General features: G+C 74.4%; 52 protein-coding genes (1 of these 52 cut by a window edge). 26 read left to right on the top strand and 26 right to left on the bottom strand.

Annotated elements, in window-relative coordinates:
• A protein-coding gene (locus ACI79U_RS15490; protein ID WP_457070258.1) for an alpha/beta hydrolase crosses the window boundary here: on the top strand, window positions 1-512 show its 3' portion. Its footprint begins 187 nt before the window's first position; 512 of the gene's 699 nt are visible here — the last part of the coding sequence; its start codon lies off the left edge, out of view; its stop codon occupies window positions 510-512.
• Between the two features lie 28 nt (window positions 513-540).
• The gene (locus ACI79U_RS15485; protein ID WP_457070256.1) at window positions 541-1536 is read left to right on the top strand and encodes an NAD(P)H-quinone oxidoreductase; all 996 of its coding nucleotides are present in this window, start codon (window positions 541-543) and stop codon (window positions 1534-1536) included.
• A gap of 57 nt (window positions 1537-1593) precedes the next feature.
• Here ACI79U_RS15485 and ACI79U_RS15480 read toward each other — a convergent pair whose 3' ends face one another.
• A complete protein-coding gene (locus ACI79U_RS15480) occupies window positions 1594-2811 on the bottom strand; it encodes a cysteine desulfurase-like protein (RefSeq protein WP_457070254.1) in 1218 nt (405 codons plus the stop codon).
• Window positions 2812-2899: 88 nt separating this feature from the next.
• Between ACI79U_RS15480 and ACI79U_RS15475 the strand changes: the two genes are divergently transcribed.
• Window positions 2900-3442: a bacterial proteasome activator family protein gene (locus tag ACI79U_RS15475; RefSeq protein ID WP_457070252.1), complete on the top strand. Its 543-nt coding sequence runs from the start codon at window positions 2900-2902 to the stop codon at window positions 3440-3442.
• Window positions 3443-3615: 173 nt separating this feature from the next.
• Here ACI79U_RS15475 and ACI79U_RS15470 read toward each other — a convergent pair whose 3' ends face one another.
• The 5 genes from ACI79U_RS15470 to serS form a co-directional block, all read right to left on the bottom strand.
• Window positions 3616-5244, bottom strand: a complete 1629-nt coding sequence (locus tag ACI79U_RS15470; protein WP_457070250.1) for a methyl-accepting chemotaxis protein — start codon at window positions 5242-5244, stop codon at window positions 3616-3618.
• Window positions 5245-5421: 177 nt separating this feature from the next.
• On the bottom strand, window positions 5422-7053 hold the full coding sequence (locus ACI79U_RS15465) for a methyl-accepting chemotaxis protein (RefSeq protein WP_457070248.1): 1632 nt from the start codon (window positions 7051-7053) through the stop codon (window positions 5422-5424).
• 155 nt (window positions 7054-7208) lie between these two features.
• A complete protein-coding gene (locus ACI79U_RS15460; RefSeq protein ID WP_457070246.1) occupies window positions 7209-8015 on the bottom strand; it encodes an HAD family hydrolase in 807 nt (268 codons plus the stop codon).
• The gene (locus tag ACI79U_RS15455; protein WP_457070244.1) at window positions 8008-8961 is read right to left on the bottom strand and encodes an HAD family hydrolase; all 954 of its coding nucleotides are present in this window, start codon (window positions 8959-8961) and stop codon (window positions 8008-8010) included. Before ACI79U_RS15455 ends, ACI79U_RS15460 begins: the two co-directional genes overlap by 8 nt.
• Entirely contained in the window at window positions 8958-10274 is a 1317-nt protein-coding gene (gene serS, locus ACI79U_RS15450; RefSeq protein ID WP_457070242.1) for a serine--tRNA ligase, read from the bottom strand. Before serS ends, ACI79U_RS15455 begins: the two co-directional genes overlap by 4 nt.
• Before the next feature lie 60 nt (window positions 10275-10334).
• Here serS and ACI79U_RS15445 point away from each other — a divergent pair, with 60 nt between their 5' ends.
• The 3 genes from ACI79U_RS15445 to ACI79U_RS15435 are packed head-to-tail and all read left to right on the top strand — an operon-like array spanning window position 10335 to window position 12475.
• Window positions 10335-11768 (top strand): GuaB1 family IMP dehydrogenase-related protein, encoded by a 1434-nt coding sequence (locus ACI79U_RS15445; protein WP_457070240.1) that lies wholly within the window; start codon window positions 10335-10337, stop codon window positions 11766-11768.
• Window positions 11765-12112, top strand: coding sequence for a metallopeptidase family protein (locus ACI79U_RS15440; RefSeq protein ID WP_457070238.1), 348 nt, complete (start codon window positions 11765-11767; stop codon window positions 12110-12112). Before ACI79U_RS15445 ends, ACI79U_RS15440 begins: the two co-directional genes overlap by 4 nt.
• A gap of 24 nt (window positions 12113-12136) precedes the next feature.
• Window positions 12137-12475 (top strand): GroES family chaperonin, encoded by a 339-nt coding sequence (locus tag ACI79U_RS15435; protein ID WP_457070236.1) that lies wholly within the window; start codon window positions 12137-12139, stop codon window positions 12473-12475.
• Between the two features lie 256 nt (window positions 12476-12731).
• Here ACI79U_RS15435 and pheA read toward each other — a convergent pair whose 3' ends face one another.
• The gene (gene pheA / locus ACI79U_RS15430) at window positions 12732-13688 is read right to left on the bottom strand and encodes a prephenate dehydratase (RefSeq protein WP_457070234.1); all 957 of its coding nucleotides are present in this window, start codon (window positions 13686-13688) and stop codon (window positions 12732-12734) included.
• Between the two features lie 113 nt (window positions 13689-13801).
• Here pheA and ACI79U_RS15425 point away from each other — a divergent pair, with 113 nt between their 5' ends.
• From ACI79U_RS15425 to ACI79U_RS15405, 5 genes are all read left to right on the top strand, one after another.
• The gene (locus tag ACI79U_RS15425; RefSeq protein ID WP_457070232.1) at window positions 13802-15616 is read left to right on the top strand and encodes a GGDEF domain-containing protein; all 1815 of its coding nucleotides are present in this window, start codon (window positions 13802-13804) and stop codon (window positions 15614-15616) included.
• Window positions 15613-18420 (top strand): diguanylate cyclase domain-containing protein, encoded by a 2808-nt coding sequence (locus tag ACI79U_RS15420; RefSeq protein ID WP_457070230.1) that lies wholly within the window; start codon window positions 15613-15615, stop codon window positions 18418-18420. The genes ACI79U_RS15425 and ACI79U_RS15420 overlap by 4 nt, the downstream gene beginning before the upstream one ends.
• A gap of 40 nt (window positions 18421-18460) precedes the next feature.
• Complete coding sequence (larC, locus tag ACI79U_RS15415; protein WP_457070228.1) at window positions 18461-19660, top strand: nickel pincer cofactor biosynthesis protein LarC; 1200 nt, start codon at window positions 18461-18463, stop codon at window positions 19658-19660.
• Between the two features lie 170 nt (window positions 19661-19830).
• Window positions 19831-20427, top strand: a complete 597-nt coding sequence (locus tag ACI79U_RS15410; protein WP_457070226.1) for a TMEM165/GDT1 family protein — start codon at window positions 19831-19833, stop codon at window positions 20425-20427.
• A 98-nt stretch (window positions 20428-20525) separates the two neighbouring features.
• Complete coding sequence (locus ACI79U_RS15405) at window positions 20526-21113, top strand: GGDEF domain-containing protein (protein ID WP_457070224.1); 588 nt, start codon at window positions 20526-20528, stop codon at window positions 21111-21113.
• A gap of 26 nt (window positions 21114-21139) precedes the next feature.
• Here the strand turns inward: ACI79U_RS15405 and ACI79U_RS15400 are convergent, their stop codons facing one another.
• Entirely contained in the window at window positions 21140-22039 is a 900-nt protein-coding gene (locus tag ACI79U_RS15400; protein WP_457070222.1) for a haloalkane dehalogenase, read from the bottom strand.
• A 134-nt stretch (window positions 22040-22173) separates the two neighbouring features.
• Here ACI79U_RS15400 and ACI79U_RS15395 point away from each other — a divergent pair, with 134 nt between their 5' ends.
• The 4 genes from ACI79U_RS15395 to ACI79U_RS15380 all read left to right on the top strand — a co-directional run bounded on the left by ACI79U_RS15395 (window position 22174) and on the right by ACI79U_RS15380 (window position 25939).
• On the top strand, window positions 22174-22932 hold the full coding sequence (locus tag ACI79U_RS15395) for a MerR family transcriptional regulator (RefSeq protein ID WP_457070220.1): 759 nt from the start codon (window positions 22174-22176) through the stop codon (window positions 22930-22932).
• 128 nt (window positions 22933-23060) lie between these two features.
• Window positions 23061-24152, top strand: a complete 1092-nt coding sequence (locus ACI79U_RS15390; protein WP_457070218.1) for an FUSC family protein — start codon at window positions 23061-23063, stop codon at window positions 24150-24152.
• Between the two features lie 153 nt (window positions 24153-24305).
• On the top strand, window positions 24306-25553 hold the full coding sequence (locus ACI79U_RS15385; protein WP_457070216.1) for an MFS transporter: 1248 nt from the start codon (window positions 24306-24308) through the stop codon (window positions 25551-25553).
• Between the two features lie 29 nt (window positions 25554-25582).
• A complete protein-coding gene (locus ACI79U_RS15380) occupies window positions 25583-25939 on the top strand; it encodes a TfoX/Sxy family protein (protein ID WP_457070214.1) in 357 nt (118 codons plus the stop codon).
• Here the strand turns inward: ACI79U_RS15380 and ACI79U_RS15375 are convergent.
• From ACI79U_RS15375 to ACI79U_RS15365, 3 genes are read right to left on the bottom strand one after another with little or no spacing between them, the layout of a single operon-like run.
• Complete coding sequence (locus ACI79U_RS15375; protein ID WP_457070212.1) at window positions 25926-26720, bottom strand: methyltransferase domain-containing protein; 795 nt, start codon at window positions 26718-26720, stop codon at window positions 25926-25928. The genes ACI79U_RS15380 and ACI79U_RS15375 overlap by 14 nt on opposite strands.
• Window positions 26721-26758: 38 nt before the next feature.
• A complete protein-coding gene (locus tag ACI79U_RS15370; protein WP_457070210.1) occupies window positions 26759-27349 on the bottom strand; it encodes a hypothetical protein in 591 nt (196 codons plus the stop codon).
• Window positions 27350-27381: 32 nt separating this feature from the next.
• Window positions 27382-27549, bottom strand: coding sequence for a hypothetical protein (locus ACI79U_RS15365; RefSeq protein ID WP_457070208.1), 168 nt, complete (start codon window positions 27547-27549; stop codon window positions 27382-27384).
• Between the two features lie 69 nt (window positions 27550-27618).
• On the opposite strand from ACI79U_RS15365, the gene ACI79U_RS15360 reads away from it, so the two are divergent.
• Window positions 27619-27960 carry an STAS domain-containing protein gene (locus ACI79U_RS15360; RefSeq protein WP_457070206.1) on the top strand — a complete coding sequence of 114 codons (342 nt, stop codon included), beginning with the start codon at window positions 27619-27621 and terminating at the stop codon, window positions 27958-27960.
• Between the two features lie 68 nt (window positions 27961-28028).
• Complete coding sequence (locus ACI79U_RS15355; RefSeq protein ID WP_457070204.1) at window positions 28029-28457, top strand: hypothetical protein; 429 nt, start codon at window positions 28029-28031, stop codon at window positions 28455-28457.
• A gap of 13 nt (window positions 28458-28470) precedes the next feature.
• On the opposite strand, the gene ACI79U_RS15350 is transcribed toward ACI79U_RS15355, so the two are convergent.
• The gene (locus tag ACI79U_RS15350; protein ID WP_457070202.1) at window positions 28471-28761 is read right to left on the bottom strand and encodes a DUF1540 domain-containing protein; all 291 of its coding nucleotides are present in this window, start codon (window positions 28759-28761) and stop codon (window positions 28471-28473) included.
• Between the two features lie 108 nt (window positions 28762-28869).
• Window positions 28870-29124, bottom strand: coding sequence for a hypothetical protein (locus ACI79U_RS15345; protein ID WP_457070200.1), 255 nt, complete (start codon window positions 29122-29124; stop codon window positions 28870-28872).
• A gap of 75 nt (window positions 29125-29199) precedes the next feature.
• Here ACI79U_RS15345 and ACI79U_RS15340 point away from each other — a divergent pair, with 75 nt between their 5' ends.
• Entirely contained in the window at window positions 29200-30414 is a 1215-nt protein-coding gene (locus tag ACI79U_RS15340) for an arginine deiminase (protein WP_457070198.1), read from the top strand.
• A 12-nt stretch (window positions 30415-30426) separates the two neighbouring features.
• Here ACI79U_RS15340 and ACI79U_RS15335 read toward each other — a convergent pair whose 3' ends face one another.
• From ACI79U_RS15335 to ACI79U_RS15325, 3 genes are all read right to left on the bottom strand, one after another.
• Entirely contained in the window at window positions 30427-32361 is a 1935-nt protein-coding gene (locus ACI79U_RS15335) for an alpha/beta hydrolase (protein WP_457070196.1), read from the bottom strand.
• Window positions 32362-32440: 79 nt separating this feature from the next.
• Window positions 32441-33694: an APC family permease gene (locus tag ACI79U_RS15330; protein WP_457070194.1), complete on the bottom strand. Its 1254-nt coding sequence runs from the start codon at window positions 33692-33694 to the stop codon at window positions 32441-32443.
• Window positions 33695-33850: 156 nt separating this feature from the next.
• Complete coding sequence (locus tag ACI79U_RS15325; protein WP_457070192.1) at window positions 33851-34582, bottom strand: zf-HC2 domain-containing protein; 732 nt, start codon at window positions 34580-34582, stop codon at window positions 33851-33853.
• A gap of 39 nt (window positions 34583-34621) precedes the next feature.
• Here ACI79U_RS15325 and ACI79U_RS15320 point away from each other — a divergent pair, with 39 nt between their 5' ends.
• Window positions 34622-35176 (top strand): sigma-70 family RNA polymerase sigma factor, encoded by a 555-nt coding sequence (locus tag ACI79U_RS15320; protein ID WP_457070190.1) that lies wholly within the window; start codon window positions 34622-34624, stop codon window positions 35174-35176.
• Between the two features lie 83 nt (window positions 35177-35259).
• On the opposite strand, the gene ACI79U_RS15315 is transcribed toward ACI79U_RS15320, so the two are convergent.
• Complete coding sequence (locus ACI79U_RS15315) at window positions 35260-36237, bottom strand: cytochrome c oxidase assembly protein (protein ID WP_457070188.1); 978 nt, start codon at window positions 36235-36237, stop codon at window positions 35260-35262.
• Between the two features lie 85 nt (window positions 36238-36322).
• Window positions 36323-37258 (bottom strand): DUF5926 family protein, encoded by a 936-nt coding sequence (locus tag ACI79U_RS15310; protein ID WP_457070186.1) that lies wholly within the window; start codon window positions 37256-37258, stop codon window positions 36323-36325.
• 51 nt (window positions 37259-37309) lie between these two features.
• Here ACI79U_RS15310 and ACI79U_RS15305 point away from each other — a divergent pair, with 51 nt between their 5' ends.
• A complete protein-coding gene (locus ACI79U_RS15305) occupies window positions 37310-38518 on the top strand; it encodes a cytochrome P450 (protein WP_457070184.1) in 1209 nt (402 codons plus the stop codon).
• An 84-nt stretch (window positions 38519-38602) separates the two neighbouring features.
• Here the strand turns inward: ACI79U_RS15305 and ACI79U_RS15300 are convergent, their stop codons facing one another.
• Window positions 38603-39967 (bottom strand): FAD-dependent oxidoreductase, encoded by a 1365-nt coding sequence (locus ACI79U_RS15300; RefSeq protein WP_457070182.1) that lies wholly within the window; start codon window positions 39965-39967, stop codon window positions 38603-38605.
• Complete coding sequence (ilvD, locus tag ACI79U_RS15295) at window positions 39967-41697, bottom strand: dihydroxy-acid dehydratase (RefSeq protein ID WP_457070180.1); 1731 nt, start codon at window positions 41695-41697, stop codon at window positions 39967-39969. Before ilvD ends, ACI79U_RS15300 begins: the two co-directional genes overlap by 1 nt.
• A gap of 271 nt (window positions 41698-41968) precedes the next feature.
• Here ilvD and ACI79U_RS15290 point away from each other — a divergent pair, with 271 nt between their 5' ends.
• The 6 genes from ACI79U_RS15290 to ACI79U_RS15265 all read left to right on the top strand — a co-directional run bounded on the left by ACI79U_RS15290 (window position 41969) and on the right by ACI79U_RS15265 (window position 48298).
• On the top strand, window positions 41969-42961 hold the full coding sequence (locus ACI79U_RS15290; RefSeq protein ID WP_457070178.1) for an ABC transporter substrate-binding protein: 993 nt from the start codon (window positions 41969-41971) through the stop codon (window positions 42959-42961).
• 180 nt (window positions 42962-43141) lie between these two features.
• Entirely contained in the window at window positions 43142-44005 is an 864-nt protein-coding gene (locus ACI79U_RS15285) for an ABC transporter permease (protein ID WP_457070176.1), read from the top strand.
• Window positions 44002-44781: an ABC transporter permease gene (locus tag ACI79U_RS15280; RefSeq protein ID WP_457070174.1), complete on the top strand. Its 780-nt coding sequence runs from the start codon at window positions 44002-44004 to the stop codon at window positions 44779-44781. The genes ACI79U_RS15285 and ACI79U_RS15280 overlap by 4 nt, the downstream gene beginning before the upstream one ends.
• Window positions 44771-45601 carry an ABC transporter ATP-binding protein gene (locus ACI79U_RS15275; protein WP_457070172.1) on the top strand — a complete coding sequence of 277 codons (831 nt, stop codon included), beginning with the start codon at window positions 44771-44773 and terminating at the stop codon, window positions 45599-45601. Before ACI79U_RS15280 ends, ACI79U_RS15275 begins: the two co-directional genes overlap by 11 nt.
• Window positions 45602-45695: 94 nt before the next feature.
• The gene (locus ACI79U_RS15270) at window positions 45696-46514 is read left to right on the top strand and encodes an IclR family transcriptional regulator domain-containing protein (RefSeq protein WP_457070170.1); all 819 of its coding nucleotides are present in this window, start codon (window positions 45696-45698) and stop codon (window positions 46512-46514) included.
• 209 nt (window positions 46515-46723) lie between these two features.
• A complete protein-coding gene (locus ACI79U_RS15265) occupies window positions 46724-48298 on the top strand; it encodes a tannase/feruloyl esterase family alpha/beta hydrolase (RefSeq protein WP_457070168.1) in 1575 nt (524 codons plus the stop codon).
• Window positions 48299-48396: 98 nt separating this feature from the next.
• Here the strand turns inward: ACI79U_RS15265 and araA are convergent, their stop codons facing one another.
• The 6 genes from araA to mmsA all read right to left on the bottom strand — a co-directional run bounded on the left by araA (window position 48397) and on the right by mmsA (window position 56332).
• Window positions 48397-49899, bottom strand: coding sequence for an L-arabinose isomerase (gene araA, locus ACI79U_RS15260; protein WP_457070166.1), 1503 nt, complete (start codon window positions 49897-49899; stop codon window positions 48397-48399).
• 26 nt (window positions 49900-49925) lie between these two features.
• Window positions 49926-50612: an L-ribulose-5-phosphate 4-epimerase gene (locus tag ACI79U_RS15255; protein ID WP_457070164.1), complete on the bottom strand. Its 687-nt coding sequence runs from the start codon at window positions 50610-50612 to the stop codon at window positions 49926-49928.
• Window positions 50609-52282, bottom strand: coding sequence for a xylulokinase (locus tag ACI79U_RS15250; RefSeq protein ID WP_457070162.1), 1674 nt, complete (start codon window positions 52280-52282; stop codon window positions 50609-50611). Before ACI79U_RS15250 ends, ACI79U_RS15255 begins: the two co-directional genes overlap by 4 nt.
• 147 nt (window positions 52283-52429) lie before the next feature.
• On the bottom strand, window positions 52430-53425 hold the full coding sequence (locus tag ACI79U_RS15245; protein WP_457070160.1) for a LacI family DNA-binding transcriptional regulator: 996 nt from the start codon (window positions 53423-53425) through the stop codon (window positions 52430-52432).
• Window positions 53426-53543: 118 nt separating this feature from the next.
• On the bottom strand, window positions 53544-54797 hold the full coding sequence (gene mmsB, locus ACI79U_RS15240) for a multiple monosaccharide ABC transporter permease (RefSeq protein WP_457070158.1): 1254 nt from the start codon (window positions 54795-54797) through the stop codon (window positions 53544-53546).
• Window positions 54794-56332 (bottom strand): multiple monosaccharide ABC transporter ATP-binding protein, encoded by a 1539-nt coding sequence (mmsA, locus tag ACI79U_RS15235; protein WP_457070156.1) that lies wholly within the window; start codon window positions 56330-56332, stop codon window positions 54794-54796. Before mmsA ends, mmsB begins: the two co-directional genes overlap by 4 nt.
• Window positions 56333-56548 lie beyond the last annotated feature (216 nt).

The raw sequence follows: 56548 nt of genomic DNA, 5'->3' as shown, positions 1-56548 counted from the left end.
CCGCCGAGTTCGGTGCCGACCCGGAACGGGTGGCCGTGATGGGCGACAGCGCGGGCGGGAACCTCGCCGCCGTGGTCGGCCTGATGGCCCGGGACCGGTCGGGGCCGGGCATCGCCCACCAGGGGCTGCTCTACCCCGCCACCGACCTCACGATGGCCAGCCCGTCGATCGAGGAGAACGCCTCCGCCCCGATCCTGACCAAGGCCGACATGCTCGCCTTCCGGGCGCACTACCTCGACGGGCAGGACCCGCAGCAGCCCTACGCCTCACCGCTGCTCGCCGACGACCTCACGGGCCTGCCCCCGGCCCTGGTCCAGGTGGCCGAGCACGACCCGCTGCGCGACGACGGGCTCCGCTACGCCGCGCGGTTGCAGGCCGCCGGCGTCCCGGTCCGGGTCACCCGCTACGCCCGCATGCCGCACGGCTACCTGAGCTTCCCGCGGTTGTGCCGCAGCGCACCGCAGGCGCTGGCCGAGCTGGTCGACGAGCAGCGGGCCGCGCTGATCGGCTGAGCACCCGGTCCGGCCCTAGGGTCGGGGCATGCGTGCGGTGACGATCAGCGAGCCCGGCGGTCCCGAGGTGCTCGGCTGGGGAGAGGTGCCCGACCCGGTGTGCGGGCCGGGTGAGGTGGTCGTCGACGTCGTCGCGACCGCGGTCAACCGGGCCGACCTGATGCAGCGGCAGGGGTTCTACCCGCCCCCGCGGGGCGCCAGCGAGGTGCTCGGGCTGGAGTGCAGCGGCGTCATCAGCGAGGTCGGGGACGGCGTCGAGGGCTGGTCGGTCGGCGACGAGGTGTGCGCGCTGCTGGCCGGGGGTGGCTACGCCGAGCGGGTCGCCGTCCCCGCGGGGCAGCTGCTGCCCCGGCCCGCGGGCGTCGAGCTGGCCAGTGCGGCGGCGCTGCCGGAGGTCGCCTGCACCGTGTGGTCCAACGTGTTCCTGCTCGCCGGGCTGCGGGCCGGCGACGTGTTCCTGGTGCACGGCGGGTCCAGCGGCATCGGCACGATGGCGATCCAGCTGGCCGTGCGCGCCGGTGCCCGGGTGGCCACCACCGCCGGCAGCGAGCAGAAGCTCGCCGTCTGCCGGGAGCTGGGCGCGGACATCGTGGTCAACTACCGGGACGAGGACTTCGTCGAGCGGGTGCGTGCCGAGACCGACGGGCACGGGGCCGACGTCGTCCTGGACAACATGGGCGCCGCCTACCTGGCCCGCAACGTCGACGTCCTCGCCGACGGCGGCCGGCTGGTGGTCATCGGCATGCAGGGCGGCCGGAAGGCCGAGCTGGACCTCAGCCGGCTGCTCGCCAAGCGGGCCAGCGTGCACGCGACCGCCCTGCGCTCCCGGCCGGCGACCGGCCCCGGCGGGAAGGCGGAGATCGTCGCGGCGGTCCGGCACGACGTGTGGCCCGACGTCGAGCGGGGCGTGGTCCGCCCGGTCATCGACCGGCGGCTGCCGATGTCCCGCGCCGCCGAGGCGCACGCCCTGCTGGAGGAGAGCACGCACATCGGCAAGGTCCTGCTGCTCCCCGACCAGGCATAGGAAGCTCTGCACCCGGTTCCCGGCGGAAAACCGGGTGCGGAGCTTCCTGTGCCTGGTTCAGCGGAGGTCGTCGATGCACTCGACGAGCCGCTCGACCTCCTCGGCCGTGTTGTAGTGCATCAGCCCCAGCCGGACGGCGCCCCCGGCCTCGTTGACGCCGATCGCGTCGAACAGCTCGCGGGCGAAGAAGTCGCCGTCCCAGGCGCAGACGCCGCGGCGGGCCAGCTCACCGGCCACCTGCCGCGGGCGCATCCCGGCGACGGTGAACGACAGCGTCGGGGTGCGCGGCCACGGCTCCCCCAGCACGTGCACGTGTGCCATCCGCCGCAGCGCGGTGTCCAGCCGGTCGAACAACTCGCCCTCGTACCGGCCGACGGCGGCCATCGCGGTGGCCAGCCGCTGGCGCCGCGTCCCGGTCGCCTCCGGGCACAGCGCGGCGAGGTGGTCGACGGCGGCCGCGACCCCTGCGTACAGCTCGAACGGCGGGGTGCCCGGCTCGAACCGCTCCGGCACCCGGTCCGACGCCGGCAGCAGCTTGTCCGGCCACAGCTCCTCCCACAGCCCGGGATCGGCGACGACGGCGCCCACGTGCGGGCCGCACCACTTGTAGGCCGACACCGCGAGGAAGTCCGCGCCCAGCTGCTCCATGTCCAGCAACAGGTGCGGCGCCGCGTGCGCCGCGTCGACGAAGACCAGTGCGCCCACCTGGTGCGCGCGGCGGGTGATCGCGGCGACGTCCGGGCAGGTGCCGATGGCGTTGCTGGCCGCGGTGATCGCCACCAGGCGGGTGCGGTCGGTCAGCAGCTCGTCGTACTGCCAGTCCGGCAGCTCCCCGGTCTCGATGTCGACCTCGGCCCAGCGCACCACCAGCCCGAGCCGGTCGGCCACCTGCAGCCACGGCCGGACGTTGGCGTCGTGGTCGAGCCGGCTCACCACGATCTCGTCCCCGGCCCGCCAGTGCTTGGCCAGCGCCCGGGCCACCGCGTAGGTCAGCGTGGTGAGGTTCGGGCCCAGCACCACCCCGGCCGGCACGCCGCCCACCAGGTCGGCGACGGCCGACCGCGCCCCGGAGACCAGCTGCTCGGCGCGCGCCGAGGAGGGGAACACCCCGCCCCGGTTGGCGATCGGCACCCGCATCGCCTGGGAGACCGCGCGGACCACGCTCTCCGGCACCAGCGTTCCGCCCGGCCCGTCGGCGTGCACGAAGCCGTCGGACAGCCCCGGGAAGAGTCCCCGGACCCGGGCGACGTCCAGCCGCCCGGCACCCGATGACATGACGCGAGCCTAGTTCGTGCGCAGGTGGCAACGGTCGCCTCGGGCGGCCCCGGCCGCGCCGCTCCCGGACGCGGGGCAGGATGGGGGCATGACTGCTCCTGGCACCGGTGAGCCCCACCCGCAGCAGGTCCTCGTCGTGGGTCCCGACGGCCGGCCGGTCGGCGGGATGCCGATGCCGCAGGACGGCGCCGAGGACGGCGCCCCGGGCGTCGGCGACCTCGTCGAGCAGCCGGCCAAGGTCATGCGGATCGGCACGATGATCAAGCAGCTGCTGGAGGAGGTCCGGGCCGCGCCCCTGGACGACGCCAGCCGCAACCGGCTCCGCGACATCCACGCCTCCTCCATCCGCGAGCTCGAGCAGGGCCTCGCGCCCGAGCTGCGGGAGGAGCTGGAGCGGATCACCCTGCCCTTCACCGAGGGCGAGACCCCGTCCGATGCCGAGCTGCGGATCGCCCAGGCCCAGCTGGTCGGCTGGCTGGAGGGCGTCTTCCACGGCATCCAGACCGCGCTGTTCGCCCAGCAGATGGCCGCACGGTCGCAGCTGGAGGAGATGCGCCGCAAGGCGCTGCCCGGCGGCGCCGGCGGGCAGACCGGTCCCGAACCGCGGCACGGTGGCGGGCAATATCTCTGAGTCGGCCTACCGGCCTCCACCGCGGCCAGGAGCCGTGCCCGGCTCGCGTTGAGCCGTTGCCAGTGATCCGGCCGGGAGGCCTCCGGCCTCCGCGACCGGATCACTGAGCACGCTCGCGCGTGCGTGCGTTGACCTCAACCGGTTCCGTTGAGCGTGCTCCCGCGCGCGTCCCCTCAGAGCGTGAAGCGGCGGACGGCGGCCTGGAGCTCGTCGCTCATCCGGGAGAGCTCCGCGGCCGACCGCTGGGTCTCCTCGACCCGCTGGTTGGTCTCCGCCGTACCCGCGGCCAGCCCGCTGATCGCCGAGGCGATGCTCTGCGAGCTGCTGGCCGCCGCACCGACGTTGCGGTTCATCTCGTTCGTCGTCGCCGTCTGCTCCTCCACCGCCGCGGCGATGGTGGCCTGGAAGTCGTTGATCTGACCGATCACCGAGCTGATCTCCCCGATCGCGGAGACCGCGCCGGCGGTGTCGGCCTGGATCGCCTCGACCCGCTGGTGGATGTCCTCCGTCGCCCGCGCGGTCTCCTGCGCGAGCTCCTTCACCTCGCTGGCCACGACGGCGAAGCCCTTGCCCGACTCGCCGGCGCGCGCGGCCTCGATGGTGGCGTTGAGCGCGAGCAGGTTGGTCTGCTCGGCGATGCCGTTGATCAGCTTGACCACCGCCGCGATCTCCTGCGACGAGTCGCCCAGCTTGCCGACCATCCGGTTGGTCTCCTCGGCGACCCCGACCGCCTCGTTGGCGACCCGGCTGGCCTCGCTGGCGTTCTGGCTGATCTCCCGGATCGCCGACTCCATCTGGTGCGAGCCGGTGGAGACGGTGTCCACGCTGGCGGCCACCTCACCGGCCGAGGCCACCACGACATCGGCCTGACCGGCCGAGGTGCGGGCGTTCTCCGCCATCGCGCCGGCGCTGGCGTTCAGCTGCTGGGAGGCGGCGGCCAGCTGCCCGGCCGAGTCGTCGACCAGCCGCAGCACGCCGCCCAGGGAGTCCAGCGTGCGGTCGAGCGAGGCGGCGACCTCGCCGATCTCCGCACCGCCGGTCTCCCCGGCGCGCACGCTCAGGTCACCCTCGGCGACCCGGTCGAGCACCTCGCGCACCCGCTGCACGGGACGGGTGATCGAACGGACGAGCAGCAGCGACAGCAGCACCGAGAGCACAATGCCGGCGACGATCACGACGATCGTCAGCGTGCGGGCGGCGACGTAGGCGCTCTCGGCCTCCTGCGCGGTGGCCGACGCGACGGCGCTCTGCGCGGCGGTCGCGGTGGTGATCGCCTCGATGGCGGTGACCTCCAGCTCCTGCTGCTGGGGGACGATCGCCATGATCAGCTCGAGGTTGCCGACGTTCTCCAGGATCTGCGCCTGGTTGTCGAAGAAGCCCATCGCGGCCTCCCGGAACTGCTCGAGCGGCCCCCGCACCGACGCGGCCAGCGCACCGGTGTCGACCGCCTCGAGCGCCTCGGCGAGCCGCCCCTGGGCCTCGGTGGCCGCCTCGGCGTTCTGCGCGAGGACCTCGTCGGGGAGGTTCTCCATCGCCGAGCGGGCCGAGTAGGCCTGCTGCTCCCACCACAGCGACTCGAGGCCGTCGAGCTGCTCCAGCGGGACGGTGCCGCGGTCGTAGACGTCCTGGGCCTGGTGGCTCAGCGTGCTCATCCGCTGGATGCCGAGGACGCCCACGGTGAGGGTCGCCAGGGCGACGACGAGGATGGCGGCGAGCAGCCGGCCGCGCAGCCCCACCCGGCCGAACACCGCGAGCGGTCCGGCGTCCTCCGTCTCGGCGGCGCTTCGGTTGTCGACGTCCATGGGTCTCTCCCTCGTGATGGCTCCGGCGGTGCTGCGGACGATCTGGTTCCCCTGGGATCGGTCCCATGGCGGCACCCTTGAGCCAAACCCGGCACTCTTCCGCCGTCCGGAACGCAGAAGACAGCAGGGCCTGCCGGGTGCTCCCGGCAGGCCCTGCTCAGCGACGCGGACGTGTGACTACACGGTGAACCGGTTGACGGCGGCCTGCAGCTCGTCGCTCATCCGGGACAGCTCCTCCGCCGAACGCTGCGCCTCCTCCACCCGCTGGTTGGTCTCCGCCGTACCCGCGGCCAGACCCGAGATCGCCGACGCGATGGACTGCGACGACGACGCCGCCTCGATCACGTTGCGGTTCATCTCGTTCGTCGTCGCCGTCTGCTCCTCCACCGCCGCCGCGATCGTCGCCTGGAAGTCGTTGATCTCCCCGATCACCGAACTGATCTGCCCGATCGCATCCACCGCACCAGCGGTGTCGGCCTGGATCGCCTCCACCCGACGCGCGATGTCCTCCGTCGCCCGCGCCGTCTCCTGCGCCAGCTCCTTCACCTCGTTCGCCACCACCGCGAACCCCTTGCCCGCCTCACCCGCACGCGCCGCCTCGATCGTCGCGTTCAACGCCAGCAGGTTCGTCTGCTCCGCGATCGAGGTGATCGTCTTCACCACGTTCCCGATCTCCTGCGAGGAGTCACCCAGCTTCCCCACCGTGCGCGTCGTCGTCTCCGCCACGCCCACCGCCTGGTTCGCCACCCGCGAGGCCTCACTCGCGTTCTGACTGATCTCCCGGATCGCCGCCTCCATCTGCTGCGACCCCGTCGACACCGTGTCCACACTCGAGGCCACCTCACCGGCATTCGCGACCACCACATCGGCCTGACCCGCCGCCGTCCGCGCGTTCGCCGACATCGCCTCCGCACCCACGGTCAGCTGCTGCGACGCCGCACCCAACCGACGAGCCGAGTCGCTCACCAGGGTGAGCACGCCACCGAGGGAGTCCAGGGTCTGGTCCAGCGAACGGGCGACCTCGCCCAGCTCGGCACCGCCGACGTTCCCGGCGCGCACCCGGAGGTCGCCGGCGGCGACCTGCTCGAGGGTCTCCCGGATGCGCTGGACCGGGCCGGTGACGCTGCGCCCGATCAGGACGGCGAGCGCGACGGAGACGGCCAGGCCGATCGCCACGCCGGCGATGGTCAGGTTGCGTGCGCTGGCATAGGCGTCGCGCGCCTCCTGCACGGTGGCCTCGGTGGCCACGATCTGCGCGTCGGTGGCCTGGTTGAGGGCGGCGACGGCGTTCTCCTCGGCCTGGATCAGCGTCGGCAGCACCGAGAGCGAGTCGCCACCGGCGGCACCGATCTCGGCCATCTGGGCGCTGGCGTCGTCGTACAGCTGGATGGCGGCCTGGAAGTCCTGGAAGGCGGCCTCGGCGGCGGCGCCGAGGGCGACCTCGTCCAGGTCGGCCCGCAGCCCGTCGAGCGTCTCGCGGATGGCGACGGTCTGCTCCTGGAGACCGGCCACGAGGTCCGGCGGGAGCCCGGGGCTCATGCCGCGGGAGATCGCCGCCTGCATCTCCCAGTAGGTCGAGCGCAGCAGCAGGACGTCGCGCAGCGGGACGGCGCCCTCCTCGTAGACGGCCTCGGCCTGGTGGCTCAGCGCGCTCATGCGGCTCACGCCGATCGCACCCACGGCCAGCGTCACCAGGGCGACCAGGAGGAACGCGGCGAGCAGCCGGGCGCGCAGGCCGGTGCGCTGGACGAGACCCGGACGTCGGTCCGGGTCGGTGGGCGTGGCCTGGTGGGCCCGGACGTCGTTCATGGCGCGCCTCCTGCTGCGGATGGACGCACCCTCGCGTCCCGTTGGCTCGCACATCGGCAACGGACCACGAGCCCTGGAGCACAGCGGCTATACGAAACGAGAGAGTTCAGTAGTTCGGGGGACCTCGTTCCCACGACCGGGGGCGGACCTCGGTGTCAGCTCCGGAGCGTGGCGAGGAAGGCCGCGACCCCGTCCGCGTCGTTGGCGACGGTCACGTCGGTGGCGACGGCGAGGACGTCGGGGTGCGCATGGGCCATGGCCACCGCCCGTCCGCCGCCGGCCCGGACCCACTCGAAGGCGGCGATGTCGTTGGGCATGTCGCCGAAGTAGACGACGTCGGCCGGTGCCACGCCCCGCTCGGCAGCGAGCCGGGCCAGACCGGTCGCCTTGGTCACCCCGGCCGCCGAGATCTCGGCCATCGCGTCGGAGGAGGAGGTGGTGACCGTGGCGGTGTCGCCCACGATCTCGGCCACCAGCGCGACGAACTCGTCGCGGGAGAGGCGCTCGTGCCGGGCCAGCAGCTTGGCCACCGGCTGGGCGACCATCTCGTCCAGGGTGGCCACCTCGACACCGGGCGCGTCCTTGTCCCAGCGCGGTCGGTAGACCGGCTCGTGCCGGAACTGGTCGCCGTACTCGACGGCGAACCAGGTGTCCGGCTGGCGTGCGCGGAGCTGCCCGGTGATCACCCGCAGCACCTCGGGCTGCACCGGGTGCTCCTCCAGCACGGTGAAGTCGGTGAGGTCCAGCAGCACGGCGCCGTTGCAGCAGATGGCCATGCCCCCGCCCAGCCGCGCGCGCACGCCGAGCATCCAGCGCGGCGGCCGCCCGGTGGCCAGCACCAGCGGCACGCCCTCGGCGTCCCACCAGCGCAGCTCGGCCAGCGTCGCGTCGCTGATCGTCTCGTCACTGCGCAGCAGCGTGCCGTCCAGGTCGCTGACGATCAGCCTCGGCCGGTCAGCCACCGGTCACCCCCAGCTCCAGCAGGGTCTCCAGGTACTGCGCCACCCCGTCGGCCTCGTGACCGCTGGTCCGGTCACCGGCGGCGGCCCGGACCCGCGGGTGGGCGTTGGCGACGGCGACGGCCCGGCCACCGCCGGCCTGCACGGCCTCGATCATCGGCAGGTCGTTGGGCATGTCGCCGAAGACGAGGACGTCGCCGAAGCCCAGGCCCAGCGCGTGGAGCACGACCTCCAGCCCGGTCGCCTTGGTCACCCCGGGCGGCAGCACCTCGATGAAGCCCAGGCCCGCGTGGGTGAGCTCGGCGACCGACGGGTCGACGACGCCGCGGGCCAGCTCCACCAGCTCGTCCTCCCCCAGGTGCGGGGAGCGCAGGAACACCTTGAGCACCGCACCGACCGGCAGCACCTGGTGCCGTGGCAGCAGGTGGGCGGGCTCGGGGTAGGGCCAGTCGAAGCCGTGCTGCACCCGCAGCGGGCGCATCGCCTCGGCCTGCTCGGCGGCGTCCTCCACCGCCACGATCAGCTCGCCGGCGGCGCCCTCGATCGCGGCGATCACCTCGGTGGCCACCTCGCGGGGCATGCCGACCGTGCGCAGCACCTCGTCGGGTGCGCCGTCGGAGCCGAACCGGACGACGTAGCCACCCTGGGCGAGGACGGCGATCCCCTGCCCGGCGAGGGCGGCGCGGACGCTCTCCAGCAGCCGCGGTCCGCGACCGGTGGCGCCCACCACCGGGAGTCCGGCGGCCCGGCACGCGGCGATCGCCGCCGCGGTCCGCGGGCTGACCTCGCCGTGGGCACCGAGCAGGGTGCCGTCCAGGTCGCTGACCACCAGCCGGGGGCGCCAGGAGCCCAGCCGCGCCCCCAGGTCACCGAGGTCGACGGTCTCCCCGGCGGCCACGGCCGCCGCCGGCGCGGTCAGCCCGCCGCCGTCCGGCCGGCCACCGCTCATGCGGCGGGGCCGGGGGTGACCGGGCCGGACGTGACCGGGGCCAGCGCCATGCCGGGGGTGAGCACCTCGTGGCCACCCAGCCACGGGCGCAGCGCCGCCGGCACGTGCACCGAGCCGTCGGCCCGCTGGTGCACCTCGAGCAGGCAGGCGATGGTGCGGGCGATGGCGCACAGGGTGCCGTTCAGCGTCGCCGCGGGCTGCGGCTTCCCGTCGGCGTCCCGGTGCCGGATCTGCAGCCGGCGGGCCTGGAACGTGGTGCAGTCGGAGGTGCTGGTCAGCTCCCGGTAGGTGCCCTGGCTGGGGAACCACGCCTCGATGTCGAACTTGCGGGCGGCGCTGGTGCCCAGGTCACCGGCGGCGATGTCGACCACCCGGTACGGCAGCTCCAGGGCCTGGAGGAACTCCTCCTCCCACTGCAGCAGCCGGCGGTGCTCGGCGGCGGCCTCCTCGGGCGCGCAGAAGCTGAACATCTCGACCTTGTCGAACCAGTGCACCCGGATGATGCCGCGGGTGTCCTTGCCGTAGGAGCCGGCCTCCCGGCGGAAGCAGGACGACCACCCGGCGTACCGCCGCGGGCCGGCCGAGAGGTCGAGCACCTCCCGCGCGTGCATCCCGGCGATGGCGACCTCGGAGGTGCCGACCAGGTACAGGTCGTCGCGCTCGACCCGGTAGACCTCCTCGTCGTGCTCGCCGAGGAAGCCGGTGCCCTCCATCGCCTCGGGCTTGACCAGCGCGGGGGCGACGACCGGGATGAAGCCGGCGGCGACGGCACGGGTGATGGCCAGCTGGGCGAGCGCGAACTCCAGCAGCGCGCCCGGGCCGGTCAGGAAGTAGAAGCGGGCGCCGGAGACCTTCGCGCCGCGCTCCATGTCGATGGCGCCCAGGGCCTCACCGATCTGCAGGTGGTCCTTCACCTCGAAGTCGTAGGCGGGCACGTCCCCGACGGTCCGGATCTCCACCGCGTCGTCCTCGCCGCCGGGCGGGACGTCGGGGTGCACCAGGTTGGGGATCCGCAGGTGCAGCGCGTGCAGCGCCGCATCCGCGGTGCGCTCGGCCTCCTCGGCCTCCTTCACCTGCGCGGCTAGCGCCTTCGCCCGCTCCAGGACGGCGGGACGCTCCTCCGGGCTCGCCTTCTTGACCGCCTGGGAGGCCGCCTTCTGCTCCCCGCGCAGGTCGTCGGCGGCCTTCACCGCGGCCCGGCGGTCGGCGTCGGCGGCGAGCAGCCGGTCGACGAGGGAGTCGTCGGCGCCCCGGGCGCGCTGGCTGGCCTTGACCCGCTCGGGGTCCTCACGCACGAGTCGCAGGTCGATCACACCGCTGATCGTAGGTGCGCCGGTCGTGGCGCCACCGCCCAGTTGCGGGACCATGGGGTCATGCGCTTCCTCGGCGACCGCCGCCCGGACCACGACCTCACCTACAGCGACGTGTTCATGGTGCCGGCGCACTCCACGGTCGGCTCCCGCCTCGAGGTCGACCTGACCACTCCCGACCGGGTCGGCACCACCGTCCCGATCGTCGTCGCCAACATGACGGCGATCTCCGGCCGGCGGATGGCCGAGACCGTGGCCCGCCGCGGCGGGCTGGCGGTGCTGCCGCAGGACATCCCGATCGACGTCGTCGGCGAGGTCGTCTCCTGGGTCAAGGCCCGGCACACCGTGTACGACACCCCGATCACCCTCCGCCCGACGTCCACGGTCGCCGAGGCGCTGTCGCTGCTGGGCAAACGGGCGCACGGCGTCGTGGTGGTGGTCGCCGGCGGCCGCCCGGTCGGGGTCGTCACCGACGGCGCCTGCCAGGGCGTCGACCGGTTCACCCAGCTGTCGGAGGTGATGACCCCCGAGCCGCTGACCATCCCCGCCGGCACCGACCTGCCCAAGATCTTCGACGTGCTCTCCGCCGAGCGGGTCAGCGCCGCCCCGGTCGTCGACGGCGACCAGCTCGTCGGCCTGATCACCCGCAAGGGCGCGCTGCGCTCGGCCATCTACACCCCCGCGGTCGACGCCGCGGGGCGGCTGCTCACCGCCGCCGCCGTGGGCATCAACGGCGACGTCGCGGGCAAGGCCGAGGCGTTGCTGGCGCACGGCGTGGACGTGCTCGTCGTCGACACCGCCCACGGCCACCAGGAGAAGGCGATCGAGGCGGTGCGCGCCGTCCGTGCGGTCGCCGGGACGACCCCGGTGGTCGCCGGCAACGTGGTGACGCCGGAGGGCACCCGGGAGCTCGTCGAGGCCGGGGCCGACGTGGTCAAGGTCGGCGTCGGGCCCGGCGCCATGTGCACCACCCGGATGATGACCGGCGTCGGCCGGCCGCAGTTCTCGGCCGTCGAGGAGTGCGCCGCCGCGGCGCGGGCGCTGGGCAAGCACGTCTGGGCCGACGGCGGCGTGCGCCACCCGCGTGACATCGCGCTGGCGCTGGCCGCGGGTGCGGCGAACGTGATGATCGGCTCCTGGTTCGCCGGCACCTACGAGAGCGCCGGCGACCTGTACGACGACGGCGCCGGCCGCCGCTACAAGGAGAGCTTCGGCATGGCGTCGGCGCGGGCGGTCAAGGCCCGCACCGCCACCCAGAGCGGCTTCGACCGGGCCCGCGCCGGGCTGTTCGAGGAGGGCATCAGCTCCTCCCGGATGTACCTGGACCCGGCCCGCCCCGGCGTGGAGGACCTCATCGACCAGATCGTGGCCGGCGTCCGTTCCTCGGCCACCTACGCGGGTGCGCGCACCGTCGACGAGCTGCACGAGCGGGCGGTACTGGGGGTGCAGAGCGCGGCCGGCTACGAGGAGGGCCGCCCGCAGCCCACCAGCTGGTGAGGCCGCTGCCGCTCGACCGGTTCGAGGAGCTGGTCGCCGACGCGCTGGACCAGGTGCCGGCCGAGCTGATGGCGCTGCTGGACAACGTCGTCGTGCTGGTGGAGGACCGGAACCCCGAGGAGCCGGACCTGCTCGGCATCTACGAGGGCTACGCGCTGACCGAGCGGGGCTGGGACTACGGCGGGGCGCTGCCGGACCGGATCATGATCTACCGGGTGGCGATCTGCGACGTCTGCGAGGACGAGGAGCAGGTCGTCGAGGAGGTCACGATCACCGTCGTGCACGAGATCGCGCACCACTTCGGCATCGAGGAGGAGCGCCTGCACGCCCTCGGCTGGGGGTGAGCGGCGCGGGTAGCGTTGGTCGCCGTGCCCGAGGACCCCGACCGCACCGCTCCCCGCCTGCCGATCCAGATGCTGCACGGCCGGCTGCTGGTCGCCCTCCGCAAGGAGGACGGCGATCGCCGCTCGACCGGCGGCATCCTGATCCCGGCCACCGCCCAGGTCGCCAAGCGGCTGGTGTGGGGCGAGGCCAAGGGCATCGGCCCCAACGTGCGGCAGATCAAGGTCGGCGACCAGGTGCTGTTCTCCCCCGAGGACCAGCACGAGGTCGAGGTGCACGGCGAGGACCTGATCATCCTGCGCGAGCGCGACGTGCACGCCGTCGCGGCCGCCCGGATCGAGGAGAACACCGGCCTCTACCTCTGAGGCACGCGTCTCCCGCGGGGAGGTCGTCGCTCACGGCACCAGCGCCGGCTTGCCGCCGGGGTGGCCGCCCGTCAGCAGCTCCAGCGCCCGACCGCGCCTCGGCGAGGGGGAAGGTGGGGTCGCCGACCGCCCGTCGGATTCCGTGCCACGACCCCGGTCGGGACGGAACGGTCCGATACCCGGGGGTGTGCAGCGTGTCCCGAAGCGAGCACACTGGGTCACCGTGGTGGTCGGTGCGTGGATCCGGGTCGGCGGTTCAGCCCTGCCCGGCGGTCCCGGCGCGCACCCGGGCCAGCCACTCCTCCGCCGCGACGAACGCCTCGTCGCCGACCCGCGCCTCCACCGGCTTGCCCGGCTGCGCGTCCGCCCGCGGGTACGACCCCAGGAACCAGACCTCCTCGGCCATCCGGTGCAGCGCGGCCAGCGCATCGCCCACCCGGTGGTCGGCGACGTGCCCCTCGCAGTCGATGGAGAAGGAGTAGACGCCCAGCCGCTCACGGGTGGGGCGCGACTCGATCCGGGTCAGGCTGATCCCCCGCACGGCGAACTCGGCCAGCAGGTCCAGCAGCGCGCCGGTGCGGTCGGCCACCACCGCGGTGACCGTCGTCTTGTCCGCCCCGGTGGGCGCCGGCAACGGCCCCGGCCGCTGGACCTGCACGAACCGGGTGACCGCGCCGGGGTGGTCGGCGATGTCGGTGGCCAGCGCCTCCAGCCCGTACCGCTCGGCGGCGATCGCCGCGCAGACCGCGGCGTCGTGCTCACCGTCGGCGACCCGGCGGGCGGCGTCGGCGGTCGAGCCGGACGGGACGACGTCGGCCCCCGGCACCAGCTCGGCGACCCGGGCCCGGCACTGGGCGAGGGCGTGCGGGTGGCTGGCCACCGACCGCACCGCCCCGGCGTCGGTGCCCGGGCGCACGGCGAGCACGAAGGCGACCGGCAGGAACACCTCGCGGGTGATCACCAGCGGCGGGCCGTCGACCAGCCCGTCCATGGTGGCCGGCACCGACCCCTCGACCGAGTTCTCCAGCGGCACCAGGGCGGCGTCGCACTCGTCGGCGCGCACCGCGGCGAGCGCGACGCCGACGCTGGCCGCGGGGTGGGCGGCGACGTCGGCACCGGAGGTCAGCACGGCGAGGGCGGCCTCGGCGAAGGTACCCTCGGGCCCCAGATAGGCGAACCTCGTCGGTGCTGTGCGGAAGTCTGCGCGCGACATCCGGTGAGGGTAGTGCGGCCGCACCGGATCCAGGTCCCGGCGCGGGGGGAGCTGCCTCGTCACCGGCCGGGTACGTGCTCGACACGTCCCCGAACAGTGGACAGGAGGTGCACGTGACCGCGGCGCCCGAGACGCTCGAGCCGATGCTCGAGACGGTCCGCTGGCGTCTCCTGGCGGCCAGCAGCGCCGAGGACGCCCGCGCCTTCACCGCGGAGCTGGACCGGGCCGCCGTCGTGCTGACCGCCACCCGGCAGCCCGCGTGGAGCGCCTGGTCGCACGCGTTCACCGCCCGCGCCCAGCTGCTGGCCGGCGACACCGACGCTGCGGCCGACGCCGTCGCCGCCGCCCGCGCCGCGCTCGAGCTCTGTCCCGCGTCGGCCGAGCGGGCGCTGACCCTGGCCTACCTGGCGCACGTCGAGGTGACCGCCGACCGGTACGACGCCGCCCTGCACCTGGCCGTCGACGCGAGCCTGCTGGCCGACCAGCTCGGTGAGCAGGCCGGGGCGCCCGGCGGCGGCCCCCCTCCCCGCGCTCTGCACCAGGCGCACCACTGGCTCTCGCTCGCGCTCACCCGGCTGGACCTGGAGGAGCTCGCCGTCAGCCAGGCCCGGCGCGGCGTCCGCGTGGCCGAGCAGCTGCCCGACCTGGGCGACCGGTGGCAGCTGCTGCGGCTGTGCGCCCAGCAGCACGCCGAGCTGGCCCAGACGGTGCACCGGCGGGGCGACCTCGCCCGGTCCCGGCAGCTGGCCGAGACCGCGCTGCACTACGCCACCACCGCCCGCGAGCTCGCCTGGGAGCCGGGCGACGCGGACGTCGACCTGCTCGACGTGGTCCAGGCCTGGGCGCTGACGCTCACCGGCGACCTGGACTCCGCGCTCGCCCCGCTGCGGCGCGTCCAGCGCCACCTCACCGCCGGCGACGCCGGCCCCTGGCCGGCCGGCTACGGCACCCTGGCGCTGGCCCGCCTGCTGGCCCGGCTGTGCGCCCGGGAGGCCGCCGCCCGGGACGCCCCCACCGGCACCGCCCCGCCCTCGCCACTGGGCGAGGAGTCGCTGCAGCTGCTCGTCTCGGCCACCGGCGCCTTCGCCGCGGCTGGGGACCGCCGCCGCTACCGCCAGTGCCTGCTGGAGCTGGGCCAGGCGACCGCGGCCCTGGGGCTCACCGGCGAGGCGCTGCACTGGCTGGAGGCCTACCGCTCCGAGACCAGCCGGGCGCACCTGCGCAGCCGGGAGCTGTGGGCGGAGATGTTCGTCCGGCGCAGCCGGCTGCGGGAGGCCGAGCGGCAGACCGCGGTGCTGCGCCGGCACGCGATGGAGGACATCCTCACCGGGCTCGGCAACCGGCGCAGCGCCGAGCGGCGGATGGCCGAGCTGCGCGACGGCCGGGAGCCGGTGTCGCTGGCGGTGGTCGACGTCGACGGGTTCAAGTCGTTCAACGACGAGTACTCCCACCAGCACGGCGACGCGGTGCTGCGCACGGTCGCCGCGCTGCTGGAGGAGCACAGCCGCACCGGGGACGAGGTGTTCCGCTGGGCCGGCGACGAGTTCGTGGTGCTGCTGCCGGACACCGGCGAGGCGCAGGCGGTGGTCGCCATGGAGCGGCTGCGCGCCGCCGTCGCCGAGGCCGACTGGGCCGCGCTGGACGTCCCGGCGCCGCTGACGGTGAGCATCGGCGTCGCCAGCACCGATGCGCCCGGCGTCGCCGGCTCCCGGTCGTGGCAGGACCTGTTCGACTGCGCCGACCTCAACCTCTTCGCCGCCAAGCGTGGCGGCCGCAACCGGGTGCGCGCCCCCGGCAGCGACCAGCTGCCGGCCGCACCGGCCCGTTCCGCTGCCGGCGCCTCGGTCGACGACCTGGTGTCCCAGGTGCTCGGCAGCGCGCCGCGCCGGCCGGGCTGGGCGTTCGAGGACGGCGAGGTGCTGTCGTGACGCTGCACGTGAGCGACGCCCGGGACGACGACACCGCGCGCCGGGCCGACACCCCGGTGCGTGACACGCCCGGGGCCGGCGTGCAGAGTGCCCTCGTGCCGCCCGGACTCCTGCACCAGCGGGTCAGCTCCGCGTTGGCCAACTGGGAGCTCGACCAGGCCGAGGCGCTGCTGGGCGAGGCCGAGGGCGAGCTGCCCGCCGCGCCGGGCGACGAGCGGGGTGCCACGCGGATCTCGCTGGCCCGGGCCTGGGCCGACACGCTGCGCGCGGAGCTGCTGGTCCGCCGGCTGCGGTTGGCGGGCTGGTCGCTGCTGGGCGAGCCGCTCGCCGACGGCGGACCCGAGCAGGAGCCGCCGCTGGACCTGCACGGCACTGCTGCCGCCGACGACGAGCCGGTCGACCGGGAGACGCGGTCGGAGTCCGCCGAGCGGGCCGCGCAGGCGATCGCGCTGGTCCGCTCGGCGCGCGCCGCGTTCGACGCCCAGGACGACGGCCTGCAGCGGGCCGCCGGGCTGGTCCGGCACGCGCGGATCGAGCTGCTCTCCCGGCGGGTCGACGCCGCGATGGACGAGGCGGTGGAGGCGGCCAGCCTGCTGGACCCGGCGCTGCCGCCCGGCCCGCTCCTGGTGCACACGCTCAGCGCGCTGGCCGGGGTGCTCGCCGACCTGGAGCTGATGCCGCTGGCGCTGGACTACCAGCGCCGGGCCGCGGAGACCGCCGCTGCCGCGGCGGCCACCGCCGAGGACGGCGACCTGGCCCGGGGGCTGGTGGGCGAGGCCGCCACGCGGCTCGCCGCGCTGTGCGCTGAGGTCGGCGAGGGGGTGCTCGAGGACGGCAGCCCGGCGGCCGCGCACGCCTCCTTCGCCGAGGCCCGTCGGCTGGCCGAGCGCGCCCTGGAGGAGCTCCCCGCCGACGCCCCCGCCGTGCTGGACGCCCAGGTCGTGCACGGCTGGGCGCTGGTCGGGCTGGGTGAGCACACCGCCGCGCTGCCGCTGCTGGGCGCCGTCGTCACCGCCGCCGAGCAGGCCGGCGACCGGTCGCTGCTGGCCTCGGCGCAGCTGGGCGTGGGCCGGGCGCTGCGCCGGTCCGGCGAGCTGCGCCGCGCCGACGACCACCTGGCCGCCGCGCTGACCGTGGCCACCGAGCACGGGCTGGCCAGGCTGCGCCGGGCGGCGCTGCGCGAGCTGTGCACGCTGCACGCCGACCTGGACGACGCCGCCCGCGCGCTGCCCTACCTGCAGGCCTACCTGGCCGACGAGCTGGACCGGGTCGACGAGCGGCGCACCCGCTGGGTGGAGCTGTTCGGCCGGCGGAAGAGCCTGCTGGAGACCGAGCGGGCCGCCGGGCAGCTGCGCCGGCAGGCCTACGAGGACCCGCTGACCCACCTGCCCAACCGCCGGTACGCCGAGGCCCGGCTCGACGGGCTGCTCACCTCCGGTGCCGCCCCCGCCCTCGCCGTGGTCGACATCGACCGGTTCAAGGCGATCAACGACGCCGCCGGACACCCCGGGGGCGACGCGGTGCTGCGGGCGGTCGGCCAGCTGCTGGTCGACGGCTGCCGGGACACCGACGAGGTGTGCCGCTGGGCCGGCGACGAGTTCGTCATCCTGCTGCCGGAGACCACCGCCGAGCAGGCGGAACGGGCGATGGAGCGGATCCGCCGCTCGATCGCCACCCATGACTGGTCGGCGCTCGGCGTCGAGGTGCCGGTGCGGATCAGCGTGGGCATCGCCCAGGCCGTCCGCGGCGACGACCGGCGCACCCTGTTCGCCGCCGCCGACGGCGTCCTCTACGACGCCAAGCGGGCCGGCCGCGACCGCGTCGTGCGGCTGTCCGGGGTGACCCAGACCCGGGCCGACGGGGCCGATGTGGCCGGTGTGACGGCGCCCGGCACGGCCTCCGGCGAGGTCCCGGGTTCAGCCGACGTCGCCCTTATCGTCGGCGACGTGAGCACCTCCCCGCTGGCCGACCGCCCGACCGACGACCAGCCGGAGCACGACCTCGACGGCTTCGCGTCGCTGCTGCGGGAGCCGCCGGTGCAGCCGGCCCGCCCACGCAGCCCGCTGGACGAGCTCTTCGGCGCGGCCCCGGCCGCCCGGCGGCCGCACACCGAGCCACCGGCCACCCCCGAGCCCGCCCCGGCGCCCACCCCGCCGCCGGCGGCCGCCCGCGCGGTGCTCACCCCGTCCGGGCCGGACGTCATCTGGGCCACCGGGCGCAGCACCGAGCAGGTGCTGGCGATGGTCCGGGAGGCCCGCCGCGAGCACCCCGACCACCCGGCCGTGGTGGTGCGGGCCGGCGCCGAGACGCTCGTCGCGCTGGCCAGCGAGCACGACGCGTACACCACGATGGACGGTGTGGCGATGGCCGCCGCCGTCGGCCCGGTGCCGGAGGCGGTCGGCCGGGTCGCCGTGCTGTGCGCCAGCAGCGGCGACGCCCCGATCGCCGCCGAGGCGGCGTTCGTCGCCCGGGTCACCGGCACCGAGGTGGTCCGGGTCGAGGACGTCGGCGGCAGCCGGATCCGCCCGCTGCTGGCCGACCCCTCGCTGCTGGACGACGTCGACTGCCTGGTGGTCGTCGCCGGCCTGGACGCGGCGCTGGCCAGCGTGGTCAGCGGCCTCACCGAGGTGCCGGTGGTCGCCGTCCCCACCTCGGCCGGGCAGGCCAACACCTTCGGCGGGTTCAGCGCGCTGCTGACCATGCTGAACTCCGCGGCGCCCGGCGTCGTGGTGAGCAACATCGACAACGGCTGGTCCGCCGGCGTCTTCGCCGCCCGCATCGCCCGCCGCACCGCCTCGCGCTGACCACCGGGGTCGGGTCTGATCGGGCGTGAGCATCGGCTGGTTGGACCTGTCCGCAGGCGCGAGCGGGGACATGCTGCTCGGCGCGCTGGTCGATGCCGGGGTGCCGCTGGAGGTGCTCTCCGCGGCGGTGTCCGCGCTGCCGGTCGAGGCGGTGACCCTCACCGAGGAGCCCGTCACCCGGCACGGGCTGGGCGCCACCCGGGTGCACGTGCACGCCCCGCCGAGCGACGTGCACCGCACCTGGGCCGACGTCCGCACCCTGCTGGCCGGCGCCGCGCTGCCCGACCCGGTGCGCGAGGGCGCCCTGGCGGTCTTCGAGCGGCTCGCGGTCGCCGAGGGACGGGTGCACCGGATCGCGCCGGACGGCGTCCACTTCCACGAGGTCGGGGCGCTGGACGCGCTCGCCGACGTCGTCGGGGTGGTCGCCGGGTTCGAGCACCTGGGGCTGACCGAGCTCACCGCGTCCCCGGTCGCGCTGGGCAGCGGCTCGGCCAGGGGCGCGCACGGCGTCGTCCCGGTGCCCGGGCCCGCCGTCCTCGAGCTGCTCGCCGGCGTGCCCGTACACGCCGGCCCCGTGCCGGCGGAGGCGTGCACCCCGACGGGCGCGGCGCTGGTGGCCGCCCGGGTGCACCGCTGGACGACGCTGCCGCCGATGCGGGTGACCCGGGTGGGCAGCGGCGCCGGTGGCCGTGACCCGGTCGAGCTGCCCAACATCGTCCGGCTGGTGCTGGGCGAGCCGACCGAGCCGCCGCAGGACCCCGAGCCGGGCGGGCTGCTGCTGGAGACCAACGTCGACGACCTGGACCCACGACTGTGGCCCGGGGTGCTGGCCGACCTGCTCGCCGCCGGGGCGTCGGACGCCTGGCTCACGCCGATCCTGATGAAGAAGGGCCTCCCCGCGCACACCCTGTCGGTGCTGTGCCGGCCCGCCGCGGTCGCCGCCGCGCAGGCAGTGGTCTTCGCCGCGACCTCCACCATCGGCCTGCGGGTGCAGCCGGTGCGCAAGGTGGTGCTGCAGCGGGTGCCCGGCAGCGTGGAGGTGCTGGGCGGCCGGGTCGGGGTGAAGGTCGCCGGCCTCGACGGCCAGGTGCTCAACGTGAGCGTCGAGTTCGAGGACGTCGCCGCCCTGGCCCGCCGCACCGGGCTGCCGGTCAAGGAGGTGCTGCGGGTCGCCACGGCGGCCGCGCACGCCGCCCACCCCGGGGCATCGGCTAGGGTCCTGGGCCGAGAAGGGGAGTAGCCCCCCGACCGCTGGTCGACATGCTGGCGCGCTCGCGCGCCCGGTCAGCGGGCCCGTGCTCCTGAGCGCGGGTGGGCGAGACCTTCGGCCTCGCGGCCACCTGATGGTGCGTCGCCGGTCGAGGGCTGCCCCGCATCCCCGCCCGGCGGCGCTGAGCGGAAGAGAGCACTGTGGTCCCCTCGGTCGTCCTGGCCGCGTTCGTCCTGGTCCTCCCGGTCGAGCTGCCCGACAAGACGTTGTTCGCCACCCTGGTGCTGGCCACCCGGTTCCCCGCCCTGCCGGTGTTCGTCGGCGTCGGCACGGCGTTCGGCCTGCAGGTGGCGATCGCCGTCACCGCCGGGTCGCTGCTGTCGCTGCTGCCCGAGGCCCTGGTCAGCGCCGTCGTCGCCGTCCTGTTCGTGGTCGGCGCGGTGCTGCTGTGGCGCAGCGCGAACGAGGGGCCCGAGGACGCCGACGACGCCGCGGCCCGGGAGCAGACCTCGTTCCTGCGTGCCGCGGCGATCTCCTTCGGCGTGCTGTTCGCCGCCGAGTGGGGCGACCTCTCGCAGCTGGCCACCGCCGGCCTCGCCGCCCGGTACGACGAGCCGATCTCGGTGTTCCTCGGTGCCTGGGCCGCGTTGCTCGTCGTCTCCGGGCTGGCCGCCTTCCTCGGCCGGAAGCTCGCCGACCGGCTGCCGGTGGCGATGATCCGCCGGGTCGCCGCGGTGCTGTTCGCCGTCTTCGCCGTCGTCGCGGTGGTCGAGACCGTGCGCACCCTGACCGGCTGACCCTCTGGGGTCACCCGGCGCTCAAGTCCCCGGTGGGGGCTGCCGACTCCTGCTGTGACGGCCGAGGTACGGCCGCCGAGCGAACGGGAGCACCGACCATGGAGACCATCCGCCTCGAGCAGTCGCAGGACGTGCTGGTGCAGACGGCCGCCGTCGTGGCCGCGCAGCGGCAGTTCGCGCAGCGCCTCCGGCAGCGGACGGTCCCCGACCCGCTCACCGGGCTGCCGGTGCGCAGCCTGCTCATCGACCGGCTGGAGCTCGCGCTCGCCGCCGCCGGGCCGGACACCGGCCGGCTCGCGGTGGTCTCCTGCAACCTCGACGGCATCACCGCCGTGGAGGACATCCACGGCCGCCTGACCGCCGACGCCGCGCGCGCCGAGGCCGCCGGCCGGCTGGTCTCCGCCGTCCGGCAGGGCGACGTCGTCGCCCGGATCAGCGCCCAGACCTTCGTGCTGCTGTGCCCCGGCATCACCGACCCCGCCGACGCCGAGGGGATCGCCCGCCGGGTCGCCGACGCCTTCGACGCACCGCTTCAGCCGACCCCCGGGGTCAGCCACCGGATCCGGCTCAGCGTCGGGGTGGCGCTGTCCGGCCGGGCGTCGACCCCCGAGTCGCTGATCGCCTCGGCCAACGAGGCGATGACCCAGATCCGGCACGAGCGCCAGGGCAGCGGCCGGCACGGCTGACCCGCCGTCCCTCCCCAGCGGGCCGGTCAGCGCAGGGTCGGGATCCACTCCGCCAGCGCGCGGCCGATCTCGTCCGGGGAGTCCTCGGGCACGAAGTGCCCGCCGGGCACGGTCACCTCGGTGAGCGCCGGCCAGCGCCGCACCCTCGTGCGTTGGCGGCCGACCAGGATCGATCCCGGCTCGGCGTTGACGAACAGCTTGGGGACGTCGCTGTGCGCCAGCCACTGGCCGTAGCGGTCGACGACGTCGTGCACGCCCGGCGGCACGTGCTCGATCGGGATCTGCCGCGGCCACTCCAGCGTCGGCCAGCGGTCGGCGCGCTCACGGAACGGCGCCCGGTACCGGTCGTGCGCCTCCGCGGACAGCCCGCGCCGCACCTCGGCCGGCAGGATCTTCTCCACGAACACGTTCTGGTCGAGCACCTTGCGCTCCCCGTCCGCCCCGCGCATCGCCTGGAACACCGGCTTGGCCGCCCGCGGCCAGTCGGCCCAGATCATCGGGGTGACGATCGCCTCGGTGAAGGCGATGCCACGCACCGCGTCGGGGTGCTGGGCGGCCCAGTCGAAGCCCAGCCCCGAGCCCCAGTCGTGCAGCACCAGGGTGACCCGCTCGGTGACGCCGACCGCGTCCAGGAACCCGGCCAGGAACTGCGCGTGCCGGTCGAAGGAGTAGCTGCCCGGCCCGGGGTCGGGCAGCTTGTCCGACTCGCCCATGCCGATCAGGTCGGGGGCGAGGCAGCGGCCCAGGTGCCGCACGTGCGGGATGACGTTGCGCCACAGGTAGGACGACGTCGGGTTGCCGTGCAGGAAGACGATGGGGTCGCCCTCCCCCACGTCGACGTAGGCCATCTCGTGGTCGCCGACCCGCACCCGGGAGCGCGGGAACGGGTCGTCGGCGGACACGGGCGTGCGAGCGTCGTCGGCCATGCCCCCGGTGCTCCCCGGTCGGCCGCCGTCCCAACCCCCTCCCCGGCACCAAAGTGGCCACTTCGGTCCCGGGGCTTGCGCCTGACGCTGCGTCAGGCTGTTCCGTGGTCCCCGTCAACGAGAGAGGAGGGGCGATGAGCTACACGGTGGGTGAGCTGGCCCGGCTGGCCGGCGTCACGGTGCGCACGCTGCACCACTACGACCGGATCGGGCTGGTCCGGCCCAGCGAGCGGACGTCGGCGGGCTACCGCAGCTACGACGCCCACGACCTGGACCGGCTGCAGCAGGTGCTGGTCTACCGCGAGCTCGGGTTCCCCCTCGAGGAGGTCGCGACCCTGCTGGACGACCCCGAGGCCGACCCCGCGGCGCACCTGCGCCGGCAGCACCGGCTGCTGCGGGACCGGGTCGAGCGCACCCAGGCGATGGTCGCGGCCGTGGAGAAGGAGATGGAGGCACGACAGATGGGGATCTCCCTGACCCCGGAGGAACGGTTCGAGGTGTTCGGCGACTGGCTCCCGGAGGAGTACGCCGCCGAGGCCGAGGAGAAGTGGGGCGACTCGGAGGCGTGGGCCCAGTCGCAGCGGCGGACCGCGGCGATGTCCAAGGACGACTGGCTGCGGGTCAAGGCCGAGACCGACGACGTGGAGCGCCGGTTCGCCGGTGCGCTGGCCGCGGGGGTCCCGGCCGACTCCCCGGAGGCGATGGACGTCGCCGAGGAGCACCGGCAGCACATCAGCCGGTGGTTCTACGACTGCTCGCCCGAGCTGCACGGCTGCCTCGGCGAGATGTACGTCGCCGACGAGCGGTTCGCCGCCCACTACGAGCGAATCGCCCCGGGCATGGCGCAGTACGTGAGCACCGCCGTCCAGGCCAACGCCGCCCGCCAGGGCTGAGCCAGCCGGCCAGAGGTGGAGCCGGGTCACGGCGCGGCTCCACCTCCGGCAGGGCGGGTTGACCCGGGCGAGCGACGTCACGTTCCCCCTGCTGCCGCCGGGCGGCAGGCAGGCCGCATGCTGACCGGGTGGGGTGGGTGATCGCGCGGCTGCAGCAGCCGTGGGTGCAGCGGGCGGTACGGGCGGCGCTGGCCGCGGGCTTGTCGTGGCAGGCCGCGCTGCTGCTGCCGCCGTCGCTGTCCGCCTACGCCTACTACGCCCCGCTCGGTGCGGTCATCGCGGTCAGCCCCACGGTGGCGGACTCGGCGTCGGCGGCGTGGCGCAGCATCGTGGCGATCCTGGTCGGCTTCGCCCTCGCCGTGACGCTGTTCGAGGCGACCCGCGGGGTCTCCAACGCGCTCACCATCGCGCTGATCGTCGCGCTGGCGATCGTGGTCGAGCAGTGGCGGTGGCTGTTCCGCGAGCAGGCCAGCTGGGTGAGCTTCGCCGCCGTCCTCATGCTCACCGTCGGGACGTCGGACCCGGCCGAGTACGCGCTGCGCTACGCCGGGCTGACGCTGCTGGGCGCCGCGATCGGCGTGCTGGTGACCAGCCTGCTGTTCCCCCCGCTGCAGCTGACCACCGCCGAGCAGCGGATCGCCCGCACCCGGACCCTGCTCGCCGAGCACCTGGAGACGATCGCGACGTCGCTGCGCAGCGGGCAGGTGCCCGAGCTCGGCGAGTGGGAGGCCCGCGGGGAGGAGCTGGACCACGCCCTGGACCGGATGCGCTCCGCCGAGTCGATGGTCGAGCGCGCGCGACGGGCCAACCCCCGGGCGCGGCGCTGGCGGGGCACGGCGACCAGCATCCGCGAGCAGTCGCGTGCGCTGGACCGGGTCGCCGTCCTGATCGACGACCTGACCACGCTGGTGGTGGAGTTCCAGCCGCACCGGCGCGGGCTGGACCGGGTGGACGACGGCACCGGCTGGGTGCTCGCCGATGCGCTGGACGGCCTGGCCGGCGTCGTCCTGATCCCCTTCCACGCCACGGACACCGAGCCGGACGACCGGGACGCGGCCATCGCGACGGCGCTGGCGGCCGCCGAACGGCTGACCGCGCTGCTGCGCGCCTCGGAGATCGGCGATGACGAGGGCTTCTTCGCCCTGGCCGCGGTGACGATCGGGATGCACCGCTCGCTGGCGACGCTGGAGGCGCACGTCCGCTTCCCCCAGCCCGCCTGACCCACCCTCGTTCGCCGAAGTGGCCACTTCGGCGACACGAGGGGGCGCCGAAGTGGCCACTTCGGCGAGAACGGCCGGCGGTTGCACGTGGAACGTCCGCCGTCGGCGGAACGGGACGACGCCGCCCCTGAGCACGGCTAAGGTCCGGTCCTCATGAGCCGCATCGGTGAGGCCCTCGTCCCGGCGCGGCTCGGCAGCAGCTACCGCTGGCTGCTCGCCTCGTCCTGGACGACGAACCTCGGCGACGGGATCGCGCTGGCCGCCGGGCCGCTGCTGGTCGCCGCACTCACCGAGGACCCGTTCCTGGTCGCCCTCGCCGCGACCGTGCAGTGGCTGCCGCCGCTGCTGTTCGGCCTGCTCGCCGGGGCGCTGGCCGACCGGCTGGACCGGCGGCTCATCGTGCTCACCGTCGACCTGGCCCGCGCCGCCGTGCTCGGCGTGCTGACCCTGGCGGTGGCCACCGACCGGGTGTCCATCGCCGCGGTGCTCGCCGCGCTCTTCGTGCTGGCCATCGCCGAGGTGTTCGCCGACAACAGCTCGCAGACGCTGGTGCCGTTCCTGGTCGCCCGCGACGACCTGGCCGTGGCCAACTCGCGGCTGCAGACCGGCTTCATCACCGTCAACCAGCTCGCCGGCCCGCCGCTGGGCGCCGCCCTGTTCACCGTCGGCGCGGCCTGGGCGCTGGGCGCCCAGGCGGTGGTCATCGCGCTCGGGGCGGTGCTGATCACCCGCGTCGTGCTGCCCGCCCGCGAGCCGCGCACAGGCCGGCGGCCGGCGATGCGGCGGGACATCGCCGAGGGGCTGCGCTGGGTGCGGCACCACGCCGCCGTCCGCACCCTGGTGCTGACCATCACGATCTTCAACGTGACCTTCGGCGCCGCCTGGTCGGTGCTGGTGCTGTACGCCACGGAGCGGCTCGGGCTGGGCGCCATCGGCTTCGGGCTGGTCACCACGGTGAGCGCCGTCGGCGGCATCGTCGGCGGCCTGACCTACGGGTGGATCACCCGCCGGGTGAGCCTGGGCGACCTCATGCGGGTCGGCCTGGTGGTCGAGACGCTCACCCACCTGGCGCTGGCCCTCACCGCCAGCCCGTGGGTCGCCCTGCCGGTCTTCTTCGTCTTCGGCGCGCACGCCTTCATCTGGGGGACGACGTCGGTCGCCGTGCGGCAGCGGGCGGTCCCGCAGGCGCTGCAGGGGCGGGTGGGCAGCGTCAACGTGGTGGGCGTCTACGGCGGGCTGGTGGTCGGCTCGGGCATCGGCGGCCTGCTCGCCCAGCACTGGGGCCTGACCGCCCCGTTCTGGTTCGCCTTCACCGGGTCGGCGGTGTTCGTGGTGCTCATCTGGCGCTCGCTCCGGCACGTCGCGCACGCCGACGAACAGCCGGTGCCGGCAGCCGCCTGAGGACGGCGCGCACCCGGCATGCTGCCCGGGTGAGCTACGACCAGGACCTGGCCGACCGGGTGCGGGCGGCTTTGTCCACCGACCGGGGCGTGACGGAGAAGGCGATGTTCGGCGGGCTGGCGTTCCTGGTCGACGGCGCGATGGCCGTGGCCGTGGCCGGGCAGGACGGGCTGATGGTGCGCAGCGACCCGGCGCGCGCCGACGAGCTCACCGCAGCCGACGGCGTGGCCCGGATGGTGATGCGCGGCCGGGAGCTGGACGGCTGGCTGCTGGTGCGGGCCGATGTACTGGACGACGAGGACGCGCTGCGCCGCTGGGTCGCCACCGGCCGGGACGTCGCCCGCAGCCAGCCGCCCCGCCGGGCCGGGTCGGCTAGACGCGGATGAGCAGCTCGCCGTGCAGCATGCCGAGCCAGCCGTCGTCGGCCGCGGCCCAGGCCAGCCATGCGTCGGCGATCTCCTGCAGCTCGGCCGGGGTGGCCAGCCCGTGGGCCAGCGCCTGCTCGGCGAACGCCGACGTCGTCGCCCGCCCGGCCCACGACGTGCCCCACCACTCCCGCTCGGCGGGGGCTGCGAAGCACCAGGCGGAGGTCGTGGCGGTGACGTCGCGCAGCCCGGCGGCGTGCGCCCAGGACAGCAGCCGCCGCCCGGCGTCGGGCTCGGCGTCGTTGCGCCGGGCCACCTGCCCGTAGAGCGCCAGCCACCGGTCCAGCCCCGGAGAGGCGGGGAACCAGGTGGTGGCCGCGTAGTCGACGTCCCGGACGGCGACCACTCCCCCGGGCCGGCACACCCGGGCCAGCTCGCGCAGCGCCGCCACCGGGTCGGTCAGGTGCTGCAGCACCTGGTGGGCGTGCACCACGTCGAAGGAGTCGTCGTCGAACGCGAGCGCGTAGCCGGAGCCGACGGCGAACTCGACCGCCACGCCGGCCCGGGCGGCGAGCTCGCGGGCCTCGGCCAGGGGTGCGGGCGCGACGTCCAGGCCGACGACGCGCCCCGGTGCCACCCGGGCCGCCAGATCGACGGTGATCGTGCCCGGGCCGCAACCCACGTCGAGCAGGTCGAGCCCGGGCCGCAGCTCAGCCAGCAGGTACCCGGCGGAGTTCTCCGCCGTGCGCCAGCGGTGCGACTGCAGGACAGGTTCGGCGTGCCCGTGCGTGTAGGTGTCCACCAGCGCAGGATGCCGCACCCGGTCCAGTCAGTGGGATGTCATTCGCAAGCCGTGGGATTGTCCGCAGCCCGGACGACGGCCACCGCCCCGAACTCCTCGACCAGGAACCCCGAGGCGGAGAGCACCCCGGCGACCGCGGCGTTCATCGTCTCCTGCACCGCGGCGTCGGTCTCCGGGCCGCGCACCCGGCCCACGGTCGTCCGGTCGTGCTGGGTCCAGGAGACGACCACGCCGTCCCGCTCGGGACTCGGGGTCAGGCACACCCCGCCCAGCGCCCGGCCCGCCGTCCGGCCGCCGCAGTCGTGCAGCGACAGGCCGGCCTCAGCGACCGCGGCGGCGATCTCGCAGACCAGGCCGGTGAGCGGGTCGGCGTCGGAGATCAGCGGATCCCAGTCGTCGGCCAGCCGGTCCAGCTGCGCGGAGAGGTGTGCCAGCCAGGTGCGGTCCTCGGGGGAGAACTGCCGCGACAGCGTCCCGTCGGGCCGGCACGAGCCGTAGCCGGGCTCGGTGAACCAGCCGTCGGCGGTCAGCCCGGCGACGGCGGCGTCCAACTGGCTGGGGAACGGTCCGGCCAGGACGACGCCGTCCTCGTCGACCAGCCACCAGGCGGCATCGGCACCCCGCCCCACCGCTGTCCTGGGCTGTCGCCCGTTCGACGCAGTCACGCCAGAGACCCCCAGTGCTCGACGACCGCGCCGGGGAAGTCGGCGCGCTCTGCAACTTCATCGGCAGGCCGACCCCGGACGGTCACCGCCGCCCGCCCCGGGAACCCCAGCTCCCCCACCACCTCCGGGCGCCCCGCCACCACCGGGCCGGTGTCGAATGACATGTGCCGGGCTGACCTGCGGGTTCGCTCCCGGCCACGTTTCAGCCGGGATGAGCGGGTACCCAGTTCGACATGACCACCGGCGCCGATCCCAGCGGATCGGGTGCCGTCGTCCTGGCGGCGGACGACTCCGGCCCGCTGCTGCGTTTCAGCGGCGACATCGACCGGGAGACCGTGCGCCGGTTCCGCCGCGAGGTCCCCCCGTCGTCCTGGCCGGAACGGGTCGACCTCGAGGCCGCGACCACCCTGGAGGCGGCCGGGCTGGAGCTGCTGGTGCACCTGGCCCGCAAGCCGCGCCGCCGGGGCGCCGAACTGGAGCTGCTGCACCTGCCCGACCGGCTGCGCCCACCCCTGGAGCGCGCCGGGCTTTCCTGGCTGCTGCCGGGCTCCGACGGCCGGGCCGCGCCCGCCTGAGCCGCGCCGCTGGCGCGCGGCCGCCCGGTCAGGTTAGCCTCGCCTCACTCGACGTGAGGTGGGTTTCGATGGGTCTGCGACTTCCGGTCGGCGGTGTCACGGTGCTGCTCGGCCCGGTGCGCGCACGGGCGGCCACCATGGCCGCCCTCGACCCGGGCAGCGCCCGCTGCGCCGGCGGGCACGCGTCCCTGCCGGTGCTTCGGCTGACCGCCGCCCCCGGTGATGACGTGCAGCAGCGGCTGAACGCCGTCGAGCAGGCGCGCACCGGTACGGCGTCCGTCGTCCTGGTCGACCACCTGACCGACGGCCTGGCCGCGGGCGACCGGCACGCGGTGCTCGCCGCCCTGCGGGGAGTCGCGAGCGCCGGGCGTGCCGTCCTGGTGGACGACGGCGACCCGGTCGCGGCGCTGTCGGTGGCCGACGGGCTGCTGCGCACGCCGGCGCTGACCGTCGAGCAGCTGCCCGACGTCGGCCAGCTGGAGCAGCTGGCCGGCTGAGCTCAGCCGGTGGTCAGCTCGTCTTGTAGGTGAGGCAGTCGGCCGCGTCGGCGCCCGAGCCGACCTGCACGGCGGACGCCCGGCACTCCAGGGCCTCGTTGTGCACGCAGTCCGAGCGGTGGCAGGCGCCGACGACGCCGGTGCGCTCGAGCCCTGCGCGGAACGAGATCTCCACGAAGGTGCCGCAGTGGGCGTGGTCGCCGCCGACGGTGATGGCGCCGGCGTGGCAGGTGTGCTCGGCGTTGTACGAACAGCTGTCGACCGAGCAGTCCTGCACCTGGGGCATGTCCAGCATCTGGGTCATGCCTCCAGGCTGGCACCACCCCGGCGCACCCGCCAGCCAGGAGAGGCTGCCCTGAGCTGCGCGCACGCGCCTGACCAGCGCATTTGCTGCAACCGCGCGACACGCCGGTCAGCCGCGCGGGCCCCGGCCCATCGGCGGCAGCCGGGTGGCGACCGCTCGGGTGGCGTAGCCCCCGGCGACGGCGGCCGCGATCAGCACCAGCAGCAACCCGAGCAGCCCGATCTGGTCGATCCCCACCAGCTGGAGCACGAGCAGCAGCACCGCGCCCACGAGCAGGGACAGCCCCGCGGCGAGCAGCACGACCAGCCAGCGCGGCTGGCCGCCGGGGGTGGGCGGCGGTGGGGGTGGGTCGACCGGCGTCACGCCCGTAGTGGACCACGGTCGGGGTTCACCCGTTCCGGGCTGGCTCGGGGCGCACCGATCGGCGAGGCTCGGGGCATGACCGCTCCCTGCTCGGTGACCAGCGAGGTCGGCCGGCTGCGCACCGTGCTGCTGCACCGCCCGGGCGCAGAGCTGCGCCGGCTCACCCCGCGCAACAACGACGAGCTGCTGTTCGACGGTGTGCCGTGGGTGGCGCGCGCGCAGGAGGAGCACGACGCGTTCGCCGCCGCGCTGACCGAGCGCGGGGTGGAGGTGCTGCACCTGCACCGGCTGCTCACCGAGGTGATGGCGCTGCCCGCGGCGCGCGCGGAGGTGATCGCGGCCGCCGTCGACGACCCGCGGCTGGGCGCCACCCTGCAGCACGCGACCACCGCGCACCTGGCCGGGCTGGCGCCGGACGACCTGGCGCAGGCGCTGATCGCCGGGGTGGCGCACGACGAGCTGCGCGGCGGCCGCGGTCTGACCTACCAGCTGATGAGCCCCGGGGACTTCGTCGTCCCGCCGCTGCCCAACCTGATGTTCACCCGCGACTCCTCGGTCTGGGTCGGCGGGCAGGTGGCGGTGACCTCGCTGGCGATGCCGGCCCGGGCGCGGGAGAGCGCGCTGACCGCGGCGCTGTACGCCCACCACCCGCGCTTCGCCGGGGCCGAGCAGCTCTACGGCGCGCACCTGGAGCACCTGGAGGGCGGCGACGTGCTGCTGCTCGCCCCCGGGGTGGTGGCCGTCGGCGTCGGGGAGCGGACGACGCCGGGCGGGGCGGAGCGGCTGGCCCGGCGGGTGTTCGCCCGGGGGCTGGCGCACACCGTGCTCGTCGTCCCGATCGCCCAGGAACGGGCCACCATGCACCTGGACACCATCGCCACGATGGTCGACGTCGACGCGATGGTCATGTACCCGGCGGTCGCCGACCACCTGCAGGCCTGGACGGTCACCGCCGGCGACGAGTCACCCGACACGACCGAGCTGACGGTGCAGGGCCCGCAGCCGTTCCTGATCGCCGCCGCGCAGGCGATGGGGATCGACCGGCTGCGGGTGATCGACACCGGGCTCGACCCGATCACCGCCGAACGCGAGCAGTGGGACGACGGCAACAACACCCTGGCGCTGGCTCCGCGGCTGGCGGTGGCCTACGAGCGGAACACGGTCACCAACGCGGCGCTGGAGAAGGCCGGCATCGAGGTGATCGCGATCGCCGGGTCGGAGCTGGGCAGCGGCCGCGGCGGCCCCCGGTGCATGTCCTGCCCGGTGCTCCGCGACCCGCTCCCCGCGTAGTCCGGGCGCCGGTCAGGCCCCCGGGTCGAACGCCTCGACGGCCGGGAGGAAGACCTGCTCCCGGTAGACGTCGCTGCGCTCCGGGCTCGCGGTCAGCTGCACCACGGCGAGGCCCTCCGGGGTCCCGGCCAGGGCCAGGTCGACCCGCTGGCCGAGGTCGTCGACCCGGTACAGGTCCCAGGTGAGGGACGCCGTCTCGAGCTGGTCCACCGGTTCGAGGGGCTCACCGGTGCCCAACTGGGCAGCCAGCTGCTGGAGCACCTGGTCGGCGGTGGCCCCGGGCGCCACCTGCTGCACCAGCGAGATCAGCGGCGACTGCTGGAACGCGCCGGGCAGCACCTCGGACCACCCGTCCGGGCGGACCCCGGAGAGGCCCAGCTCCTCGCTCTCCCAGTCCGTCATCTCGACCTGCACGCCCTCGGGGGTGAACGCGGGGGTCTCGACGTCGTCGACGCAGGCGGTGTCCGGTTCACTGTCGGGGTCGGCGAGGAACTCCCGGGTCAGCTGCACCGCGCACTCGTGCGCGCCCACCGAGCCGTGCCCGGTGGAGGGGAACTCGACGTAGACGCTGCTGCCCAGCTCGTCGGCCAGCTGCTCACCCCACCGCGGCGGGGTGATCGGGTCGAGCTCACCGGCCAGCACCAGGGTGGGGAGATCGCTGCTCAAGGCCTCGTTCTCCGCCGAACCGGGCTCACCGGCGTCCCAGTCGGCGCACACCTCGAAGATGCGCGGCCCCATCGTGGGCGTGCTGGCGAAGAAGCTCTCGACCAGGGGGTGCTCGGCGATCGCGTCCGACACCGCGTCCTGGTCGCTGAAGCTGACCTCCTCCTCGCACTGCACGGCCAGCTGCTGACCGACGCTGACCAGGTCCAGCTGCTGGGTGAAGGCCCCCAGCAGCAGGCCGATCGTGCCGAACTCGCCGTTGTCCGCGGCGTCGACGATCTCCGGGAGGAACGGGATCAGCTCGGTCGAGTACATGCTCTGGAACAGGAAGCCGATGAGCCCCGCGCCGTCCAGCGGGCTCTCCACCCGCTCGCCGGTGGTCTGGTCGAGCACCGTGATCGGGACGGGTTCGGCGTCCAGCTGCGCGGCGAGGTCGGTGACGGTCTGCTCGAGGTCCGGGTACCGCTCGGCGCACCCGGCGTCGGCGGCGCAGGAGGCGAACAGCGCCTCCAGCGCCCGCGCGGCGTTGCCGGGCGTCTCCTCGTAGAGGTCGGCGTCGATCGGGTAGGAGGCGTCGAGCACCACCGCGCGGATGCCGTCGGGGGTGTCGCGCATGGCGGTCTGCGCCAGCCGGGTGCCGTAGGAGATCCCGTAGAGGTTCCACTGCTCGTGCCCCAGGGCCCGGCGCAGGTCGTCCAGGTCGGCGGCGGAGGCCGCGCTGTCGTAGTCGTCGAAGTCGATGCCCTCGTCGACCAGCCGCTGCCGGCACTCCTCCAGCGAGGCGCTGGCCTGGGCCGCCAGCTCCTCGACCGGCTCCTCCGACCCCAGGGACTCCCGCACCCAGGAGCTGTACTCCTCGCAGGCCAGCGACGGCTCGGTCAACCCGGTCCCGCGCTGGTCGAGGATGACCAGGTCCCGGTCCTGGGCGAGCGGCTCGTACAGCTCCCCGAAGGCGAGGGGCACGAACTCCAGGGCGCCCTGGCCCGGCCCGCCGGAGAGGTAGACGAGCGGGTCCTCGGCCGGGTCGTCGGCGGCCGCGCCGACGACGCCGAAGGCCAGGCTGATCGTCCCCGAGTCCGGGTCGTCCCGGTCCGCCGGCACCTCGAGCGTGCCGCACTCGATGTCGACCCCGGCGGGCACGTCGAACTCGCAGGCCCCCCACTCGACCTCCCGGGCCGGGGAGCTCGACGTCGCCGCCGCGGCGTCGTCGTCCTCCCCCGAGCCGGTGCACCCGGCCAGCAGGAGCAGGAGGGAGAGCGGCGCTGCCGCCCGACGACGATCCATGTGCTCACGCTCCGCGCTTCGAGGGCCGGCTGGTACTCGATGGCTGGACCGGCCTCAGCCGGTTGATCACTACGGGGAGTCAACCAGGTCGGCTCCCCGAGCGCGCCGCCAAGCGGGCGGCGACGCCGATCGCCAGCACCGCCACGCCGACGGCGACGGCGCTCGGCGGCAGCGTGACCACCAGGACGACGCAGCCGACCGCACCGAACACCTGCAGCGCCCGCGGGAAGCGCCGGTGCGAGGGCGCCTGCGTGAACGCCGACAGGTTGGCGACCAGGTAGTACAGCAGCACCCCGAAGGACGAGAACCCGATGGCGCCGCGCAGGTCGACGGTGAGCACCAGCACGCAGACGACGACGGCCAGGGCCACCTCCGCGCGGTGCGGCACCTCGTACCGCGGGTGCACGGCGGCCAGCCAGCCGGGCAGGTCCCGCTGCCGGGCCATCGCCAGGCTGGTGCGGCCGATGCCGGCGATCAGCGCGAGCAGGGCGCCCAGCGCGGCGGCCGCGCCGCCGATCCGGACCACCGGCGCGGCCCAGGACCAGCTGCCCGCGTCGACCGCGGCCGCCAGCGGCGCCGTCGTCGCCGCCGTGCCGTCGGGGCCGAGCACCGCGAGCAGGGTGACCGCGACGACGGCGTAGACCGCGACCGTCAGGCCCAGCGCCAGCTGGATCGCCCGCGGGATGGTGCGCCCGGGGTCGCGCACCTCCTCCCCCATCGTCGCGATCCGGGCGTAGCCGGCGAAGGCGAAGAACAGCAGCCCGGCCGACTGGAGCACGCCGTACCAGCCGCCGCTGGCGCCGTCCCACGGGCTGACCCGCGCCCAGGTCGGCGACCCGCCGACCAGGCTGGCCAGCACCACCACGGTCAGCGCGGTGAGCACCACGGTGACGATCACCCGGGTGAGCCGGGCCGTGCGGGTGACGCCGCGGTAGTTGACCGCGGCCAGCGCGGCGACGGCGACCACCGCCACCGGGCGCTGCCAGCCGGCCGGCGCGGCGTAGGCGGCGAAGGTCAGCGCCATCGCCGCGCAGCTCGCCGTCTTGCCGATGACGAAGCCCCAACCGGCGAGGAACCCCCACCACGGCCCCAGCCGCTCCCGCCCGTAGACGTAGGTGCCGCCCGACGTGGGGTACTGGGCGGCGAGCTGGGCCGAGGCGGTCGCGTTGGCGTAGGCGACCAGGGCGGCGAGCAGCAGACCGATCAGCAGCCCGGCGCCGGCGGCCTGCGCGGCCGGGGCGAACGCGGCGAAGACGCCCGCGCCGATCATCGAGCCCAGGCCGATGACGACGGCGTCGCCGGTGCCGAGCCGGCGGGCCAGGGCGCCGGTCACCGGCGGGCCTTGCTTCGGGTCACCCGCATGGTCCCGGGAGCGTAGGCACGCCAGGTGAACGCCCGGTGATGCGGTCGTCCGTGATCACTCGGGTCCGGCGGGGCCACCGGGCGGGCACGGCCCCGCTCAGCCCGAGGTGATCATGCGGCCCACGCGTCAGGCTGCGCGCTGCTCGGCCACCGGCTCGGCCGGCAGGGCGTGCACGGGCGCGCGGTGCACCGTCGTCCCCACGCCGTCGCGACCGGCCCGGGTGGGCAGCCGGCCGGCCCACTCGCGGACGGTACCCAGCGGCCCGCGGCCGGGGGTGCGGGCGCGCAGCGCCAGCGCGCTGACCAGCACGGCGCCGCCGACCAGCAGCAGGTGCGCCCCGGCCCGGGCCAGGTGCACGTGCCCGGCGCCGAGGTCGGCGAGGGTCACCCACCCGAGCACCGCGGTGAAGGAGAGCAGGAACGGCAGCGCGCCGGCGGCCAGCCGCGGCCGGGCGGCGACCACCAGGAAGCAGGCGGCCAGGCCCAGGTTCCAGGCGCCGGTCTCGTGCGTCAGGTGCACCGGGGCGCCGCCACCACCACCGAGGAGCGCGGGCAGGCTCACCGCCAGCTGCCCGGCGCCGACGGCGAGCAGCGCCAGCCGCAGCGCGGCATCCACCCAGCCCCGGCGCACCCGGGCCGCCGGCAGCCGGCCGAGCACCGCCGCCGTCACGTCGGGGACCGCGGCGGCGGGCACCAGCCGGGCCCGGCGGGTCACCTCCGCGGCGGCCTCCGCCCAGCCGCGGCACGCCGCGCAGCCGGCCAGGTGCTCGTCGACCCAGGGCTGGGGCATGCCCGGGTCCTCGCCGTCCAGCCCCGCCGAGACCGCCTCACGAAAGGGATCGCACCGCACGACTGGCATAGTCGTCGCCGGCAGTCACCGAGTTCCCGGAGAGTGGTCGTGGAGCAGCTGGAACGGCTCGCGGCCCGGGCAGCCGCGGGCGACGGCGCCGCGCAGGCGGCGTTCGTGCGCGAGACGCAGGCCGAGGTGTGGCGGCTGTGCGCCCACCTGGCCGACCGGCAGGTCGCCGAGGACCTCACCCAGGAGACCTACCTGCGGGCGCTGCCGGCGCTGGCCCGCTTCGAGGGCCGCTCCAGCGTGCGCACCTGGCTGCTGTCGATCGCCCGCCGGGTCTGCGCCGACCACCTGCGCTCGACGAAGCGCCGCCGGCTGGTGCTGGTCGAGGACGACAGCGACCTGGGCGACCTGGTGCGCGACGCCCCCACCGACGTGGTGGGCGGCACGGTCGCCGCGCAGGACGTGCTCGACCGGCTCGATCCCGAGCGGCGCGAGGCGTTCGTGCTCACCCAGCTGATCGGGCTGCCCTACGCGGAGGCCGCGGAGGTCGTCGGCTGCCCGGTGGGCACCATCCGCTCCCGGGTCGCCCGGGCGCGCGCCGACCTGGTCGAGGCGCTCGTCGCCGCCGACCACCCCCGCCACCGCCGCCCCTCCTGACCTCGCGCGCACCGGGCGAACTCCGCGCCGAAGTGGCCACTTCGGCGCGGAGTTCGCCCGAGTGGCCACGTCGGCGCGACGGGTCAGGGGCGCTGGGCGGCGAGCCGGCGCAGCCGCTCGTTGTAGGCGACCAGCTCCGGGTCGTCGCCGCTCTCCCCGCGGGCGATGGCCCGCTCCCGGACCCGGTCGGCGGCGCGGTTGGACCGCTCCTCCGACTTGGTCCACTGGAAGAAGACGACGGCGAGCACCAGCACGGTCGGGAACTCCCCGAAGGACCAGGCGATGCCACCGGCCGCGCCCTGGTCGTAGAGCGGGTCGACGCCCCAGGACTCCGGCGGGTTCGCGTAGCTGGTCAGCAGCAGGCCGCTGCTCATCATCACGATCACGCCGAAGAAGGCGTGGAACGGCGCGGGCAGCAGCAGCTCCAGCATCCGGCCGCCGTGCCCGGAGCGGCGCGGCCACGGGTCGATGGCCAGGATCGGGCCGAAGAACAGCAACCCGGTGACCAGGAAGTGCAGCAGCATGAAGGTGTGCCCGACCGTGGTCGCCATGAGGTCGTCGAAGATCGGGGTGAAGTAGACGCCGTAGAGGCTGGCGATGAACAGCGGCACGGTGAACAGCGGGTGCGACACCGCCTGGCCGAGCCGGCTGTGCAGCGCGGACAGCAGCAGGCGCCGCGGCATGCCGGCGGGGCCCGGGGACGCCGGCAGCGCGCGCAGCGCGAGGGTCACCGGTGCACCCAGCAGCAGGAACAACGGGCTGATCATGCTCAGCACCATGTGCTGGACCATGTGCAGGCTGAACAGCCCCATGCCGTAGGTCTGCAGCCCGCTGGCGCAGACGTAGAAGGTGACGGCGCAGCCGGTGAACCACGAGGCGGTGCGCAGCGGCGACCACCGGACGCCGCGGGCATGCAGCCGCCAGAGGCCGACGCCGTAGGCCACGGCGAGCAGGACGGCCAGCCAGGCCAGCGGGGAGGCCGCACCCAGGTCGAGCGCCAGCACCCGGCCGGTGGTCGGCGGCAGCTCCGGCAGGTGCATCCCGCCGTGCTCGTGGTCCACGTCATTCCTCCTCAGCCGTGCCGTGCGGGCACCACGGTAAGCCTCCGGGTGCCGCCGCGGCCGTGGGCCGCGGCGGCGCCCGGCGTCAGCGCAGGGTGACCTGGCGGGAGAGGAGACCGGCGCGGGCCCGCCGCTCGTCGGCGGTCAGCGGGGTGTCGACGGCGAGCGCCGCCTCGAGCCGGGTCTGCAGCTCGGCCGCGGGGCCGGCCCAGTCGGCGCCGGGGACGTCGGCGGGCACGTCCCACACCGGGACGACGAGGCCCAGGGCGCGGAAGGCGCCGGCGTACCGGGTGTCCTCGCCCAGCGTCAGCTCGCCGGCGGCCGCCAGCCGGGCGAGGGCGTCCAGCAGCTGCTCCTCGGCCTCCGGCCGCGCCCAGCGCACGTGCGCCCGGTCGACCGAGGGGCGGCACCAGTACGCGGCCTCCAGGCCCTCGAGCCGGACAGTCGGCATGACCATCTCGTTGGCCTGCTGCAGCCCGGCCTGGGCGGCCGGGTTGGGCTCGGCGCCCTCCAGCCAGAAGCCGAAGTCGTCGTGCACGGTGACCTCCAGCGGCGCGCTGGTGTCCAACAGCTCCTGCAGCCGCGGGCCGGCGGACCCGGCGGCGCCGATCGGGCCCGGGTCGACCGGGGCACCGGCCGGGGCCTCCAGCGCGGCGGCCAGCGCCGTCCCCAGGTCGCGGCTGACGTCGTCGGAGGAGGTGGGCAGCTGGACGCCGAGCAGGATCTCGCCGTTGGCGCGCACCAGCGCGGGGGTGCCGCCGGGCAGCACGCTGGCCAGCGTGACCTCCCGGCCGTCGGTGGTGCGCAGCTTCGCGGTGGCGGCGGGCACCAGCTCGCGCAGCGCGACCCAGTCGGCCTCGCCCGTCAGCCCCTCGAAGGGGCGGCGCACCGGCGCGGCGTAGCCGGAGCCGTGGCAGTGCTTGTACCGGCGGCCGGAGCCGCACGGGCAGGGCGCCTTCGGGTTGGTCTCCCCGGCGGCGGCCGGGGCGGCGGGACGGCTGCGGGATGCGGAACGGGCCATGTCTGCGAGGGTAGGAGACTCCCCCGACGGCATCTCGCTAGAGTCACTCCAGTGACGTTGGCTGCTGCTCCCCTCGACCTGACCGACCCCGCGGTGGTCGCCGACCCGTACCCCACGTTCGCGCGGGCGCGGGCCGCGGCGCCGGTGCAGTGGGACGCGGGCCTGGGCATGTGGCTGGCCTTCACCCACGCCGAGGCCAACGCGGTGCTGCGCGACCGGCGGCTGGGCCGGATCTGGCGGGACAAGGCGCCCGCCGAGCGGTTCGACCAGTTCAACCTGATCCACCGCAACGCGATCCTGGAGATGGAGCCGCCGGAGCACACCCGGCTGCGCCGGCTGATCAGCGCCGCGTTCGCCCGCGGGCACGTCGAGCGGCTGCGCCCGTGGGTGGAGGAGCTGGCCGACGGGCTGGTCGACGAGCTGGTCGAGCGATCGGCCGGGTCCACCCCGGTCGACGTGCTGTCCGGGATGAGCGAGGAGCTGCCGGTCGCGGTGATCGCCGAACTGCTCGGCGTCCCGGCCGCCGACCGACCGCTGCTGCGGCCGTGGTCGAACGCGATCGTGAAGATGTACGAGTACGGCCGGACGACGGCCATCGAGGACGACGCCGAGCGAGCCGCCGCCGAGTTCGTCGGCTACCTGCGCGAGCTGGCCGCCGAGCGCCGCCGCACCCCGGGCGAGGACCTGCTCACCCACCTGGTCACGGTGCGCGACTCCGAGGGCGACCGGCTGACCGAGGACGAGCTGGTCACCACCTGCATCCTGCTGCTGAACGCCGGCCACGAGGCGACGGTGAACGTCAGCGGCAACGGCCTGCTGGCCCTGCTGGAGCACCCCGACCAGCTGCAGCGGCTGCGCGAGGACCCGGCGTTGCTGCCCACGGCGATCGAGGAGCTGATGCGCTTCGACTCGCCGCTGCAGCTGTTCGAGCGCACCGCCACCGCCGACGTCGAGCTCGGCGGGGTCACCGTCGAGCAGGGGCAGAAGATCGCCGCCCTGCTGGGCAGCGCCAACCGCGACCCCGCGGTCTTCGCCGACCCCGACACCCTCGACGTCGGGCGCACCGACAACCCGCACATCTCCTTCGGCGCCGGCGTGCACTTCTGCATCGGCGCGCCGCTGGCCCGGGTGGAGCTGCAGGCCTCCTTCGGCGCGCTGCTGACCCGGGCGTCGTCGCTGGAGCTGGGCGGGCGGCCGCAGCGCCGTCCGGAGTTCGTGATGCGCGGGCTCGCCGACCTGCCCGTCGTCCTCACCGCCTGAGCCCCCTCCCCGTTTCGCCGAAGTGGCCACTTCGGCGAGAACGGGGGCGCGCCAAAGTGGCCACTTCGGCGAGAACAGGGGCCGTCAGGCCGGGACCGGGGCGTCCGCCGGCAGGTCGGTGCCGAGGTAGGCGCCCGCGGCCACCAGCCGCCGCTGCAGCTCGTCCACCGGCACCCCGGCCGCGGTGGTGCCGTGGGTCAGCGCGAGGTCCGCGGCGGTCCCGGCCGCCTGGCCCATGACGAAGCAGGGACCGGTGACCCGCCCGGAGGACTGGCCCAGCTGCGTCATCGACGCGCACCGCCCGGTGACCAGCAGGTTGCCGACCCGCTGGGGCAGCAGCATCCGGTACGGCAGCTGGTTGAACCCGCGGGAGTCCTCGGCGTACGGGAAGCGGAACTCGACGTCGCCCTGGACGTGGGCCTCGACCGGCCAGCCGTTGACGCCGATCGTGTCGTCGAAGTCCACGCACCGCAGGACGTCGTCCTCGGTCAGCTGGTAGGGCCCCACGATGCGCCGGGTCTCCCGGATGCCGATCTGCGGGGCGATGTCCACCACGTAGGAGTTCCCGAAGCCCGGGGTGCGCTCGCGGATGAAGGCGAACGTGTCGCGCACCTGCCGGCGGCCCTGGATCTCGCCGTGGGTGAGCTGGCGGACGTCGGTGCCGTCGACCGCCGAGCCGTCGGCGTTGCTCAGCTGGGTGAGGTTCGACCGCCACTCCAGCGGGTTGCGCTGCGGGCGGACGATCGGCTTCTTGCGCGGGAACGAGTGGGTGCCCGCGGCCTCGGCGTCCTCCATCAGGGTCTTGATGGTGCGCCAGGCCTCGCCGGCCTCGACCGGGTCGACGCCGTTGATCCGGAACATCAGCGAGGGGTAGAGCAGGTGCTCGGACCGCTCGAACGGCACGCCGGCGCCCACCGCGACGTCGGCGTCGCCGGAGCCGTCGACGAAGAACCGGCCCCGGACGACGCCCGGGCCCGACTTGGACTCCACGACGACGCCGTCGATCCGGTCCTCGCCGTCCATGAGCACGCCGGTCACGGTGGTGTGGAACAGCAGCTCGGCACCACCGGCGAGCACCAGCTCGTCGGCGGCGATCTTGTACGCCGAGATGTCGAACGCCAGCGCCATGATCCGGTTCTCGACGGTGAGGTGCGGGGTGTTCAGCCCGTCGAGGGCGGTCAGCCGGTCCAGCAGCTCGTCGGTGTAGCCGTGCACGACCAGCTGGTCCTCGCCGTGCACCCGGGCGTGCAGGCCGCAGAAGGTGCTGAGCCCGCCCATCGTCCCGGCGCCGCCGAGGAACCCGTACCGCTCGATGAGCAGGGTGGAGCGGCCGGCCCGGGAGGCGGCCGTCGCGGCCATGATCCCGGCGGGTCCACCGCCGATGACGACGACGTCGTACTCGCCCAGGACGGGCACGTCGCGAGCCGGGAGGGTCAGTGCATCGGTCATCAGGACTCCTGGGTGCGGGAGGGGGACGCGGACGCCGGGGCACAGCCGCCCGCGTCCGGGCGGGCGCACAGCACGGCACCGCAGGCGAGAGGCTGGACGAGGTCGCGGTACTGGTCGAGGTAGCCGCCGCCGGTGTCGGCGTCGGCAGGGGGCTGGTAAGGGGGCCGGGTGGCCAGCTCCTCGGCGGGGACGAGCAGGTCGAGCCGGCCTTCGGCGAGGTCGATCTCGATGACGTCGTCGTCCTGCACGAGGCCGAGCGGCCCGCCGGCGGCCGCCTCCGGCGAGACCTCGCCCACCGTCACGCCCTGGTTGACCAGGCCGCTGAACTGGCCGTCGGTGACCAGCGCGACGGAGTCGGCGAGGCCGCGCGCGTGCAGGGCGAAGATGAACGCCGACGTCATGCCCATCCCCGGGCCGCCGGCGACACCGATGCCCCGGATGACGGCGACGTCACCGGGCTGGATCCGCCCGCTGGCGATCCCCGCGATCGCCTCCTCGCGGTTGGCGAAGACCCGGGCCGGGCCGGTGAACCGCGGCGGGTCCGGGTCGGGCACCGGGCGCTTGGCGACCGCACCGTCCGCGGCGAGCGTGCCCCGCAGCACGGTGATGGCGGGCGTGCGGCCGAAGGGGTCCGACAGCGGGCGGATGACCTCGCCGTCGGCCGGGCGGGCGGACCCCAGGTCCTCGCCCAGCGTGCCGCCGCTCACGGTGCGCTGGTCGGCGTCCAGCAGCGGGAGCAGCTCGCGCAGCACCGTCGCGCCGCCGCCGGCGTCCTCGAACTGCTCGATCAACCACGGGCCGTTGGGGCGCACCGAGCACAGCAGCGGCGTCTCGGCACCGAGTTCGCGGTAGGTCCCCCAGACGTCGACGTCGACCCCGGCCTCGATGGCGACCGCCTGCAGGTGCTTGATCGTGTTCATCGACCCACCGATGGCGAGCATCGCCCGCGCCGTGTTGCGGATCGAGCCGGCGGTGATGATGTCGCGCGGGCGGATGTCCCGTTCGATCAGGTCGACCAGCGCCGCGGCCGACCGGCGGACGTTGTCCCACATGGGCTCGCTGTTCGCCCGCACCGGCGCGGACCCGGGCACCGCCATGCCCAGCGCGAGGGCGGCGATGTGCATCGAGTTCGCCGTGGCCATGCCCGAGCAGACGCCGGGGCCCAGGATCGCGTCGTCGGCAAGCTCCTGCAGGTGGTCGGTCGGCTGGCCGAGCACGGCCGCCTGGGCGGCGCGGAGGAAGACCTCCTCCACGTCGGCGTCCCGCCCCTCGGCCAGCCCGCTGTGCTGGTACCCGCAGGGCACGATGACGGTGGGGATGTTCATCCGGCCGGCCGCCATCAGGTGCCCCGGCGTGGTCTTGTCGCACGAGCTCAGGCAGATCATGGCGTCCAGCTGCGCCCCCTCGACCACCGACTCGATGTCGTTGGCGATGAGGTCGCGGCTGGGCAGGATGTACCGCCCCCCGCGGCCGACGCTGGTGATGAAGTCCGACGGCGCGGCGGTGCGGATCTCGAACGGCAGCACGCCCAGCGCCCGGAGCTCGTCCTTGAGCACCGGGACGATGTCGTCCAGGTGGGCGTAGCACGCGGCCAGGTCCGACGACGTGTTCACGATCGCGACCTTGGGCTTGTGCAGGTCGGCCGCCGGGACGCCGAGCGGGCGCCACTGGGCCCGCCGGGCCAGGCCCAGCGCTGACGAGGCGGGGAAGTTGCTGCGCAGCTCGGGCATGGCCGTCCTCATCGTCGGTCGCCGTCGGAGGCCGTCACCGCGTGGGCGACCACCCCTCTCGTCCGAGGAATGTACGCATTGCGGACAAGCTGTCGCAATGCGTTGCCAAGCGGGATGTGATCTGGCTAACCTGCGCTCTGTGTCCTGGGCCACAAGCTCACCGACCGGCGTCCGCAGCAACGGGCGCCCGGCACGGTGCCGGACCAGGGACGACCGCAACCCCCCGACAACGGCGTCGCCGGGTCGGTGCGCCATCCCGAGGAGGAAGTCCATGGCTCGATCTATGACCCGGTCCGCCGTCGTCGCCCTGACGCCCCTGCTGGCCGTGGGACTCGTGGCCTGCGGTGGCGAGGACGCCGACGACGCCACGGCCCAGACCACCGACGGCGGCCTCACCAGCGTCACCGCGGGCGTCATCCCGGTGACCGACGCCGGCCCCATCGCGATGGGCCTGGCCGAGGGCGTCTGGGAGGACAACGGCCTGGACCTCACGCTGGAGACGGCGAACTCCTCGCCGAACATCATCTCCGCGGTGATGTCCGGCGACTACCAGATCGGCTACGGCGGGGTGACCGCCGTCTTCCAGGCCGTGGAGAACGGCATCGACCTGGTGCTCGTCGCGCCGGCCAGCGCCACCTCCGACGACCCGGAGGCGGGCATCAACGACATCCTCGTCAAGCCCGACAGCGGGATGACGTCGGCGGCGGACCTCGAGGGCAAGAAGGTCGCCGTCAACGCCCTCGGCGGCTACGTGCAGCTGCTCGCCCAGATCGCGATCGAGGCCGAGGGCGGCGACCCCGACGCCGTGCAGTGGGTCGAGCTGCCCATCCCCGACCAGCCCGCAGCGCTGGAGAGCGGCGCGATCGACGCCTTCGTCGCCGGGGAGCCGTTCGGCACCCTCGGGCGTGAGCAGGGCCTCGTCACCCTGGCCAACCCGCACGCGCTGCTCAGCGAGGACCCCGTCGTCGCGGGTGTCTGGTACGCCAGCCGGGCCGCCGTCGAGGAGGACCCCGAGCTCTACTCCTCGATCGTCGACGCCATCGAGGAGTCCAACGCCCTCGCCCTCGCCGACGAACCCGGGCTGCGGACCACGATCGCCGAGTTCACCGGCATCGACCCGGCGCTGGCCGAGCAGATCCGGCTCAGCTCCTACGGCGAGCTGCCGCTGACCGCGGAGAACATGCAGCCCCTCGCCGACGCCTCGCTCGAGTTCGGCCTGGTGCGGGAGCCGGTCGACCTCGACGCGCTCATCTGGGAGCCCTGACCCACCGGGGGGGGGGGGGGGGGGGGGGGGGGGGGGGGCCCCCCCCCCCCCCCCCCCCCCCCCCCCCCCCCCCCCCCCCCCCCCCCCCCCCCCCCCCCCCCCCCCCCCCCCCCCCCCCCCCCACCCCCACCCGGCCCGTCCGAGGGCCCCGCACCGACCCGGAGGAAGGAGCACCGCCCGATGACGCAGACCCACCGGACCGCACCGGAGCTGCCCACCGAGCTCCCCGACCCCGTCACCCCCGTCACCCCGGTCACGTCGTTCCAGCACAGCCAGCGGTCGACCGTGGTCCTGGGCGTCGCCGGGGTCCTGGGCTTCGTCGCGCTGTGGGAGCTGATCTCCCGGACCGGGATCGTCGACAGCACCTACCTCCCACCGTTCAGCCAGGTCGCCGTGGAGATGGCCGCACTGCTGGCCACCGGCCCGTTCTGGTCGGCGCTGGGCTCCACGATGCTGTCCTGGGCGATCGGCCTGACCATCTCGCTGGTGGCCGGCGTCGTCCTGGGGATCGCGATCGGCACCAGCCGGTTCCTGCGCACCTGGACGTCCTCGACGATCGAGTTCCTCCGCCCGATCCCGTCGGTCGCGCTCATCCCGATCGCCATCGTCGTCTTCAGCATCACGCAGTCGGCGACCGTCTTCATCGTGGTCTGGGCCTGCTTCTGGGTGATCCTGGTGCACGTCACCAGCGGGGTCGCCGACGTCGACCCGGTCGCCAAGGCCACGGCCCGCAGCTACGGCCTCGGCTGGTCGTGGCGGGCTCGCTTCGTCACCTGGCCCACCATGCTCCCCTACCTGATGACCGGGGTGCGGATGTCGGGCACCATCGCCCTGGTCGTGGCCATCACGATCGAGCTCGTCGTCGGCACCCCCGGCCTGGGCAACCTGCTGGCCCGCAACCAGAGCGCCGGCAACGTGGACACCGTCTACGCGCTCGCGCTGCTCACCGGCTTCCTCGGCCTCGCCCTCAACGCGGCCATGCAGGCCGTGGAGCGCGCCTCGCTCGGCTGGCACCCCTCGGTCCGCGCGGAGGTGGCGGCATGAGGGCCGGCCGGTCGATCGCCGCGGCCCTCACGCTCCCCCTGCTGCTCATCGCGGTGTGGTGGCTGGGCACGCTGGACAACACCAACCCCTTCGTGCCGAAGCCCGGCCGGCTGGTGGACGACTTCGTCAACGTGTGGCTCGGGCCGCTGCTGTGGGACCAGGTGACCCCCTCGCTGACCCGTCTGGCGATCGGCCTCGGGTCGGCGATCGTCGGCGGCGTCCTGCTGGGCGTGGTGATCGGGTCGAACCGGATCGTGCGCAAGCTGCTCGGCCCGCTGCTGGAGTTCATCCGCGCCGTCCCCCCGCCGGTGCTGCTCCCGGTGCTGCTGCTGCTGATGGGCATCGACGACACCTCGAAGGTGTTCCTCATCGCCCTGGGCTGCCTCTGGCCGATCCTGCTCAACACCGTCGACGGGGTGCGCTCGGTCGACGAGGTGCTCTCGGATACCACCCGCACCTACGGGATCAGCGGCTGGAACCGGCTGCGGTTCTTCGTGCTCCCGGCGGCGCTGCCCCGGATCGCGACCGGCATCCGGCTGGCCCTGCCGATCAGCATCATCCTGATGGTCGTCTCCGAGATGTACGCGGTGACCGGCGGCGGGCTGGGCTCGCAGATCATCCTCTTCCAGCGCACCTTCCAGAACGGACCGATGTGGGCCGGCATCGTCCTGCTCGGGCTCCTCGGGGTCGCGCTGGCACTCCTCTTCCGGGTCTTCGAACGATCGATGCTCGGCTGGTACCACGGCCAACGGGAGGCTGAGTTCAGTGACCGGTGACACCTCGACCGTGCGCGACGTGGATCGCGTGCTGTTGTCCGTCGAGCAGCTGCAGAAGGTCTACCCCAGCGCCGGCGGGCCCGTGGAGGCCGTGCGCGACCTGACCTTCGAGCTGCACGCCGGCGAGTTCGTCTGCCTGGTCGGGCCGTCCGGCTCGGGGAAGACGACCCTGCTCAAGTGCATCTCCGGGTTGATGGCCCCGACCTCGGGGCGGGTGCTCGTCGACGGCCAGCTCGTCGACGGCCCGCCGCGCAACATGGCGCTGGTCTTCCAGGAGTACGGCCGCTCGCTGTACCCGTGGCTGCGCGTCCAAGCCAACGTCGAGCTGCCGCTGCGCGCGGCCGGGGTGCCCAAGGCCGAGCGTGCCGAGCGGGTGGCCGAGGCGCTGGAGGCCGTGGGCCTGGACCACGTGCCGCACTCCTACCCCTGGCAGCTCTCCGGCGGCATGCAGCAGCGGGTGGCCATCGCGCGCGCCGTGGCCTACCGGCCGGAGGTGCTGCTGATGGACGAGCCGTTCGCCGCGGTCGACGCGCAGACCCGCGCCGACCTCGAGGACCTCGTCCGGTCGGTCTGGCGGAAGCTCGGCCTCACCGTCCTGTTCGTCACCCACGACATCGACGAGTCGGTCTACCTCGGGGAGCGGGTGGTCATCCTGTCCTCGTCGCCGACGATCGTGCAGGAGGACCTCCGCATCGACCTGCCTGCCGACCGCGACCAGCTGGAGACCCGCTCCCTGCCCCGGTTCGTGGAGCTGCGGCACCACGTCTACGAGCAGATCCAGCGCGCCAAGCGCGGGTTCAACGCGGACGCCGCCGTCTGAGGCACCCCGGCGCCGGCGGCCCGACCGAGCAGCCGGCAGCCCTCCACCGGGCGTGCGTAGGCTGATCACCGAGCGTGGACGGAGGACAGAGCGGATGGCCGACGCCCGGGACCGGGACCGGGTCCAGAGCATCGAACGCGGCGTCGCCGTCCTGCGGGTCTTCGCCGGGCGCGAGGGCCGGCTGAGCATGAGCGACGTGGCCGCGCGGACCGACCTGCCCCGCCCCGTCGTCCGCCGGATCCTGATCACGTTCGAGCACCTGGGCTACGCACGGCTGGACAAGGGCCTGTGGAGCCTCACCCCACGGATCCTGGAGCTGGGCTCGGGCTACTTCGCCGCCTCGTCGCTGCCGGAGGTCTCGTACCCGGTGCTGAACGAGGTCGTCGAACGCACCGGGGAGACGTGCAGCCTGGGCGTGCTCGAGGGCTTCGAGGTCGTGCACGTCGCGCGCGTGGAGGACCAGCGCCCCATGCCCGGCGCCATCCGGATCGGCATGCAGCTGCCCGCCTACGCCACCGCGATCGGCAAGGCACTGCTGGCCCACCTGCCCGCGGCGGAGGTCGAGGAGTACCTGGCCTCCGTGGAGCTGACCCCGATGACCCCGACCACGATCAGCGACCCGGTGCGGATGCGCGAGCGACTGGCGCTCGTCCGCGAGCGGGGCTTCGACCTGTCGGTGGAGGAGTACACCCCGGGCCGGCTCGCCGCCGCTGCCCCGATCCTGCTGGACGGCGCCGCGGTCGGCGCGATCGCCGTCTCGACGACGACCTCGCGCGAGACCGAGGAGAGCCTGGTCGACACGATCGTCCCGGTCCTGCTCGAGGCCGCTGAGAGCATCGGCCGCACCTACCGGGCGGCCAACCCCCAGCTCTACCGGTCCGCCGGCGCCTGGCCCCCGCCGCCCCAGGCATAGGAGGACGCCGGGCGATCCGGAAGCGGTGTGGCTGCGGTCACACCCTCGTGCCACACTCGCTCAGCCGAAGGTTGGCTGACGCACAGAAACCCCGCCCGCACCGCGCGGCGGCGGTCACGCCGCGCGGCCGAGGATCGACGACGAGCTCGCACAGGGGGCGCAACCGCATGAGGAACCGACGAAGCCGGACAGCACGGACCCTGACCGTCGTGGCCGCGCTGGCACTGGGCGCGGGCCTGATGTCGGTGCCCGCCGCGGGCGCGCACCCGTCCAGGCCCACCCCGCCCCCGGCGCCACCGGTCCAACCGGTCCTCGGCTGCGCCGACCTCACCACCGAGGCGCTGGGGCTGCCGAACACCACGGTCGACTCCGCCGTCGACGACCCCGGCGACGAGACCACCCCGGCGTCCTGCCGGGTGCAGCTCACCGTGACCCACCCGCCGGCCGGCGACGCGGTCACCGTGTGGGTGCACCTGCCCACCAGCACCTGGAACGGCCGGTTCCAGGCGATGGGCGGCGGCGGGTTCAGCGGCGGGTCACCGGACTCGCTGCTGGCGCCGCTGCGCGACGGCTACGCCACCGCGGCCACCGACGCCGGGCACCCCGGCGCGACGGCGGACTTCGCGCTGAACCCCGACCGCACGCTCAACTGGCAGCGGATCCGCGACTTCGGCCACGTCGGCGTGCACGACATGACCGTCACCGCCAAGGCCGTCATCTCCGCCTTCTACGGGCAGGGCCCGGCGTACTCGTACTGGAACGGCTGCTCCACCGGCGGCCGGCAGGGGCTGATGGAGGCCCAGCGGTACCCCGACGACTACGACGGCGTGCTGGCCGGCGCCCCGGTGATCAACTACCCGCAGATGCAGACCGGCCAGATGTGGGGCCAGGTCGTGATGCTCGAGGAGCAGAACCCGGTCGCGCCGTGCAAGTTCGCCGCCGCGCTGGAGGCCACGATCGCGGCCTGCGACGAGGTCGGGGACGGCGTCGTCGACGGGGTGATCGGCGACCCGCTGGCCTGCGACTTCGACCTGGACCAGCTGGTCGGCACCGCGACCGACTGCGGGGAGATCACCGCGGCCGACGTCGAGGTGATGCGCAAGATCGGTGAGGGGCCGCGCGGGCAGGACGGCAGCTTCCTCTGGTACGGCCTGGCGCCCGGCACCCCGTACGCCGGCCTGAACGACGTCGTCGAGGTCGACGGCGAGCTGGTCGGCCAGCCGTTCGTCTACGACCTGTGGTGGTTCAGCCTGTTCCTCGCCCAGGACCCGGAGTGGGACTGGCAGACGCTGACCTACCCCGCGTTCGAGGCCTTCTTCCACCAGGCCGTCGAGATGTACGGCAACGTGTTCGGCGCCGACGACCCCGACCTGTCCGCCTTCGCCGAGCACGGCGGCAAGGCGCTGCTGTGGCACGGGGCGGCCGACTTCGGCGTGCCGTTCCAGGGCACGGTCGACTACTACGAGCGGGTGCGGGAGCTGTTCGGCGCCAAGCGCACCGACCAGTTCCTCCGGCTGTTCCTCGCTCCGAACGTCGGACACTGCGGCGGCGGGGCGGGCCCGCAGCCGACCGGCCAGTTCGAGGCGCTGGTCGACTGGGTCGAGCACGGCAAGGCGCCGCGGACGCTGGACGCGCAGGTCGTCGACGACGAGGGCACGGTCGTGCAGACCCGCCCGCTGTGCGCCTACCCGAAGGTGGCCCGGCTGACCGGGCACCGCGACCCGGCTGAGGCGTCCAGCTACCGGTGCGCCAAGGGCACGCGGCTGGACCCGGCCCCGCGCTGATGCGACGACGCCCCCACCCGGTCTCACCGGGTGGGGGCGTCGGGGTGGTGCCCGGTCACCCACGGCCGCACGGAGGTCGGCCGGGGGTGACCGGAGCGCTACAGGCGCTGCGCCAGCCGGTGGTAGGCCGCGCTCCAGCGCAGCTCCTTGGCCAGGCTGCGCCGGGTGGTGTCGGCGTCGATCAGCACCAGCTCGGTGCCGAACACCTCCGCCAGGTCGGTCAGCTCGTCAGCACCCAGCTGGGTGGTGAGCACCGTGTGGTGCGGGCCGCCGGCGGTGAGCCAGCCCTCGGTCGCCGTCGCGAAGTCCGGCCGGGGTGCCCAGACCGCCCGCGCGACGGGCAGGTTGGGCAGCGGCTCGGCGGGCTCGACGACGTCGATCTCGTTGGCCACCCAGCGGAACCGGTCGCCCAGGTCCGACCAGCCGATGGTGACCCCGGCGCCGGGGGCGGCGGTGAACACCAGCCGGGCCGGGTCCTCGCGGCCGCCGATGCCCAGCGGGTGCACCTCCAGGCGGGGCCGCTCCCCGGCGATCGTCGGGCAGAGCTCGAGCATGTGGGCCCCGAGGATGGTGGGCCGGTCGGCCGCCAGGTCGTAGGTGTAGTCCTCCATGAAGGAGGTGCCGCCGGGCAGCCCGGCGCCGGCGACCTTGAGCACCCGCAGCAGGGCGGAGGTCTTCCAGTCGCCCTCACCGCCGAACCCGTACCCGTCGGCCATCAGCCGCTGGACGGCGAGGCCCGGCAGCTGCCGCAGCCCGCCGAGGTCCTCGAAGTTGGTGGTGAACGCGCCGAACCCGCCGTCGGTGAGGAACTGCCGCAGCGCCACCTCGATCCGGGCCTGGTAGCGGACGCTGTGGTGCCGGTCGCCGCCGGGGCGCAGGTCGACGTCCATCTCGTACAGGTCGGCGTACTCGGCGACCACCGCGTCGACGGCGGGCTCGGCGACCCGCTCGACGGCGGCCACCAGGTCGTTGACGCCCCAGGTGTTCACCGACATGCCGAAGCGGATCTCCGCCTCCACCTTGTCGCCCTCGGTGACCGCGACGTTCCGCATGTTGTCGCCGAACCGGGCCAGCTTCAGGCCGCGGGCGGCGGCGGCACCGGCGGCGGCGCGGGTCCAGGAGCCGATCCGCCGGGTCACCCGGGGGTTGCCGACGTGCCCGGCCACCGTGGTCCGCGGGGTGCGCAGCCGGGTGAGCATGAACCCGTACTCCCGGTCGCCGTGGGCGGCCTGGTTGAGGTTCATGAAGTCCATGTCGATCGTCGCCCACGGCAGGGCGGCGTCGGCCTGGGTGTGCAGGTGCAGCAGCGGCTTGCGCAGCGCGTCCAGGCCGGAGATCCACATCTTCGCCGGGGAGAAGGTGTGCATCCAGGTGATGACGCCGAGGCAGGACGGGTCCTCGTTGGCCTCGCCCATGATCCGGCGGATGGCGCCGGCGTCGGTGAGGACGGGCTTCCAGACCACCCGCACGGGCACGTCGGCGGAGCCGTCGATGGCCGCGGCCACGCGCTGGGACTGCTCGGCGACCTGCTGGAGGGTCTCCTCGCCGTACAGGCCCTGGCTGCCGGTGAGGAACCAGACCTCGCTGCTCGGGGTGGTCACGTCGGGTCCTTCCTGGGGGCCGGCGGTCATCGCTGGCCGTACACGTTCTGGTAGCGGGCGTAGAGGGAGTCGATGTCGGCCTGCGCGATGGGCAGCGGCTCGCCGAGCTGGCGGGACAGGTGCACGGTGCGGGCGACGTCCTCGGTCATCACGGCGGCCTTGACCGCCGCCCGGGCCGACGGGCCGACGGTGAAGACGCCGTGGTTCTGCATGAGCACCGCCGGCGACCGGGAGCCCTGCAGGGTCTCGACGACGCCCCGGCCGATGGAGTCGTCGCCGATCAGCGCGAACGGGCCGACCGGGATCGGGCCGCCGAACTCGTCGGCCATCGCGGTGAGCACGCACGGGATGGGCTCGGCGCGGGCGGCCCAGGCGGCGGCGTAGGTGCTGTGCGTGTGCACCTGGCCGTTGACCTCCGGCAGGTGCCGGTAGACGTAGGCGTGCGCGTCGGTGTCGGAGGAGGGCGCCTTCACCCCGTCGACGGCGTTGCCGTCCAGGTCGCAGACGGTGATGCCCTCCCAGGTCAGCTCGTCGTAGGAGACGCCGCTGCCCTTGATGACGAACAGGTCCTCGCCCGGCACGCGCTCGGACACGTTGCCCGAGGTCCAGGTGACCAGCTGGTAGCGGGTGAGCTCGGCGTGCAGGGCCGCGACGTGCTCGCGCTGGGCGCGGTGGGTGCCGCGCTCGGTGCGCGCGGGGGTGCTGACGGTCATGCCTGCTGCTCCTCGGTCGAGGTGGTGGAGGTCGTCCCGGTCGCGGCGGTCGGGTGCCCGGGCTGCCGGTGGCCGATCCGCACGTGGTCCACGGCGGCCCGCTCGACCGGGAGCGCGGCGACGTACCGCTGCATGAATGCCTCGAACCCCGCGACGTCGTCGGGGTCGGGCTGGTGCGTCTGCAGGCTCGTGCCGGCGAAGACGGCGGTGTCCAGGTAGTCGGCCAGGCCCTGGTCCGGCGCGCGCCCGGTGGCGAAGGCGGCCAGGACGGCGATCCCCCAGGCGCCGCCCTCGGCGGCGACGTCCCCGACGGCGACCGGGGTGTCGATCGCGGCCGCGAGGAAGCGCTGCGCCACGCCCGCGGTCTTGAACATGCCGCCGTGCGCGAACATCCGGTCCAGCCGCACGCCCTCGGTCTTCTGCAGGACGTCCATGCCGATCCGGAGCGTGGCCAGGGAGGAGAACAGGTGGGTGCGCATGAAGGTGCCGAGGTCGAGCGGGCTGTCCGGGGACCGCAGGAACAGCGGCCGGCCCTCCTCGAAGTCGGTGATCGGCTCACCGGAGAGGTAGTTGTAGGCGAGCATCCCGCCGCCGTCGCTCGCCCCGTCCAGGGCGGCGGTGAAGAGGGTGTGGAACACCCGCGATCGATCGACCTCGACACCGAGGGCCCCGGCGAACTCGGCGAACAGCCCGGCCCAGGCGTCCAGCTCGCTGGCCCCGTTGTTGCAGTGCACCATCGCCACCGGGTCGCCGGCCGGCGTGGTCACCAGGTCCAGTTCGCGGTGCACCTCGGCCAGCTCCTTCTCGAGCACGACCATGGCGAAGACCGACGTGCCGGCGGAGACGTTGCCGGTGCGCGGGGCGACCGAGTTGGTGGCGACCATCCCGGTGCCCGCGTCGCCCTCCGGGGGGCAGAGCGGGACGCCGGGCCGCAGCTGCCCGGTCGGGTCGAGCAGCGCCGCGCCCGCGGCGGTGAGCGTGCCGGCCGGCCGGCCGGCGACGGCGACGGCGGGCAGCAGCCCGGCGAGGGTCAGGTCGGCCCCGGCCTCGGCCGCCAGCTCGTCGAACCGGGCCAGCATCGCGGTGTCGTACCCGCCGTCGGCGCCGATCGGGAACATCCCGCTGGCGTCCCCGATGCCGAGGACCTGCTCGCCGGTGAGCTGCCAGTGCACGTAGCCGGCCAGGGTGGTCAGGTGGTCGAGCCGGCCGACGTGCTCCTCGCGGTCCAGGACGGCCTGGTAGAGATGCGCGACGCTCCACCGGTGCGGGATGTTGCACCCGAACTCGGCGCTGAGCCGCTCGGCCGCCTGCCCCGTGTTCGTGTTGCGCCAGGTGCGGAACGGCGTGAGCAGCTCACCCTCGGCGTCGAACGCGAGGTAGCCGTGCATCATCGCCGAGACGCCGAGCGCCCCCACCGTGGTCAGCTCGACGTCGTGGCGTCGGCGCACGTCCTCGACCAGGGCGGCGAAGCTCTGCTGCACCCCGGCCCAGACGGCGTCCAGCGAGTAGGTCCACCGCCGGTCCACGAGCTGGTTCTCCCAGTCGTGGCTGCCGACGGCGAGCGGCGCGTGGTCCGGACCGATCAGCACCGCCTTGATCCGGGTCGATCCGAGCTCGATCCCCACGGCCGTGCGGCCCGAGGTGATCGCTGCGCCAGCAACCGTCGTCATGTCAGGAGCTCCTTCCGCCCACCGGTGACAGGCCTGATTCCGGCGATCCAGTCGACCGGGGGATGGTGCGCGGACTGATTGTTAGCGTTAACAAGCAGGCGGTCAAGCCGCCTTCCCCCGCACCGGGAGGGGCGGGGAGGTCGGGCCTCAGCGGACCGGCGGCGGCCCCGTCGTCTCCCGGACGACGAGGGACGGCAGCACCGGCTGGGACTCGCTCTGCTCGCCCCGCAGGCGGGAGAGGACCAGCTGCACACCGCGCCGGCCCAGCTCGGCGAAGTCCTGGCGCAGGGTGGTCAGCGGCGGGGTGAAGTACGCCGCCTCGGGGATGTCGTCGAAGCCGACGACGCTCACGTCGCCCGGCACCGACAGTCCTTCCCGGTGCATCGCGTTCAGCAGCCCGAGCGCCATCTGGTCGTTGGCCACGAAGACCGCGGTGACCTCCTCACCGGCCCGCGCCCGCCGGGCCAGCTCCAGCCCGGCGGCGTGCCCGGAGGACGCCAGCCAGTTGCCGTGCAGCACCCCGGGCACCGGGGCGCCCACCTTCGCCAGCTCCGCCTGCCAGCCGATCAGCCGGCCGCTGGCCTCCAGGGAGTCCGGCGGGCCGGTCACGTGGTGCACCGTGCGGTGCCCCAGCCCGAGCAGGTGCCGGGTGGCCAGCGCCGCGCCGACCTGCTGGTCGACCCAGACGGTGGGCCGGCTCGCGTCCCGGCCGACCTGCACCGCGATCAGCGGCACCGGCGACTCGAAGCGCCGCAGCGCGTCGACCGCCTGACCGTAGGTGGACAGCGCGACGACGGCGTCGACCGACTGGGCCACGAACCGGTCGACCGCCTCGCGCATCGCCGCCTCGCTGTCCTCGTCGAGGATCGCGACGCCCAGCGAGTACCCCGCGGCGCGCGCGGCCTTCTCCAGACCCAGCAGGGTCTGCGCCGGGCCGTACTGGTTGATGTGCGAGATGACCAGGCCCAGGGTGCGGGTCGACCCGGTCACCAGGGCGCGGGCGGCGGTGTTGGGCCGGTAGCCCAGCTCCGCGATCGCCTGCAGCACCCGCGCCCTGGTGGTCGGTGCGACGTTGGGATGGCCGTTGACCACCCGGGACACCGTCTGGTGGGAGACCCCCGCGTGCGCTGCCACGTCGGACATCGCCCGCGGTCGCGCCGGTTCCTGCGTCAGCACCGTCTTCCCTCCCGTGGGAGCGGCTCCGCTGCCGCCCCCGGTCCCGGTCGACCTCGCCCCGGTGCCGGGACGAGGACCTCCGGCGTCAGCGCCCGGAACCCGCCCGCCGCTTGTTGTAGACGTCGAAGGCCACCGCGAGCAACAGGACCAGGCCCTTGACCACCGACTGGATCGACTGGTCGACGCCCAGCAGGGACATGCCGTTGCTCATCACCGCCATGATCAGGCCACCCACCATGGCCCCGACCACGGTGCCGACACCACCGGTGACCGCCGCGCCACCGATGAACGCGGCGGCGATGGCGTCGAGCTCGAACATCTCCCCCGCCGCGGGCTGGGCCCCGTTGGACCGGGAGGAGTAGATGATCCCGGCCACCGCGGACAGGAAGCCCATGTTGACGAAGATCCAGAAGTTCACGGCCCTGACCTTGACCCCGGACAGCGTCGCCGCCGAGAGGTTGCCGCCGATGGCGTAGACCTGACGCCCGAACACGGTCTTCTTGGTGATCAGGCCGTAGGCGATCGCCAGCACGCCCAGGATGATCAGCACGATCGGCAGGCCGCGGGCGTTGGCCAGCTGCCAGGTGAACCACATGACCACCAGAGCAACGGCCACGATCTTGGCGATGAACAGCGCGAGCGACTCGACCGGCTGGCCGTAGCGGATCCGGGCGGCGCGGGAACGCCAGCTGGAGAACGCGTAGCCGGCCACCGCCACCGCGCCGATCAACAGGGTGAAGGCGTCGTAGCCGTAGCCGCCGAGCCAGCCGTTGATGAACCCGCTGGCCACCTCGCGGTACTCCGCCGGGAACGGCGACAGCGAGACGTTGTCCAGCACCTGGAGGGTCAGCCCGCGGAACAGCAGCATGCCGGCGAGGGTGACGATGAACGCCGGGATGCCGACGTAGGCGACCCAGAAGCCGTGCCAGGCGCCGACGGCCAGGCCGACGGCGATCGCCGCCAGCGCACCGCCCCACCACGGCCACCCCTGCTGGATGACCAGCACGGCGGAGACCGCGCCGGTGAGCGCGACCACCGATCCCACGGAGAGGTCGATGTGCCCGGCGATGATCACGATGACCATGCCGATCGCCAGCACCAGGATGTAGGAGTACTGCAGCACCAGGTTGGTGACGTTCCCGGCGCTGAGCAGGGTGCCGTCGGTCAGGACCGCGAAGAGCACGACGATCGCGACGAAGGCGACGTAGATGCCGCTCTGGCGCAGGTTGCTGCGGAGGAGCTCGCGCATGCTGCCCGAACCGCTCTGCCCGTCGGGGGTGGGCGTGAAGTCCGCGTTCGGCGGGGTCTGGCCCGCCTGCGGGGGAACGGTCCTGGTCATGCTGCGAGCTCCCTCTCCTTGGTCATGAGCGCCATCAGGCTCTCCTGGGTGGCCTCACGCACCGGCACCTCACCGGTGATCCGGCCGGCGGACAGCGTGTAGATGCGGTCACAGGTGCCGAGCAGCTCGGGCAGCTCGGACGAGATGACGACGACGGCCTTCCCGGCCGCCACGAGGTCGTTGATGATCGTGTAGATCTCGTACTTGGCGCCCACGTCGATGCCGCGGGTGGGCTCGTCGAGGATGAGCACGTCCGGGTCGGTGTAGAGCCACTTGGACAGGACGACCTTCTGCTGGTTGCCGCCCGACAGCTTGCCCACGATCGAGGAGACGCTCGGGGCCTTGATGTTCATGCTCTTCCGGCTGGCCTCGGCGACCTTGGTCTCCTCGTTGCCGTTCACCCAGCCTCGGCGGGAGAGCTTGCGGAGCCCGGCCGCGGAGACGTTGCGCCGGATGTCCTCGATCAGGTTCAGGCCGTACTTCTTGCGGTCCTCGGTCGCGTAGGCGATGCCGTTGTCGATCGCCTCGGTGACCGTGCGGGTCTTCACCTCCTTGCCGTGCATGAAGACCTGCCCGGAGACGTGCCGACCCCAGGACCGCCCGAAGATGCTCATGGCGAGCTCGGTGCGCCCGGCGCCCATCAGCCCGGCGATGCCGACGACCTCGCCGGCCCGCACGGAGAAGCTGGCGTGGTCGACCACCAGGCGTTCCTGGGTCGGGTGCTTGACCGTCCAGTCCTCGACCCGCAGCACCTCCTCGCCCGGGGTCGACACCCGCTCGGGGTAGTAGGACTCCAGGTCGCGCCCGACCATGCCGCGGATGATCCGGTCCTGGGTGACCTCGCCGGCGTGCAGGCTCAGCGTCTCGACGGTCTTCCCGTCCCGGATGATCGTCACGTTGTCGGCGATCGCGGTGATCTCGTTCAGCTTGTGCGAGATGATGATCGAGGTGATCCCCCGCTCCTGCAGCCTGCGGAGCAGGCCGAGCAGGTGCGCGGAGTCGGTGTCGTTGAGCGCCGCCGTCGGCTCGTCCAGGATGAGCAGCTTCACGTCCTTGGACAGCGCCTTGGCGATCTCCACCAGCTGCTGCTTGCCGACGCCGAGCTGCCCGACGGGGGTGATCGGGTTCTCGTGCAGGCCCACGGACGCCAGCAGCTCGCCGGCCTCGGCGTTGACCTTGTTCCAGTTGATCAGGCCACCGCGGCCCCGCCGCTCGTTGCCCAGGAAGATGTTCTCCGCGACCGAGAGGTAGGGCACCAGCGCGAGCTCCTGGTGGATGATCGCGATCCCCACGTGCTCGCTGTCGCGGATGCCGGAGAACCGGCAGACCTCGCCGTCGAAGACGATCTCGCCGTCGTAGCTCCCGGCCGGGTAGACCCCGGAGAGCACCTTCATCAGCGTCGACTTGCCGGCGCCGTTCTCCCCGCAGATCGCGTGCACCTCGCCGCGGCGCACGGTCAGCGACACGTCCTCCAGCGCCTTGACGCCGGGGAAGGTCTTGGTGATGGAGCGCATCTCCAGGATGTTGTCGTCCATGGACTCCGTCGTCCTCTGTGGTTCGGCACGGATGGGATGGGTCGAGTACGGGTCACTCGGGGTGTGCTGTGCGCACCCCGCCCGGCCGGCATCCGGCGGGTGGCGGGGTGGGACCGGGGGGGGGGGGGGGGGGGGGGGGGGGGGGGGGGGGGGGGGGGGGGGGGGGGGGGGGGGGGGGGGGGGGGGGGGGGGGGGGGGGGGGGGGGGGGGGGGGGG

The sequence above is a fragment of the Modestobacter sp. SYSU DS0904 genome (assembly GCF_054051115.1).
Note: the sequence above shows the minus strand (reverse complement) of the source record. Positions and strands in the feature narration are given on the sequence as shown.

Excerpts from the sequence above, each read along its gene's own strand:
- ACI79U_RS15470 (WP_457070250.1), bottom strand. The coding sequence starts at position 5,244 with ATGGACGTCGACAACCGAAGCGCCGCCGAGACGGAGGACGCCGGACCG.
- pheA (WP_457070234.1), bottom strand. The coding sequence starts at position 13,688 with ATGTCGCGCGCAGACTTCCGCACAGCACCGACGAGGTTCGCCTATCTG.
- ACI79U_RS15245 (WP_457070160.1), bottom strand. The coding sequence starts at position 53,425 with ATGTCCGACGTGGCAGCGCACGCGGGGGTCTCCCACCAGACGGTGTCC.
- ACI79U_RS15255 (WP_457070164.1), bottom strand. The coding sequence starts at position 50,612 with ATGACCGTCAGCACCCCCGCGCGCACCGAGCGCGGCACCCACCGCGCC.
- ACI79U_RS15395 (WP_457070220.1), top strand. The coding sequence starts at position 22,174 with ATGAGCTACACGGTGGGTGAGCTGGCCCGGCTGGCCGGCGTCACGGTG.
- ACI79U_RS15310 (WP_457070186.1), bottom strand. The coding sequence starts at position 37,258 with ATGGCCCGTTCCGCATCCCGCAGCCGTCCCGCCGCCCCGGCCGCCGCC.
- mmsA (WP_457070156.1), bottom strand. The coding sequence starts at position 56,332 with ATGGACGACAACATCCTGGAGATGCGCTCCATCACCAAGACCTTCCCC.
- ACI79U_RS15465 (WP_457070248.1), bottom strand. The coding sequence starts at position 7,053 with ATGAACGACGTCCGGGCCCACCAGGCCACGCCCACCGACCCGGACCGA.
- ACI79U_RS15485 (WP_457070256.1), top strand. The coding sequence starts at position 541 with ATGCGTGCGGTGACGATCAGCGAGCCCGGCGGTCCCGAGGTGCTCGGC.
- ACI79U_RS15285 (WP_457070176.1), top strand. The coding sequence starts at position 43,142 with ATGACGCAGACCCACCGGACCGCACCGGAGCTGCCCACCGAGCTCCCC.
- ACI79U_RS15350 (WP_457070202.1), bottom strand. The coding sequence starts at position 28,761 with ATGACCCAGATGCTGGACATGCCCCAGGTGCAGGACTGCTCGGTCGAC.
- mmsB (WP_457070158.1), bottom strand. The coding sequence starts at position 54,797 with ATGACCAGGACCGTTCCCCCGCAGGCGGGCCAGACCCCGCCGAACGCG.
- ACI79U_RS15405 (WP_457070224.1), top strand. The coding sequence starts at position 20,526 with ATGGAGACCATCCGCCTCGAGCAGTCGCAGGACGTGCTGGTGCAGACG.
- ACI79U_RS15355 (WP_457070204.1), top strand. The coding sequence starts at position 28,029 with ATGGGTCTGCGACTTCCGGTCGGCGGTGTCACGGTGCTGCTCGGCCCG.
- ACI79U_RS15250 (WP_457070162.1), bottom strand. The coding sequence starts at position 52,282 with ATGACGACGGTTGCTGGCGCAGCGATCACCTCGGGCCGCACGGCCGTG.
- ACI79U_RS15280 (WP_457070174.1), top strand. The coding sequence starts at position 44,002 with ATGAGGGCCGGCCGGTCGATCGCCGCGGCCCTCACGCTCCCCCTGCTG.
- ACI79U_RS15300 (WP_457070182.1), bottom strand. The coding sequence starts at position 39,967 with ATGACCGATGCACTGACCCTCCCGGCTCGCGACGTGCCCGTCCTGGGC.
- ACI79U_RS15455 (WP_457070244.1), bottom strand. The coding sequence starts at position 8,961 with ATGAGCGGTGGCCGGCCGGACGGCGGCGGGCTGACCGCGCCGGCGGCG.
- ACI79U_RS15365 (WP_457070208.1), bottom strand. The coding sequence starts at position 27,549 with ATGTCATTCGACACCGGCCCGGTGGTGGCGGGGCGCCCGGAGGTGGTG.
- ACI79U_RS15475 (WP_457070252.1), top strand. The coding sequence starts at position 2,900 with ATGACTGCTCCTGGCACCGGTGAGCCCCACCCGCAGCAGGTCCTCGTC.
- ACI79U_RS15335 (WP_457070196.1), bottom strand. The coding sequence starts at position 32,361 with ATGGATCGTCGTCGGGCGGCAGCGCCGCTCTCCCTCCTGCTCCTGCTG.
- ACI79U_RS15360 (WP_457070206.1), top strand. The coding sequence starts at position 27,619 with ATGACCACCGGCGCCGATCCCAGCGGATCGGGTGCCGTCGTCCTGGCG.
- ACI79U_RS15290 (WP_457070178.1), top strand. The coding sequence starts at position 41,969 with ATGGCTCGATCTATGACCCGGTCCGCCGTCGTCGCCCTGACGCCCCTG.
- ACI79U_RS15480 (WP_457070254.1), bottom strand. The coding sequence starts at position 2,811 with ATGTCATCGGGTGCCGGGCGGCTGGACGTCGCCCGGGTCCGGGGACTC.
- ACI79U_RS15270 (WP_457070170.1), top strand. The coding sequence starts at position 45,696 with ATGGCCGACGCCCGGGACCGGGACCGGGTCCAGAGCATCGAACGCGGC.
- ACI79U_RS15445 (WP_457070240.1), top strand. The coding sequence starts at position 10,335 with ATGCGCTTCCTCGGCGACCGCCGCCCGGACCACGACCTCACCTACAGC.
- ACI79U_RS15385 (WP_457070216.1), top strand. The coding sequence starts at position 24,306 with ATGAGCCGCATCGGTGAGGCCCTCGTCCCGGCGCGGCTCGGCAGCAGC.
- ACI79U_RS15340 (WP_457070198.1), top strand. The coding sequence starts at position 29,200 with ATGACCGCTCCCTGCTCGGTGACCAGCGAGGTCGGCCGGCTGCGCACC.
- ACI79U_RS15325 (WP_457070192.1), bottom strand. The coding sequence starts at position 34,582 with ATGCCAGTCGTGCGGTGCGATCCCTTTCGTGAGGCGGTCTCGGCGGGG.
- ACI79U_RS15400 (WP_457070222.1), bottom strand. The coding sequence starts at position 22,039 with ATGGCCGACGACGCTCGCACGCCCGTGTCCGCCGACGACCCGTTCCCG.
- ilvD (WP_457070180.1), bottom strand. The coding sequence starts at position 41,697 with ATGCCCGAGCTGCGCAGCAACTTCCCCGCCTCGTCAGCGCTGGGCCTG.